This is a genomic window from Microbacterium aurantiacum, assembly GCF_002872075.1.
Taxonomy (GTDB): Bacteria; Actinomycetota; Actinomycetes; order Actinomycetales; family Microbacteriaceae; genus Microbacterium; species Microbacterium aurantiacum_A.
This window is the reverse complement of sequence record NZ_PGGU01000016.1, coordinates 113,386-168,097: the sequence shown is the minus strand read 5'-3', so window position 1 is coordinate 168,097 and position 54,712 is coordinate 113,386. Positions and strand designations below refer to the sequence as shown.

The 54,712-nt window shown below is 68.7% G+C and carries 58 protein-coding genes and 1 tRNA gene (2 of these 59 running past the window's edge); 33 read left to right on the top strand and 26 right to left on the bottom strand.

The annotated features are described in order from the left end of the window. Window positions 1-683 carry the 5' end (the start) of an alpha-galactosidase gene (locus CUR96_RS11540; protein WP_102193461.1) on the bottom strand. The gene continues 1,435 nt to the left of window position 1, outside the view, so 683 of the gene's 2,118 nt are visible here — the first part of the coding sequence; its start codon is at window positions 681-683; its stop codon lies beyond the left edge, outside the window. A gap of 85 nt (window positions 684-768) precedes the next feature. Here CUR96_RS11540 and CUR96_RS11535 point away from each other — a divergent pair, with 85 nt between their 5' ends. The 4 genes from CUR96_RS11535 (at window position 769) to CUR96_RS11520 (ending at window position 4,686) form a co-directional block, all read left to right on the top strand. After that, on the top strand, window positions 769-1,923 hold the full coding sequence (locus tag CUR96_RS11535) for an ROK family transcriptional regulator (protein ID WP_102193460.1): 1,155 nt from the start codon (window positions 769-771) through the stop codon (window positions 1,921-1,923). Window positions 1,924-2,029: 106 nt separating this feature from the next. Next, entirely contained in the window at window positions 2,030-2,626 is a 597-nt protein-coding gene (locus CUR96_RS11530) for a hypothetical protein (RefSeq protein WP_146008156.1), read from the top strand. A gap of 108 nt (window positions 2,627-2,734) precedes the next feature. After that, the gene (locus CUR96_RS11525) at window positions 2,735-4,003 is read left to right on the top strand and encodes an ammonium transporter (RefSeq protein ID WP_102193458.1); all 1,269 of its coding nucleotides are present in this window, start codon (window positions 2,735-2,737) and stop codon (window positions 4,001-4,003) included. Window positions 4,004-4,287: 284 nt separating this feature from the next. Continuing rightward, window positions 4,288-4,686, top strand: a complete 399-nt coding sequence (locus CUR96_RS11520) for a hypothetical protein (RefSeq protein ID WP_102193457.1) — start codon at window positions 4,288-4,290, stop codon at window positions 4,684-4,686. Between the two features lie 33 nt (window positions 4,687-4,719). Here the strand turns inward: CUR96_RS11520 and CUR96_RS11515 are convergent, their stop codons facing one another. Beyond that, window positions 4,720-5,520: an ABC transporter permease gene (locus CUR96_RS11515; protein WP_102193456.1), complete on the bottom strand. Its 801-nt coding sequence runs from the start codon at window positions 5,518-5,520 to the stop codon at window positions 4,720-4,722. Continuing rightward, window positions 5,517-6,281, bottom strand: a complete 765-nt coding sequence (locus CUR96_RS11510) for an ABC transporter ATP-binding protein (protein WP_102193455.1) — start codon at window positions 6,279-6,281, stop codon at window positions 5,517-5,519. Before CUR96_RS11510 ends, CUR96_RS11515 begins: the two co-directional genes overlap by 4 nt. 74 nt (window positions 6,282-6,355) lie before the next feature. On the opposite strand from CUR96_RS11510, the gene CUR96_RS11505 reads away from it, so the two are divergent. Continuing rightward, on the top strand, window positions 6,356-6,877 hold the full coding sequence (locus tag CUR96_RS11505; protein ID WP_102193974.1) for a helix-turn-helix domain-containing protein: 522 nt from the start codon (window positions 6,356-6,358) through the stop codon (window positions 6,875-6,877). Window positions 6,878-6,969: 92 nt separating this feature from the next. Here the strand turns inward: CUR96_RS11505 and CUR96_RS11500 are convergent. Further along, a tRNA-Gly gene (locus tag CUR96_RS11500) sits at window positions 6,970-7,040 on the bottom strand. Window positions 7,041-7,132: 92 nt separating this feature from the next. On the opposite strand from CUR96_RS11500, the gene dcd reads away from it, so the two are divergent. Genes dcd through CUR96_RS11480 form a run of 3 tightly spaced genes read left to right on the top strand, consistent with a single transcriptional unit; the run spans window position 7,133 to window position 9,248 of the window. Beyond that, the gene (gene dcd / locus CUR96_RS11495; protein ID WP_102193454.1) at window positions 7,133-7,738 is read left to right on the top strand and encodes a dCTP deaminase; all 606 of its coding nucleotides are present in this window, start codon (window positions 7,133-7,135) and stop codon (window positions 7,736-7,738) included. A gap of 1 nt (window position 7,739) precedes the next feature. Further along, complete coding sequence (locus CUR96_RS18490; protein WP_146008154.1) at window positions 7,740-8,792, top strand: hypothetical protein; 1,053 nt, start codon at window positions 7,740-7,742, stop codon at window positions 8,790-8,792. A gap of 12 nt (window positions 8,793-8,804) precedes the next feature. Further along, on the top strand, window positions 8,805-9,248 hold the full coding sequence (locus CUR96_RS11480; RefSeq protein ID WP_102193451.1) for a GNAT family N-acetyltransferase: 444 nt from the start codon (window positions 8,805-8,807) through the stop codon (window positions 9,246-9,248). Between the two features lie 52 nt (window positions 9,249-9,300). On the opposite strand, the gene CUR96_RS11475 is transcribed toward CUR96_RS11480, so the two are convergent. Beyond that, window positions 9,301-10,023, bottom strand: a complete 723-nt coding sequence (locus CUR96_RS11475) for a MarR family winged helix-turn-helix transcriptional regulator (protein ID WP_102193450.1) — start codon at window positions 10,021-10,023, stop codon at window positions 9,301-9,303. 105 nt (window positions 10,024-10,128) lie between these two features. On the opposite strand from CUR96_RS11475, the gene CUR96_RS11470 reads away from it, so the two are divergent. Next, window positions 10,129-10,671, top strand: coding sequence for a MarR family winged helix-turn-helix transcriptional regulator (locus tag CUR96_RS11470; RefSeq protein WP_245861220.1), 543 nt, complete (start codon window positions 10,129-10,131; stop codon window positions 10,669-10,671). Window positions 10,672-10,692: 21 nt separating this feature from the next. Here CUR96_RS11470 and CUR96_RS11465 read toward each other — a convergent pair whose 3' ends face one another. After that, entirely contained in the window at window positions 10,693-11,307 is a 615-nt protein-coding gene (locus CUR96_RS11465) for a TetR/AcrR family transcriptional regulator (RefSeq protein WP_102193449.1), read from the bottom strand. A gap of 84 nt (window positions 11,308-11,391) precedes the next feature. Between CUR96_RS11465 and CUR96_RS11460 the strand changes: the two genes are divergently transcribed. Continuing rightward, entirely contained in the window at window positions 11,392-13,605 is a 2,214-nt protein-coding gene (locus CUR96_RS11460; RefSeq protein WP_102193448.1) for an MMPL family transporter, read from the top strand. Here CUR96_RS11460 and CUR96_RS11455 read toward each other — a convergent pair. Continuing rightward, window positions 13,583-14,986, bottom strand: coding sequence for an MFS transporter (locus CUR96_RS11455; RefSeq protein WP_245861218.1), 1,404 nt, complete (start codon window positions 14,984-14,986; stop codon window positions 13,583-13,585). The genes CUR96_RS11460 and CUR96_RS11455 overlap by 23 nt on opposite strands. A 74-nt stretch (window positions 14,987-15,060) precedes the next feature. On the opposite strand from CUR96_RS11455, the gene CUR96_RS11450 reads away from it, so the two are divergent. Beyond that, window positions 15,061-15,678 carry a TOPRIM nucleotidyl transferase/hydrolase domain-containing protein gene (locus tag CUR96_RS11450; protein WP_102193447.1) on the top strand — a complete coding sequence of 206 codons (618 nt, stop codon included), beginning with the start codon at window positions 15,061-15,063 and terminating at the stop codon, window positions 15,676-15,678. A gap of 64 nt (window positions 15,679-15,742) precedes the next feature. Here the strand turns inward: CUR96_RS11450 and CUR96_RS11445 are convergent, their stop codons facing one another. Continuing rightward, on the bottom strand, window positions 15,743-16,945 hold the full coding sequence (locus CUR96_RS11445; RefSeq protein WP_102193446.1) for an FAD-dependent oxidoreductase: 1,203 nt from the start codon (window positions 16,943-16,945) through the stop codon (window positions 15,743-15,745). Between the two features lie 76 nt (window positions 16,946-17,021). Here CUR96_RS11445 and CUR96_RS11440 point away from each other — a divergent pair, with 76 nt between their 5' ends. After that, the gene (locus CUR96_RS11440; RefSeq protein ID WP_102193445.1) at window positions 17,022-17,504 is read left to right on the top strand and encodes a MarR family winged helix-turn-helix transcriptional regulator; all 483 of its coding nucleotides are present in this window, start codon (window positions 17,022-17,024) and stop codon (window positions 17,502-17,504) included. A gap of 99 nt (window positions 17,505-17,603) precedes the next feature. Here the strand turns inward: CUR96_RS11440 and CUR96_RS11435 are convergent, their stop codons facing one another. Continuing rightward, a complete protein-coding gene (locus tag CUR96_RS11435) occupies window positions 17,604-18,455 on the bottom strand; it encodes a serine protein kinase RIO (RefSeq protein WP_102193444.1) in 852 nt (283 codons plus the stop codon). 265 nt (window positions 18,456-18,720) lie between these two features. Here CUR96_RS11435 and CUR96_RS11430 point away from each other — a divergent pair, with 265 nt between their 5' ends. After that, window positions 18,721-19,911: an MFS transporter gene (locus CUR96_RS11430; protein ID WP_102193443.1), complete on the top strand. Its 1,191-nt coding sequence runs from the start codon at window positions 18,721-18,723 to the stop codon at window positions 19,909-19,911. Window positions 19,912-19,989: 78 nt separating this feature from the next. On the opposite strand, the gene CUR96_RS11425 is transcribed toward CUR96_RS11430, so the two are convergent. After that, window positions 19,990-20,910, bottom strand: coding sequence for a helix-turn-helix domain-containing protein (locus tag CUR96_RS11425; protein WP_102193442.1), 921 nt, complete (start codon window positions 20,908-20,910; stop codon window positions 19,990-19,992). Between the two features lie 88 nt (window positions 20,911-20,998). On the opposite strand from CUR96_RS11425, the gene CUR96_RS11420 reads away from it, so the two are divergent. Continuing rightward, window positions 20,999-21,460, top strand: coding sequence for a DUF3817 domain-containing protein (locus CUR96_RS11420; protein ID WP_102193441.1), 462 nt, complete (start codon window positions 20,999-21,001; stop codon window positions 21,458-21,460). 8 nt (window positions 21,461-21,468) lie between these two features. Here CUR96_RS11420 and CUR96_RS11415 read toward each other — a convergent pair whose 3' ends face one another. The 14 genes from CUR96_RS11415 to CUR96_RS11350 form a co-directional block, all read right to left on the bottom strand. Then, on the bottom strand, window positions 21,469-22,146 hold the full coding sequence (locus CUR96_RS11415) for a hypothetical protein (RefSeq protein ID WP_146008153.1): 678 nt from the start codon (window positions 22,144-22,146) through the stop codon (window positions 21,469-21,471). A gap of 41 nt (window positions 22,147-22,187) precedes the next feature. Continuing rightward, complete coding sequence (locus CUR96_RS11410; RefSeq protein ID WP_102193439.1) at window positions 22,188-23,159, bottom strand: NAD(P)/FAD-dependent oxidoreductase; 972 nt, start codon at window positions 23,157-23,159, stop codon at window positions 22,188-22,190. Next, the gene (gene fdxA, locus CUR96_RS11405; protein WP_102193438.1) at window positions 23,152-23,481 is read right to left on the bottom strand and encodes a ferredoxin; all 330 of its coding nucleotides are present in this window, start codon (window positions 23,479-23,481) and stop codon (window positions 23,152-23,154) included. Before fdxA ends, CUR96_RS11410 begins: the two co-directional genes overlap by 8 nt. Next, window positions 23,478-24,878: an FAD-dependent oxidoreductase gene (locus CUR96_RS11400; RefSeq protein ID WP_102193437.1), complete on the bottom strand. Its 1,401-nt coding sequence runs from the start codon at window positions 24,876-24,878 to the stop codon at window positions 23,478-23,480. Before CUR96_RS11400 ends, fdxA begins: the two co-directional genes overlap by 4 nt. A 28-nt stretch (window positions 24,879-24,906) precedes the next feature. Beyond that, entirely contained in the window at window positions 24,907-25,821 is a 915-nt protein-coding gene (gene cobA / locus CUR96_RS11395) for a uroporphyrinogen-III C-methyltransferase (RefSeq protein ID WP_102193436.1), read from the bottom strand. Beyond that, on the bottom strand, window positions 25,818-26,726 hold the full coding sequence (locus CUR96_RS11390; RefSeq protein ID WP_102193435.1) for an ABC transporter permease: 909 nt from the start codon (window positions 26,724-26,726) through the stop codon (window positions 25,818-25,820). Before CUR96_RS11390 ends, cobA begins: the two co-directional genes overlap by 4 nt. Then, window positions 26,716-27,555 carry an ABC transporter ATP-binding protein gene (locus CUR96_RS11385; protein ID WP_102193434.1) on the bottom strand — a complete coding sequence of 280 codons (840 nt, stop codon included), beginning with the start codon at window positions 27,553-27,555 and terminating at the stop codon, window positions 26,716-26,718. Before CUR96_RS11385 ends, CUR96_RS11390 begins: the two co-directional genes overlap by 11 nt. Beyond that, window positions 27,555-28,577, bottom strand: coding sequence for an ABC transporter substrate-binding protein (locus tag CUR96_RS11380; protein WP_102193971.1), 1,023 nt, complete (start codon window positions 28,575-28,577; stop codon window positions 27,555-27,557). The genes CUR96_RS11385 and CUR96_RS11380 overlap by 1 nt, the downstream gene beginning before the upstream one ends. Window positions 28,578-28,673: 96 nt before the next feature. After that, a complete protein-coding gene (locus CUR96_RS11375) occupies window positions 28,674-30,035 on the bottom strand; it encodes a sulfate adenylyltransferase subunit 1 (protein ID WP_102193433.1) in 1,362 nt (453 codons plus the stop codon). Continuing rightward, the gene (gene cysD, locus CUR96_RS11370) at window positions 30,035-30,940 is read right to left on the bottom strand and encodes a sulfate adenylyltransferase subunit CysD (RefSeq protein ID WP_348639577.1); all 906 of its coding nucleotides are present in this window, start codon (window positions 30,938-30,940) and stop codon (window positions 30,035-30,037) included. Before cysD ends, CUR96_RS11375 begins: the two co-directional genes overlap by 1 nt. Next, window positions 30,937-31,677 (bottom strand): phosphoadenylyl-sulfate reductase, encoded by a 741-nt coding sequence (locus CUR96_RS11365; protein ID WP_102193431.1) that lies wholly within the window; start codon window positions 31,675-31,677, stop codon window positions 30,937-30,939. The genes cysD and CUR96_RS11365 overlap by 4 nt, the downstream gene beginning before the upstream one ends. Then, window positions 31,674-33,407, bottom strand: coding sequence for a nitrite/sulfite reductase (locus tag CUR96_RS11360; protein ID WP_102193430.1), 1,734 nt, complete (start codon window positions 33,405-33,407; stop codon window positions 31,674-31,676). The genes CUR96_RS11365 and CUR96_RS11360 overlap by 4 nt, the downstream gene beginning before the upstream one ends. Window positions 33,408-33,571: 164 nt before the next feature. After that, the gene (locus CUR96_RS11355; RefSeq protein ID WP_102193429.1) at window positions 33,572-34,249 is read right to left on the bottom strand and encodes a sirohydrochlorin chelatase; all 678 of its coding nucleotides are present in this window, start codon (window positions 34,247-34,249) and stop codon (window positions 33,572-33,574) included. 60 nt (window positions 34,250-34,309) lie between these two features. Beyond that, window positions 34,310-34,678: a winged helix-turn-helix transcriptional regulator gene (locus CUR96_RS11350; protein WP_102193428.1), complete on the bottom strand. Its 369-nt coding sequence runs from the start codon at window positions 34,676-34,678 to the stop codon at window positions 34,310-34,312. An 81-nt stretch (window positions 34,679-34,759) separates the two neighbouring features. Here CUR96_RS11350 and CUR96_RS11345 point away from each other — a divergent pair, with 81 nt between their 5' ends. Then, window positions 34,760-35,161, top strand: a complete 402-nt coding sequence (locus tag CUR96_RS11345) for a nuclear transport factor 2 family protein (RefSeq protein WP_102193427.1) — start codon at window positions 34,760-34,762, stop codon at window positions 35,159-35,161. 30 nt (window positions 35,162-35,191) lie between these two features. On the opposite strand, the gene CUR96_RS11340 is transcribed toward CUR96_RS11345, so the two are convergent. Then, window positions 35,192-35,635, bottom strand: a complete 444-nt coding sequence (locus CUR96_RS11340; protein WP_146008152.1) for an NUDIX hydrolase — start codon at window positions 35,633-35,635, stop codon at window positions 35,192-35,194. A gap of 137 nt (window positions 35,636-35,772) precedes the next feature. Here CUR96_RS11340 and CUR96_RS11335 point away from each other — a divergent pair, with 137 nt between their 5' ends. The 7 genes from CUR96_RS11335 (at window position 35,773) to CUR96_RS11305 (ending at window position 43,460) form a co-directional block, all read left to right on the top strand. Continuing rightward, window positions 35,773-36,396 carry a GrpB family protein gene (locus CUR96_RS11335; RefSeq protein WP_102193425.1) on the top strand — a complete coding sequence of 208 codons (624 nt, stop codon included), beginning with the start codon at window positions 35,773-35,775 and terminating at the stop codon, window positions 36,394-36,396. Between the two features lie 136 nt (window positions 36,397-36,532). Further along, a complete protein-coding gene (locus CUR96_RS11330; RefSeq protein ID WP_245861214.1) occupies window positions 36,533-37,858 on the top strand; it encodes an HNH endonuclease signature motif containing protein in 1,326 nt (441 codons plus the stop codon). A 204-nt stretch (window positions 37,859-38,062) separates the two neighbouring features. Beyond that, the gene (gene dnaK, locus CUR96_RS11325; protein ID WP_102193423.1) at window positions 38,063-39,925 is read left to right on the top strand and encodes a molecular chaperone DnaK; all 1,863 of its coding nucleotides are present in this window, start codon (window positions 38,063-38,065) and stop codon (window positions 39,923-39,925) included. 2 nt (window positions 39,926-39,927) lie between these two features. Next, the gene (locus CUR96_RS11320; protein WP_102193422.1) at window positions 39,928-40,569 is read left to right on the top strand and encodes a nucleotide exchange factor GrpE; all 642 of its coding nucleotides are present in this window, start codon (window positions 39,928-39,930) and stop codon (window positions 40,567-40,569) included. A 6-nt stretch (window positions 40,570-40,575) separates the two neighbouring features. Then, window positions 40,576-41,559: a DnaJ C-terminal domain-containing protein gene (locus CUR96_RS11315; RefSeq protein ID WP_102193421.1), complete on the top strand. Its 984-nt coding sequence runs from the start codon at window positions 40,576-40,578 to the stop codon at window positions 41,557-41,559. Between the two features lie 44 nt (window positions 41,560-41,603). Continuing rightward, a complete protein-coding gene (locus tag CUR96_RS11310; protein WP_102193420.1) occupies window positions 41,604-42,068 on the top strand; it encodes a heat shock protein transcriptional repressor HspR in 465 nt (154 codons plus the stop codon). Between the two features lie 18 nt (window positions 42,069-42,086). Beyond that, on the top strand, window positions 42,087-43,460 hold the full coding sequence (locus CUR96_RS11305; RefSeq protein WP_245861212.1) for a flavin monoamine oxidase family protein: 1,374 nt from the start codon (window positions 42,087-42,089) through the stop codon (window positions 43,458-43,460). On the opposite strand, the gene CUR96_RS11300 is transcribed toward CUR96_RS11305, so the two are convergent. Then, window positions 43,425-44,087 (bottom strand): Pr6Pr family membrane protein, encoded by a 663-nt coding sequence (locus CUR96_RS11300; protein ID WP_245861211.1) that lies wholly within the window; start codon window positions 44,085-44,087, stop codon window positions 43,425-43,427. The genes CUR96_RS11305 and CUR96_RS11300 overlap by 36 nt on opposite strands. Window positions 44,088-44,202: 115 nt before the next feature. Here CUR96_RS11300 and CUR96_RS11295 point away from each other — a divergent pair, with 115 nt between their 5' ends. The 11 genes from CUR96_RS11295 to CUR96_RS11245 form a co-directional block, all read left to right on the top strand. Beyond that, complete coding sequence (locus tag CUR96_RS11295; protein WP_102193417.1) at window positions 44,203-44,868, top strand: GntR family transcriptional regulator; 666 nt, start codon at window positions 44,203-44,205, stop codon at window positions 44,866-44,868. A 112-nt stretch (window positions 44,869-44,980) separates the two neighbouring features. Then, window positions 44,981-45,949, top strand: a complete 969-nt coding sequence (locus CUR96_RS11290) for a tripartite tricarboxylate transporter substrate binding protein (protein WP_102193416.1) — start codon at window positions 44,981-44,983, stop codon at window positions 45,947-45,949. 52 nt (window positions 45,950-46,001) lie between these two features. Next, entirely contained in the window at window positions 46,002-46,529 is a 528-nt protein-coding gene (locus CUR96_RS11285; protein ID WP_102193415.1) for a tripartite tricarboxylate transporter TctB family protein, read from the top strand. Then, window positions 46,526-48,181: a tripartite tricarboxylate transporter permease gene (locus tag CUR96_RS11280; RefSeq protein ID WP_102193414.1), complete on the top strand. Its 1,656-nt coding sequence runs from the start codon at window positions 46,526-46,528 to the stop codon at window positions 48,179-48,181. The genes CUR96_RS11285 and CUR96_RS11280 overlap by 4 nt, the downstream gene beginning before the upstream one ends. Then, window positions 48,178-49,047 carry a dihydrodipicolinate synthase family protein gene (locus CUR96_RS11275; protein ID WP_102193413.1) on the top strand — a complete coding sequence of 290 codons (870 nt, stop codon included), beginning with the start codon at window positions 48,178-48,180 and terminating at the stop codon, window positions 49,045-49,047. Before CUR96_RS11280 ends, CUR96_RS11275 begins: the two co-directional genes overlap by 4 nt. 88 nt (window positions 49,048-49,135) lie before the next feature. After that, a complete protein-coding gene (locus tag CUR96_RS11270) occupies window positions 49,136-49,933 on the top strand; it encodes an endonuclease/exonuclease/phosphatase family protein (protein ID WP_180969011.1) in 798 nt (265 codons plus the stop codon). Window positions 49,934-50,082: 149 nt separating this feature from the next. After that, on the top strand, window positions 50,083-51,237 hold the full coding sequence (locus tag CUR96_RS11265) for a DUF4185 domain-containing protein (protein ID WP_102193411.1): 1,155 nt from the start codon (window positions 50,083-50,085) through the stop codon (window positions 51,235-51,237). Between the two features lie 155 nt (window positions 51,238-51,392). Then, window positions 51,393-52,760 carry an ABC transporter substrate-binding protein gene (locus tag CUR96_RS11260; RefSeq protein ID WP_102193410.1) on the top strand — a complete coding sequence of 456 codons (1,368 nt, stop codon included), beginning with the start codon at window positions 51,393-51,395 and terminating at the stop codon, window positions 52,758-52,760. Window positions 52,761-52,840: 80 nt separating this feature from the next. After that, window positions 52,841-53,767, top strand: coding sequence for a carbohydrate ABC transporter permease (locus tag CUR96_RS11255; RefSeq protein ID WP_102193409.1), 927 nt, complete (start codon window positions 52,841-52,843; stop codon window positions 53,765-53,767). Window position 53,768: 1 nt separating this feature from the next. Next, window positions 53,769-54,662, top strand: coding sequence for a carbohydrate ABC transporter permease (locus tag CUR96_RS11250; RefSeq protein ID WP_102193408.1), 894 nt, complete (start codon window positions 53,769-53,771; stop codon window positions 54,660-54,662). 23 nt (window positions 54,663-54,685) lie between these two features. Beyond that, a protein-coding gene (locus CUR96_RS11245; protein ID WP_102193407.1) for a DUF4185 domain-containing protein crosses the window boundary here: on the top strand, window positions 54,686-54,712 show its 5' end (the start). The gene runs 1,050 nt beyond the window's last position; the window shows 27 of its 1,077 coding nt (coding positions 1-27); the start codon lies at window positions 54,686-54,688; its stop codon lies off the right edge, out of view.

Below are 54,712 nucleotides of genomic sequence, written 5' to 3'. Positions count from 1 at the left end.
CGGTTGCTGCCGCTCCAGGCGGTGTGCACGGCGTGCACGATGCCGCGCTCGAAACCGAAGCCGCGGGTACCCGCGGCGAGGATGAGGGTGGCGTCCGCGCCCGGGCGTCCGCGCCGGCTCTCGCGGAGATGCGTGCCGATGGTGAAGGCGTGGCGTTGCGGGGCGCGTTCGCGGAGGTGCCGGCCGGTGGTGTCGAGGAGCTCGACCGCACCGACCGGCAGCGGAAAGGTCGGCGCGAGAGCGACGAGCTCGTAGTCGTCCGTGGCGGTGTTGCGGATGGTGATCCGCTGGCGGAGGAGGCCGGATGCGGTGATCTCGAGTTCGATCCTGGCGACGAGTCCGCCGTCGACATCGGCGGCGTCGATCGTGACGGAGGTCGCGGTCGCGTCGACTCCCGTGGTCTGAAGGTTCGTGGAGAAGTCGCGTCCACGGCGGTGCCCGATCAGTCCGGGAGTGCCCAGCCACCCGGAAGCCTCCTGCGCGATGACGGTGAGCGGTGCGGGGGAGTCGAGGCCGCCGGACACGCGTTGCGGCACCGCTGCCCGGCAGAGCGACCCGACCTCGGCCTCGTCGAGATCGCCGAGGTCGGCGCCCCAGTGCACGATGGCGGGGAGCGCGACGGATGCGAGGTCGAGGATGACGCTCGTTCCGCCGTTGCGGAGGTGGAGGGCTGCGGTGGCCATGAATAATTTCTACGGTAGAAATAATTGGATGTCAAGGTCTGTTCGTGATTTCTGTCACGATGGAAGTATTCGATGAGGGGGCAGCATGACGGATCCCGGGGTGACCGAGAGCGCTCGCGCGCTGGCGAGGGAGATCCTGATCCATGGCCCGATCTCGCGGAGCGTGCTGGGGCAGCGGCTCGGTCTGTCCGCTGCGAGCCTCACCCGGTTGAGCAAGCCTCTGATCGATGCCGGTCTCGTCGTGGAGGGAGACGATCCTTCCGCGCGAACGGTCGGTCGTCCGACGAAGCCTCTCGACGTCGATGTCGATGCCCGGCGCTTCGTCGGCGTGAAGATCACGGGCGATGAGGCGGTGGCGGTGCTCACCGATCTCCGAGCGAACGAGAAGGGCACAGCCGCTGTCGTGCTCGAGGAGCACGGACCGGAGTACGTGGCCGATCAGGTGGCGGTGCTCGTGGCCCGGCTGGCCGGCGTCCCCGTGGATGACGTCGTACCGGGCATCGCCGGGGTCGGGGTGAGCGTCGGCGGCAACACCGTCGATCGGCGCGTCGTCACCAGAGGGCCGTTCCTCGGCTGGCGTGACGTCGACCTCGGTCGATTGCTCGTCGACCGCCTGGGGGTGCCGGTCGACATCGAGAACGATGTCGTCGCGTTGACCGTCGCCGAACAGTGGTTCGGTGCCGGACGGGGGATCCCGAACTTCGCGGTCGTCACGATCGGCGCCGGCGTCGGGTACGGGCTGGTCGTGCACGATCGCGTGGTGGTCACCGCCGACACCGGGTTCGGATTGGGTGGTCACATCCCTCTCGATCCGGAAGGACCGCGCTGCGCGGACGGTCATCGTGGCTGCGCGACCTCGATGCTCACGATCCCGAGCATCGAGAAGCTGCTGGGCGAGCGTCTCGGCCGCACGGTCGATTACGCCGAGGCGCTTGAACTCGCCAGGGTGGGGGAGGCTGCTGCGGTCGAGGTCTTCGCGCGCTCGGGTGCCGCTCTCGGCCGCATGCTCGCCCTGATCTCCAACTTCGCGATGGTCAACACGATCGTGATCGCCGGTGACGGCATCGGAATGTGGGAGATCGTCGAACCCGCGGCCCGGGAGGCGCTCAGGGCCGGGCGCGATCCTGAGGCGAACGCGGTCGAACTGCATGTCGATCGCTCCGGCTTCGACGTGTGGGCGCGCGGGGCCGCCGCGACCGCCATCCAGTCGGCGTTCGAGGAGTTCCGTCTCGTCGGCTGAGCACTCAGGTCGCCGGTCGCCGTCATTCCGCGTCTCGTTCCTCCATCTGCGCGACGCTTCGACGCCCTACGATGTCCAGCGAATACGGGCGCGGATGGAGGCAGTCGTGGACGAAGAAGCACCGGTCGGGCATGTCGTGCACCTGGTTCGGGCATTCGATGAGAGCGGGGTGCCGTCTCGCATCGGATTCGGCACGCGGTTGAGTCGGACCGCGCGGCTCGTGATCTGGATGCTCGTGGCTCTCGCCGCCGCCGGGACGGCCTTCCTGGTCATCATGCTGTGGCGGGATGACTCACCGTGGTGGTTCGACGTCATATTCACCGTGATGCCGTCGTTCTTCGTCTTCGGATGCGGTTTCGCACTGTGGGAGTCGGGCCGTCTCTCGCGCCGTGAACAGCGGCTCGCCGAGCGGTGGGCGCTGATGCGGGACCGCGCGGCGCCGACCGGAGGTCAGGTCAGCGACCGCCAGGTGTCGCTCGCCGAGAATGGCGGCGTGTCGGCCTTCACGCTGACCGTCGAGAGCGATGCCGGCACGTCGATCCGCGCGCGCTGGCACCGCAGCAATCCGGACCACCGCGACGCGACCCTGCTGCAGACCCAGATACCCGCGATCGGGTCGCGTGTGCGGATCTGGGGCGTCGGGATGCCGGACGACGACGCGCCCGTCATCGTGCAGGCGCTCGATGCGAGCGTCATGGCGTGATTCCGGAAACGTGACTGTAACGACCCGGACCTTGCTGCGAAACGACCGTGCGCCACTCTGAGAATCACCCGACGCCTCCGTGCGTCCTCGGAGAGAGGCTCGACCGTCATGGATCAAGGCAATACCGCGTTCATTCTCATAGCTGCTGCACTCGTGCTGCTGATGACGCCAGGACTGGCGTTCTTCTACGGCGGCCTCGTGAAGGCCAAGAGCGTCATCAGCATGATGATGCTCAGCTTCGGGTCGCTCGGACTCATCGGCGTGCTCTGGGTGCTGTACGGATACGCGATCGCGTTCCCCGGCGCTGAGGGCACGGTCGCACCGTGGTCGATCGATGCCGCCGCTGCCGGATTGAACAGCCTGCTCGAGACGCCGGAGGGCGCCGCGTACCCGCCGCTCGCGTTCGTCGCGTTCCAGGCGACGTTCGCCATCCTCACGGTGGCGCTCATCTCGGGAGCGATCGCCGACCGTGCGAAGTTCGGGTCGTGGATGATCTTCGCCGCGATCTGGGCGACGGTCGTCTACTTCCCCGTCGCCAGCTGGGTGTTCAACTTCGGCCTCGCGGAGGACGGCAGCTTCGCCTACGGCGGCTGGATCACCCACGGGCTGCAGGAGGCGTTCGGCGTCGGCGCCATCGACTTCGCCGGCGGTACCGCCGTGCACATCAACGCCGGAGCGGCCGCCCTCGCGCTGGCCCTCGTGCTCGGTCGTCGCGTCGGGTTCCAGAAGGGCGCTCACGTGCCCCACAACCCGCCGTTCGTCCTGCTCGGCGCCGGACTGCTGTGGTTCGGATGGTTCGGGTTCAACGCCGGATCCGAGCTCGCCGCCGACGGCACGGCCGCCTTGGCATTCGTCAACACCATCGCCGCCCCCGCTGCCGCCCTGCTCGCGTGGCTCGTCGTCGAGAAGTTCAAGGACGGCAAGCCCACCTCGGTCGGTGCCGCATCCGGAGCCGTCGCCGGCCTCGTCGCGATCACGCCCGCGTGTGCATCGCTCCACCCCGTCTGGGCGATCCTTCTCGGCATCATCGCCGGCGCCGCGTGTGCACTGGCCGTCGAACTGAAGTACAAGCTGGGCTTCGACGACTCGCTCGACGTCGTCGGCATCCACCTCATCGGCGGCGTCATCGGAACCCTGTACCTCGGCTTCTTCGCCAACGGCACCGGCCTGTTCATGGGCGGTGACGGCACGCAGCTGCTCGTCCAGGCCATCGCCGCATTCAGCGTCATGATCTACTCGTTCGTGCTCGCCTGGATCATCGGATTCGCCATCCAGAAGACGATCGGGTTCCGCGTGAAGAACGAGGACGAGGTCGCCGGAATCGACACCGTCGTGCACGGAGAAGAGGGCTACGTCCTCGACCCGATCCGCGCATAGCTGATCCGCGGTGTCACTGTGCTGGACGCCGCCGCGCGTCCAGCACAGTGACACTCTGCATTCGGCGGGAAAGCACCACACGGAACGATCGCGGAAGGAGCGATTTCGCGATGAGACCGGTCAGCGTTCGGCGGTTCACCGAAGCTCCCCGACACGCCCTCGCCGTAGGCGCAGGAGGGGTCCGCGACCTGTGGGTCGGGACAGATGACGCCTCAGGTTCTCCTTGGCAGCTGCAACTCGTCGAACTACGAGGGCCGCACGGCCGCATCCAGCTGCCGGAGGGCATGAACCAGCTCGTCGTGGGGGTCTCGGGCGCTCAGGTGATCGTCCAAGCAGACAGCACGCGTCCGGCACCGCTCCGGCGCGATCAGGCTCTCCTCACGCGTGCGTCGTTCGTCGACTTCCATCGACCCGGCATCCGCGGCATCGGTCTGAGCCGGGTGCTGGTGCTGAGCTCTGCCGCCTCCGTGCCCGCGGCGACATTCGAAGCCACCGCGGTCGACGGGCCCCTCCAGGTGGCATCGACCACGCTCGCCCTCGTCGTCATGCGGGGAGGCGTCAAGGTCGGCGCCGTGGCCGCCGGCCGGGAATCGGCGATCATCGTCGGCGGGGACGCTCCGTTGAACGTCGTCGCCACGTCTGCCCAGGTGCTCAGCTTCGCCCGGCCGTCTCGCGAGGCCTGACCGCGGCACGGCGGCCGGGCCTCGCGGGCACGTTCAGCGAAGGTCGCGGCGGAGGGGAGCCGCGATGGCCACGGCCACCGCGATGGCGGCGTACGCCAGAAGGACGACTCCTCCACCCAGAGGGGTGAGCCCGGCGGGCGGCGCCGCTGCCGGGAGTTCTGCCGAGAGCGCATCACGGAGGAAGGTGAAATCGGTCAACGCCGACGTCGCGCCGCCGGGGAGGAACGGGTAGATCGTGTTCACCCCCGGGATGAGCATCAGCACGTACTCGAGCACGTAGAAGTACCCGAGGGTGACGCCGATCGCGATCAGCTGGTGGCGCGCGAGGGCGCCGATCGCCACGCCGATGATCATGTAGATCGCCGCCGCAAGGGCGAGCCGGACGAGAAGGGGGGCGAGCTCGCTCCACGGCATCCCCAGCGGCTGACCGTGCAGTGCCGCCCCGCCGGCGACGGCCGCCGCTGCGGACGCCGATGCGATCACGCCGTAGGCCAGGCCGAGCAGCGCGTAGACGGCAAGTTTCGCGAGCACGACGCCGACGCGGCGAGGGGCGAGGAGGAAGGTCGTGCCGACCGTACGGTGCCGGTACTCGGAGGTGACGGCGACCGTGCCGATCAGTGCCGGGATGAACAGGAGCACCGACGTGAGGCTGAGCAACATCTCGACGCCGGCGGCGGTGTCGAGCCCCGGAAGAGGCGGATTCGCGTTCTCGGGGCCGATGACGGCGATGAGTCCGGGGAGGAGTCCGCCGCAGAGGGCGGCAGTGAGGAGGGCCCACCAGACGAGCCGGGTGGCGAACAGGCGGCGGAACTCTCCGCGGACGAGGGCGATCATGAGGTGCGCTCCAGTGCGGGGGTGTGGGGTTCGGAGTGCCGGGTGGCGTGGAGGAACGCTCCTTCGAGGGTTCCGTTCTCGGCGACGAAGCCGGCGAGGGGTCCTGCCCAGACGAGGCGACCGCCGTCGATGAGGGCGAGATCGTCGATGCACTGCTCCAGCTCGGACAGCACGTGGCTCGAGAGCAGGACAGTGCCTCCGCCGGAGGCGAAACTCCGGAGGAAGGAACGCAACCAGGCGATGCCGGCCGGGTCGAGGCCATTCGACGGCTCGTCGAGGACGAGCACCCGCGGATCGCCGAGCAGGGCGTTCGCGATCGCCAGCCTCTGCTGCATGCCGGTCGAGAATCCGCGGATCCGGCGATCGAGGAATCCCGTGATGCCGGTGATCGCCGCCACTTCGTCGACGCGATGATCGTCGATCCCGGCGAGCGCGGCGCTCACGCCGAGATGCGCCCTCGCCGTCATGGCCGGGTGCGCGCCGGCGATGTCGAGGACGGCGCCGACTGTCCGGGCAGGCATGCGCAGGTCGCGGTAGCGAACTCCGCCGAGGAGAGCGGCGCCGCTGTCGGGTCGGCTGAGTCCGAGCAGGATGCGGAGGGTCGTCGACTTTCCGGCGCCGTTCGGACCGAGGAATCCGGTGACCCGGCCCGGTTCGGCGTTGAAGGTGATGTCGTCGACGGCGGTGACATCACCGAACCGTTTCGAGATCCCGCGGACCTCGATCCGCACGGGATTCGCGTCGGTGGGGGCAGGGGTCATCTCGGCTCCTCCGCTAGTCTTCGTATGAGAACGATGCGAATGTTCTCACCATGAGAATAATGAATCGAGAGCCGATGCGCAAGACGACACCGATCGCCGACGTGATCATGCACCCTGTGCGGATGCGGATCATCCAGCAGATCGGCGCGCGTGAACTGACGACGACCGCGCTGCGCGAGACTCTGCCGGATGTCGCGACGGCGACGCTCTACCGTCATGTGGCCGCACTCGTCGATGCCGGCATTGTCGCGGTGATCGGCGAACGGAAGATCCGCGGCGCTGTCGAACGGACCCTCGCTCTCGGCGAGCGGATGGCGCACGTGGATCGCGAAGAGCTGCAGGCGATGGGTGCCGAGCAACTGCGTCAGGCGTTCCTCACGTATCTGGGGCAGGTTGCCGAGCGCTTCGACGCCTCACTGGCTTCTGACGATGTGCGGGCGCGTGACTACCTCGGCTTCGGGATGACGCAGCTCCACGTGACCACTGAGGACCTCGCCGAGCTGCAGACGCGCCTGGGAGAGCTGCTCGCCCCCTATCTCGACGCCGATCGGGAGGATGCGCGAGCGGTCACGCTCGCCACGATCCTGCTGCCGTGACCGACCCGGGTCGGCGTTCCGGAACGGGCAGCGAGAAGCCCCGCTCATCCGAGTGGACGGCGGGGCTCGTTCTCCAGGAAACGCCTGGTCAGAGGGACTGACGGGAATCGAACCCGCGCTATCTGCTTGGGAAGCAGAAGTTCTGCCATTGAACTACAGTCCCGGACCCGGTCCGAGGATCAGGTGAAGGCAAGCCTACCTGCCCGGTCGCGGATGGCAAAAGCGCCCGGCGCCATCTGGCCGTAGGCTGGTGCCGTGCTTCTCAGCGACCGCGACATCAGGGCAGAACTCGCATCAGGCCGCATCGGCCTCGACCCGCACGAGCCGGAGATGATCCAGCCGTCGAGCATCGACGTGCGCCTGGACCGCTACTTCCGCCTGTTCGACAACCACAAGTATCCGTTCATCGATCCGTCCGTCGATCAGCCCGAACTCACCCGTCTGATCGAGGTCGATCCCGAAGAGCCGTTCATCCTGCACCCCGGCGAATTCGCGCTGGGCGCCACGTTCGAGCAGGTGACGCTGTCGGATGACATCGCCGCGCGCCTCGAGGGCAAGTCGTCGCTCGGCCGGCTCGGCCTCATCACGCACTCGACCGCGGGGTTCATCGACCCCGGCTTCACCGGTCACGTGACACTCGAGCTCGCGAACGTCGCGACGCTGCCGATCAAGCTGTGGCCGGGCATGAAGATCGGCCAGCTCTGCTTCTTCCGCCTCACTTCGCCGTCCGAGAACCCGTACGGCTCGGGGCCGTACGGCAACCGTTACCAGGGGCAGCGAGGGCCGACGGCGTCTCGCTCCTTCCAGAATTTCCACCGCACCGATGTCGGCACGACCGACGTCGGCGCCATCGGAGGATGACATGAGCGGCGACGGCACGGATGCTCCGCAGGACCCGAACACGGTTCCGGGCTCCGTGCCGCCTCCGCCTTCCGATGATTCGGCAGGCGTCCCGGCGGACCCGCCGCTGACCGAGCCCGATCTTGCGGACCCGAACTCCGTCGTGCCCGATTTCCAGGTGCCGGCCCCGCCGACGTTCGGCAGTGCTCCGCCCGCTCCTGATGCCGGCACGGTTATCCCCGAGCCGGTCATCCCCGAGCCGGTGCTGCCGCCTTCGGCCGTGCCCGAGCGGGTCGCTCCACCGGCCCCGCCGGCTGCATCCGTTCCGCCGCCGCCGGCTGCACCGGCGCAGGCGGCGGTTCCTGCCCCTCCCACGCAGGCCGCGAGTGGATACACCGACGCCAACCCGTACCTCGAGCCGGGGACGGCGGCTCCCAACAGCTACCGCGGCTGGACGTTCGGCATCTTCGCCGGCCTCGCCGTGCTGCTCATCGGCGCGATCATCGCGCTCATCTACCTCTTCAACAACGCTCCGTGGGAGTTCGCTGACGCAGAGGCGCCTCCGGTGATCGAGTCGTCGGCTCCGAGCGCTCCCGCTTCGGTTGAGACGACCGAAGCGGATCCCGTCGCTCCGGCATCCGGTCCGTGCGATGAGCTGTGCCTCGAGATGGCGTCGACGGTCGGCGACAGCGTGACCGGCCTCGACGGCGACGTCACCTGGCAGCTCTCCGGCGCCTGGGAGACGGCCGATATCGCGGTGCTCCCGGCGAAGGAGACGGCCGGGGCCGAGTACGAGTCGTCGGTCGGCACCCTCCGCTTCACCGTCTGGGGCTTCGAAGACGATGCGGCGGCAGACGACGCGTTCGCCACGCTCGCTGAGGAGCGCGGCGAGCCCGAGGCCACCGAAGAGGTCTTCGAGGGTGGCGTGGGCATCCGCAACGACTACCGCGCAGACCGCTCGTTCAGCGTGCTGTGGTCGGTGACGGGTGACGAATCCCGGCCCTGGGTGCTGTTCGTCGAAGGCCCCGACGACGACGACGCCGTCCTGCAGTTCTACTACTCCCTGCCGATCTGAGCCGAGGGGCGTATGTCGGCCCTGCGGCCCAGCACAGAAGGGGATGCGGCGTGGATCGCCGAACTCCGCGCCGTCGTTCTGCGTGATGACCTGCAGCGGCTGGGTCGTTACGACCCTGTCCGGGTGCGACGTCGGTTCATCGATGGTTTCGTTCCGGCGTGGACCCGCGTGATCGTCGTGGACGGAACCGACGCCGGTTCGATCTCGATGCGCGCCGACGCCGACGACGTCTGGCTGGAGCACTTCTATCTCCGGCCCGACCTTCAGGGGCGGGGGATCGGGAGCGCGATCCTCGGCGCGGTATTGCAGGAGAGCGCCGGGCGGCGTGTTCGCCTCAACGTCCTCACCGGAAGTTCGGCGCGCCGACTCTATGAACGACACGGCTTCACCGTCGACACAGAAGACGACGTCGACGTCTTCATGAGCATGTCCGTGCCGGCGATCTCGCCCGGATGAAATGACAGGGGGACGGATGCCGCGGCATCCGTCCCCCTGATTCTCGTGACCGTCAGGCGTCGCGCCCCCGGGTGAAGCCGGCATCGAAGCCGCGCTCGTACGCACCCTGTGCGAAGTGCGCGAATCCGGCGCGGCCAGGTCCGCGACGGTGACCACGGTGGTCGCCGTGCGGGTGACCTTCGTGATGGCCGTGGCCGTGGCCGTGGCCGTGGCCGTGGTCGTGGTCGTGGTCGTGGTCGTGCTCACGCTCGGCGTGCGGGCCGCAGTCGGCATGCCCGCCGAAGCCGTGGTGTCCGAAGTCGCGAGGGCCGAAGCCCTGCCGTCCGAAGCCGCGAGGGCCGAAGCCGAACCGGCGGCCGCGGGGGAGCTCGGTGTTCTCGTCCCAGCCGAATGCGCGGGCGATCTTCTCGAGCGAAGCGAGGGTGGTCGCCATGTCCTCGTCGGAGACGGCGTCGGTGACGCGAGCGCGGATGCCGTCGACGACCGCACCGAGCCGTTCCTTGGCGGCGCGTCCTTCGTCGGTGAGGGTCCAGCCCTCGCCCTCGGGGGCGACCCAGCCGCGCTCGATGAGCCGGTGCAGCTTGTGCTCGGACAGCGGACGACGGGAGGAGGCGGAGCCGTCGATGATGTTCAGCATCCGCCAGTCGCGACGACTGGCGCCGTCGGACTCGAAGGCGGTCGCGAACTCGGCGGCCATCAGGCGATCGGCGGCCTTCAGCCAGTAGCCGAAGGGGCGGGAAGAGTTGTCTGGGTTCTGCGTGTCAGGGGTGTTCATGAGGGGAATCCTTTAATGTCAGTGTGCATGTGATTGTCACAGTGCATGTATATGTAGTGTGACATGCGATATGAATGCATGTCAAGTCGCATGTAAAGTTGCAGGGTGGACCCCGAAGAGACCGACCCTGCCGAAGCGATCGCCCGTGCGCTCTCGCGGCTTCGTGGGCGCCGCCCGCAGGGCCGCGGCCGCGGCGGTCCTCACGGATGGCACGGCGGGCCGCATGGGCATGACGGCTCGCACGACGACAAGTTCGGCCGGCACGGGCATCCGGGCATGCCGCCGTGGATGGTCGACGGCCCCGGCCGGCTCGGTGCACCCGCACGTCTGCGGATGCTGGAGGCCCTCGCCGCCGCATCCACCCCGCTCAGCGTCAGCGCCCTGGGAGAGGCGATCGGCGTCGACCAGCCGCGCGCCTCACGACTGGTGCAGCAGGGCGTCGAGCTCGGCTATGTGCGCCGAGAGGCTGACCCTGACGACGCCCGCCGCACTCGCATCGCACTCACCGACGAAGGACGCAAGCTCGCGAGGGGGATGCGCGGAGAGCGGCGCGAGATGCTCGGACGAGCGCTCGCCGTATTCACCGAAGAGGAACAGCGTGACCTCGCCCGCCTGCTCGGCAAACTCGCCGACAACTGGGAGAACTGAGGCGCAGCGGACCGGCGCCGTTCAGGCGAGGTCGCCTCGCGCCGAGCTCACGTAGGCGACGATGCCGCGATGCAGTTCGGCGACGAGGAGTCGGCGCTGCGCGGGGTCGACCTCGGCGACGATGAGTGGCATCAGTCCCTTGACCATGCTCAGGATCACCGTGGCCATGGTCTGGATGCGGCGATCCTCCGCGTCGGGCATGATCGCCGCGATGGCCTCGCGGACCCGCTTCTCGATCGCGTCGTGCGCGGGTGCGACCGCGGCGCGCATGGATGGCGGCATGTCGGTGCGGGCGAACAGTGCCTTGAAGCCCGGATGCTCGATGTTGAAGCCGACGATGCGGGCGAGGGCAGCGTCCAGCTCTGTCTCGAGATTCTCCGTGGTGAGCCCGCTCAGAAGCTCGAGCGTGGCGAGGCGCTCCGCATAGGCCTCGGCGAGAGCTCGTCCGACTTCGTCCTTGTTGGCGAAGAACTGATAGAGCGAGCCGGGGGAGATCCCCGCCCTGGCGGCGATCGCGTTCGTCGTCGCGGCCTCGTACCCGGCCTCTCCGAACACGGCGGCGGCGGCGAGCAGGATCTGTTCGATGCGCGCCCGTCCGCGCGCCTGGCGGCGCGGTGCTCCCGCTTCTTCGGACACTCCTTGACCTGCTCTCGATTAAATGCGAGTATTTGCTCGTAAAACGAATACGACTAACTGCTCGCATTCTATCGGAGGCTTCTGATGCTCGTACGTGCCGTCTCGACCCGACCGCGGACTGTGATCACCGTCACCGCGGTGATCTTCGCGATCTACCTGGCGCTGGGTGCCGCGGTCTTCGACGCCCTGTCGCTGAATCGCTATGACGCTCCCGGCTCGGAGTCGCTCCAGGTGCGCACTGCGCTCGCCGATCGGTTCGGCACCGGGAGCCCGAACATCGCCGTTCTCGTGGAGTCGGACTCCGGAGTCGATGACCCCGCCGTGGCCGCGGCCGGGAGGGAGGTCACTGCGCTCATCGCAGAATTCCCGGGCATCGGAGAGGCCTGGTCCTACTGGACGCCGGGTGCGCCGGCGTCGCTCGCCGGAACGGACGGCACGACGGCGCTCGTGCTCGCCTGGGCGTCCGGCGACGCGGACCTGGTCCGCGGTGAACTCCTGCCGGCGCTGGATGCGGCGATCGACGGGCAGTTCGACGATCCCTCCGTCCGTCTCACGCTGGGTGGAGCCGACGAGGTGTTCCGCACAGTCGCTGAGCAGGCGCGCGCCGACTTCCTCCGTGCCGAGATGATCGTGGTGCCGTTGGTGCTCGGGCTGCTCTGGCTCGTGTACCGCCGCTTCCGCGTGGCGCTGGCGACCCTCACGGTCGGCCTCTACTCGGTTGCGGGTACGCTCGCGATCCTGCGCCTCGTCAGCGGCTTCACCGACATCTCGACCTTCGCGGCCAACATCGCGCTCGTCATGGGCATCGGTCTCGGCGTCGACTACGGGCTGTTCATGACGTACCGGTTCCGCGAGGAGCTGCGCCGCGGATCGGATCCGGAGCAGGCGACGAAGGATGCGGTGCGCTCTGCCGGGCGGACGATCCTGTTCAGCGGGGCCACGGTCGCCGCATCCCTCGCCGCGCTCTTCGTGTTCCCCCTGCCCTTCCTCTCGTCGTTCGCCTACGCGGGCATCGCTGTCGTCCTGACGGCGATCATCGGCTCCACGGTCTTCCTCCCCGCTGTCCTCCGCCTCCTCGGCACCCGCGTGCTCCGCAGGAACGATGTGGCGGTCGCCGCGGAGGCCGGCGGGTGGGCGCGTCTGGCCTCACGCGTGATGCGGCGCCCCGTCGCATTCGGCGCACTCGGGATGGTGGTCCTGATCGCCCTCGGGGCGCCTGCGCTCGCCGCCGAGTTCGGAGCGCCCGATGACCGGCTGCTCCGCGCGGGCCAGCCCGTTCGCGACATGTACGACACGATCCGCGAGGACTTCGATGCGGAGGATGCGGATGCCGTGTACATCGTCGCCCAGTCGGCGACCGACGCCGAGATCGGGCGGTTCGCACGCGACGTGTCGCTCGTCGACGGCATCCTGCGGGTCGATTCGCCGGCAGGATCGTTCCGGGATGGTGCCCTCGTCGAATCGGCGGAGGCCGACGCCGGCCGGTTCCGCGACGGCGACGCGGCCTACCTCACCGCGCTGCCTGCGTCGGATCGTCTGTCCGACGACCCGGGCGACCTGGTCGCCGACGTCCGAGCCGTCGACAGGGCCTTTCCCGCTCTCGTCGGGGGCTACCCGGCTGAGCTCGTGGACTATCGTGCTGCCGTGTCCGAGCGCCTTCCCGTGGTGCTGGTACTCATCTTCGCCGTCACCTTCGTGCTCCTCTTCCTGATGACGGGCAGCGTCGTCGCCCCGCTCAAGGCGTCCGTCCTCAACCTGCTGTCGCTTTCGGTGATGTTCGGCGTGCTCGTCTGGGGGTTCCAGGAGGGAGCGCTCGCGCCGCTGCTGGGCTTCACGCCGACCGGCGTCATCGAGCCGAGCATCCCGCTGCTGATGTTCTGCGTCGCCTACGGCCTGTCGATGGACTACGAGGTCTTCCTGCTCGCCCGGATCAAGGAGGAGTACGACCTCACCGGCGATCCGCGCGCCTCGGTGGTGCGGGGAATCGGCAGATCCGCACCGCTCATCGGCGCCGCCGCGCTCACGCTGGGCACGTCGTTCCTCGTCTACGCCACGAGCGAGGTCACTTTCCTGCAGCAGCTCGGCGTCGGGATGGCGCTCGCCGTGCTCATCGATGCCACCGTGATCCGCGGCATCCTGCTCCCCGCGTTCATGCGGCTCGCCGGGCGTGCGAACTGGTGGGCGCCCGCCCCGCTCCGGCGGCTGCACGCGCGGATCGGCTGGCGTGAGCCCGCGCTGTCCGCAGGCGCCCTCGAGTCGTCCGCGCGACGCGGGCTCAGCGAACCTGCTGCGCCTTGAGCGGCAGCAACAGGAGGAAGCCGAGCAGCAGCACGAGCACGATGCCGAGGATCCCGAAGGCCGTCTGGTGGGTGAGCGCGATGAGAACCGTCCAGGCGCCGGAGGCCATCCAGCTCGCCGCCCGTCCGGTCGTCGCGTAGAGCCCGAAGATCTCGCCCTCGCGTCCGGCCGGCGTGACCCGGGCGAGGAACGAGCGCGACGCTGCCTGAGCGGGGCCGACGAACGCGCACAGGATGAGGCCGCCGATCCAGAAGACGGTGGTGCCGGCATCCACCAGGAAGAACACGGCGAGTCCGGCCACGACCATCGCGCCGAGCGAGATCAGGATGATCCGCTTCGGACCGAACCGGTCGTCGAAGCGCCCGGCGATGATGGTCGAGATGCCGGCGATGAGGTTCGCGGCGATGCCGAAGATCACGATCTCGAGGAACTTGAATCCGAACACCGTGGAGGCGATCACGGCGCCGAAGGCGAAGACACCGCCCAGGCCGTCGCGGAATACCGCGCTGGAGAGCAGGAACCAGAACGTGGGCCGGGTCTCGGGGTTGCGATAGAGTCCGGCGACGTCCTTCACCAGCAGTCCGTACGAGGCGAAGAACCCGACCTGGCGCTCAGGGCGGCCGAGGGAGGGTTCGGGGACGTTGAGGAAGATCGGGATGGAGAAGACGATCGTCCAGATCGCGCAACCGACGGCGATGATGCGGAACGGCAGACCGCCGTCGCTCGAGATGCCGAACCAGTCGGCCATGTAGAAGATCACCACGAGCACGAGGGCGAGGATCCCGCCGAGGTAGCCGAATCCCCAGCCGAGTCCCGAGATGCGTCCGACGGTCTTCGGATTGGCGATGCCGATGAGCATGGCGTTCGAGTTGACCGCGGCGATCTCGCCGAACACGGATCCGGCCGAGATGAGTGCGACGCCCAGCCAGAACAGCGACGGCTGCGGTTCGACGAACCAGAGACCGAGCATGCACAGCACGAGAGCGCCGGTGCCGATGCCCAGCCACAGTTTCTGGCGTCCCGCTGCGTCCGCTCGCTGGCCGAGCACCGGCGCGAGGAACAGGATCGCGAAGGCGGCGATCGTCGACCCGAGGCCCAGGCCCGAGGTGAGATCGGCGATCGCGAACTCCTTGACGGGGTCCTCGTCGTCCAGCCCCTGCATCGCCGCCGGCAGGAACGCATCGGTGGTGAGGTAGAGCGCCGTGAAGATGAACGTGAGGATGACGGTGTTGAAGGGCTGCGTCGCCCAGTCCCACAGCGCCCAGGAGTACACCTGCTTCTTCGGTGCCGGCGTCTCGCCGCGCAACTCGAGTCCGATCACGCCGATCGTGCCCGGGCGTGCGGGCGCTTGCGGCTTCGGGGTCATCGCATCGTCGCTCATGATCGAAGTCTGGCGCCGCGCGGTGAACGGCCGGTGACGCCGCGCCGCGCGGGAGCCGCGAGTAGGGTCGACGCATGCCGAAGACGGACGCACCGGCGCACACGACCGTGCTGTTCGAGGGCGTGAGCGACCGGCTCGCCTTCGAAGCTGTCGCGCGCCGGCTCGGCGTCGTACTCGATCCGGAGACCGTCGCCCTCGTGGACCTGGGCGGCATCACGAACCTGCGCCGCCGGCTCGTCGGTTTGCGGTCCGGCCCGATTCCGACGCGAGTGCTCGGGCTCTACGACGGGGCCGAGCGGGGATACGTGGTGCGCGTCCTCGCCGACTCGGGGATGCTCGATACCGTTCTCGATCCGGCGGCGGCGGGCTTCTTCGGCTGTGAGCGGGATCTGGAGGAGGAGGTGATCGTGGCGGCAGGACCGGACCTCGTGCGGAACACCCTCGCCGCGCGTGGCGAGCTCACTCGGTTCGAGATGTTCCAGGGACAGCCGGCGCAGCGCGCCCGAACGGTCGAGGCGCAGCTGCATCGCTTCGCCGGTACGGCCGCGGGGCGCAAGGCACGGTTCGCGGCCGACATCGTCGACGCCCTCCCGATCGAGCGGATGCCGCGGCCCCTGGTCGCCCTGCTGGAGGCGGTGCTCCGGGATCCGCAGGTCGAGGCGCCCGCCCCGTCTGCTCCCGTCGCGAAATAGCCCGGTATTTCGGCCGGATACAGGGTCTTTTCGCGACGGGAGCGACGGCTGGTCATTCGGGGAACTACCGACCGCTTTCGAGGGTGCGTTCGTTCCAGGTGACGTGATGGTTGTACAGCCAGTCGTTGCGGGTGTCGTCGCGTGCTCTCCTCAGGAAGACCGGCAGCATCGCGTCGCGTATGGCGATGCCGAGCCGAGATCCGGTGACGCGCTTCTGCTTGTTGATCGCCTCGGCGTAGCGGACGACGGCCTCAGCGCGCGGTTGGCGCAGCCGCTGGTACTCGGCGAATGCGGTCGTGGCCTCGGCGTCCCGCAGACAGCGGGCGAGCGTGATCGAATCCTCGAGCGCGAGGGACGCTCCTTGGCCCGCGCTCGGTGAGATCGCGTGCACAGCATCCCCGATCGCGACGACGCGGCCGCGGCTCCAGTGCGGTACGCGCGGGAGGTCCTCGATCGGATAGCCGCGCAAGTCGCCCGCGGTGTGCGCGAGGATCTGCGGGACAGGGTGGGGATCGTCGGCATGCAGGTCACGCAGTCGCGCAAGCCATTCCTCGCCGGATATGGTGCGCAGATCGGCGCGATCGCCCTCCTTCGTCGTGACGTTCGCGAACCAGTACACCTCTGCGTCCTCCCGCACGAGGTACCCGAAGAACGAGCGGCGGCCGAAGACCATGTGCTGGGCACCCGGCGTCGGAGCGAGGCCGGGCACTCGGGCGAACCCGCCGAGCCCGACCAGACGGGAGAATCGTGGCTCAGGCGCGTCCGGGTCGATGTGGCGGCGTGTTCGCGACCCCACGCCGTCGGCGCCGATCAGCACGTCGCCGGTCGTACTGCGCCCATCGGCGAACGTGGCGCGCACCGTGGCACCCGACTCTTCGATCTGTTCGAGGCGGGTACCGAAGGTGAAGGGGATGCCGGCGGCCAGGGCGGCCTCGCGCAGGACGCTGTGGAGGATGCTGCGGCGCACGACCACGCCGCCGCGGCCGGGTTCACGCACCGGTCCGTTCGGAACGATGCCGAGCTGCTTGCCCGTGCTCGACCACATGACCATCTCCGGCGCGGGGTGACCCTGCGCGACGAGCCGGTCGCGGAGACCGAGTTGCTCGAGTACGGCGAGCCCGTTGGTGGCGACGTTGAGGAAGAGCCCGGCGTAGGCGTCGGGCTCGGCGGCGGCCTCGAAGATCTCGACCTCCCAGCCGGCACGACGCAGGAAGAGGGCGGTCGCCGGTCCGGCGACGCCACCTCCGATGATGAGCGCGCGGGGCATGGGATCCTCTTCTCGGTAGACTGATGATGAGAGTCTCGATGATCGAGCCTCTCTAATTTAGAGAGAGTATCCGGAGATGACCGATTCGTCAACGCGTGCGAGCGAACTGGAGCGCGCGGGTGAGGTGATGCGGGAGTTCATGGCTCGCGCGGTTCTGTTCCAGGACGCCGTCGCCAAGTGGGGCGGAGTGAACAGCACCGACCTCCAATGCGCGGGCCTGCTGATCAGTGAAGGCCCGGCGACTCCCGGCGAACTCGCCGAGCGCACCGGACTCACTGCAGGCGGCGCGATCACGACGGTCATCGACCGCCTTGAGCGCCAGGGCTACGTCTCGCGCGACCGGGACCCCAACGATCGGCGCCGGGTCATCGTCACGGCAGATCCAGAGGCCGTCTTCGCGCGATTCGGCGCGGTCTACGGCCGTGTGGGGGCCCGCTGGAACGCATACCTGGAAACCCTGAGCGACGAACAGCTCGCGTTCGCGAACGACCTCTTCGCGCGCGCGGCCGAGGTCAACCGAGAAGAGATCGAGCAGCTCCGCGCGCATCCGGGAGTCTGAATCAGGCCCCGACGGATCTGCTCCCGTCGCGAAATAGACCGGTATCGCGGCCGGATACCGGGTCTTTTCGCGACGGGAACGGTGGTGGGATGCCGGGGGTCAGGTGTACGACGCGGCGAGCAGTTCGGCGAACAGCTCTTCGGCGTCGCAGTCCACGCGGCGGCGGGTGAACCAGTCGCAGACGTTCACGCAGTCGCGGTGCAGCAGGTCGAGCCCCTGCGGGTTCGCGATGATGTCGACGATCTGCGGCAGATCGATGACGCGCACCCGGCCCTCGTGCACGAGCAGGTTGTACGCGGACAGGTCGCCGTGCGCGAAACCCGCCGCGGCGAAGACCCGCATGATCTCGGCGATCTGCGCATAGAAGCCGGCGAGCTCGGCGCGGTCGCTGCGCATCTGCGCGAGACGCGGAGCAGCGGTGCCGTTCGCGTCTCCGATGAACTCCATCAGCAGTTCGGTGCCGCTGACCTGCACGGGATAGGGCACCGGTGCGCCCAGCTCCCACATCCGGCAGAGCGCCTCGAACTCGGCGAACGACCATTGGATGGCGGCGACCTCCCGTCCGTGGCCCGACTTCTTCGCGAGAGCACGCGCATCGCGGGTGTTCCGCGTGCTGCGCCCCTCCGTGTACACCGACGAACGGTGGAAGCTCGAGTGGTCGCTGCCGCGATACCGCTTGGCGGCGAGCAGGGTGCGCTGCGCCGGGTCGTCGGGAACGGCCCGCTCGAGCAGGAAGACATCGGCTTCCTTGCCGGTCTTGAGGATGCCGAACTCGGTGTCGAGTGCGCCGGCCGACGTCACGACCCACGAGGGCCGGGGCTCCGGCCCGCGCTCGGTCGGGGTGACCGACGGCCAGGTGGTCCAGCGCTGACCTTCGCCGGGTTCGACGTCGGCGAAGGCGAGAGTGGTTTCGAAAGGGGATGCGTCGAAGGACGCAGAGAATTCAGACAAGGTGTGGCTCCAGGAGAGGAGGCCACAGGCGGTGGCCTCAGGGAAGGATGTCGGCGAGCGGCGCGACAAAGACGGTGTTCATGTCTTCGGCTCCTCTCGCTCTGACCTTCCGGGCGCATCCCGGTGCGTCGTCGAGCCTAGGCCCTGCCGGGGCCGGGTGTCCAGAGCGGGCCCGCGCCAGAAGAGCAGCGGTCCACGGACGAATGGTCGGATTCGGTGGACGACCGGTCGGGTCGCAGCATCCGACCGCTGCCAGTCTGGAACCATGACGATCACCGCTCCCGTTCCCACCACTCCCGCCAGCCGTGCGGAGAGGATCCGCTATGGCGGGCTCATCGTCGTCATGCTGATGAGCTTCCTGCTGGTGACCGCCGAGTTCCTCCCCAACGGCATGCTCACCGAGATGGCGGCGGCGCTCGGCGTCACGCCAGGGCAGGCCGGGCAGACCGTGACGGTCACCGCGCTCGTCGGGTTCATCGTCGCTCCGACGGTCGGACTGATCTTCCCTCGCCTCGATCGCCGGTCGCTGCTCGTGTGGATGGCGCTCGCCGCCGCGGTGTCGAACCTCATCGTCGCCGTCTCACCCAATCTCCTGATCGTGCTGCTGGCCCGGTTCCTGCTGGGTGCGGCGATCAGCGCATTCTGGTCGATGTCGATCACGGTCGCCGTCCGGATCGCCGGGCCGGAGCGCCTCGGTCGCGCCGTGATGTTCACCTCGGCCGGTGCGTCGCTGGCGACAGTGGCCGGCGTGCCTCTCGGCGTCATGCTCTCGGAGATCGCCGACTGGCGCGTCGTCTTCGCCGTGGCCGGTGTCGCGACCGGGCTGCTCGCGGTCGGCCTGCGCACGCTGCTGCCTTCGGTGCCCGCGGCGCAGGCATCCAGCATCCGCCTGCTCGTCGACACCGTGCGCCGTCCGGGTGTCGGGCTCGGCCTCATCGGCCACGTGCTCGTGGTACTGGGACACTTCCTCGCGTACACCTACGTGCGGCTGGCGCTGGAGCGCATCCCCGACGTCGACGCCTCCACGATCGTGGTGCTGCTCGCGCTCTTCGGCGCCGGCGGCCTCGTCGGCAACATCGTCATCGGCATCGTGATCGACCGTTCCTTCGAGTTCTTCGCCGTGCTCGCACCGGTCGTCATCGGGGTCTCCGTCGCGGCGATGCTGCTGCTCTCGGGCACGGTCGTCGGGCTGGGGATCGTCGTGACCGTGTGGGGCTTCTTCTTCGCCTCATGGCTGATCGTCGTCAACACCTGGGTGGGGCACCGGATGCCGGATCGACTCGAGGCCGGCGGCAGCCTCGTCGTGGTGGGCTTCCAGGGCGCGATCATGGTCGCGGCCGGGGTGGGCGGACTGCTCGTCGACACCCTCGGCGTCGAGCTCGTGTACATCGTCGGTGCGGCCGTGCTCATGGTCGGCGCCGTGCTGTTCGGGCTGTCGAACCGCACCAGGGCCTGAGGGGCGCCCGGCCGGTCGGCACGCCGGAGAACCCAGACGATCGCGGATCGTCTGGGTTCTTGCGATGGGATGCCGGGGTTACGCCGGAACGGCGGTGCGGTGCGCCATTCGCCACGCGGAGGGCGTCAGGCCGGTGCGGCGGCGGAAGGCGCGACTGAAGCCCTCGTCCGAGGCGTAGCCGAGTTCGCGGGAGATCGCCGAGACGGGGTCACCGGCATCCAGCATCCGCTTCGCGGCGTCGACGCGCACCTCGGTGACATAGTCCGCCGGAGACCGGCCGAGTGCGCTGCGGAACCGTTCGGCGAACACCGAGCGCGACATCGCGCCGACGCTCGCGAGGCGCTCGACGGTCCAGTCCCGGCCGGGCTCCTCATGGATCGCATCGACGACACGGTCCAGGAACGGATCGTTCGACAGGGACGGCCACCCCTCCGGAGCGCATCCGTTCTCCGCCCAGGCCCGGATGACCGAGAGTAGTACCGTCGTCGCCATCATCCGGCAGATGAGCGGGTCGCCCTGGCGCACCGGGCACGCATCAGCGCCGACCTGGCCGCCCATGTTCTCGGCGAGGGCGGCGGCGGCGGGCTCGAGCGCATCGAACCCGGTCACCGTGATGTGCGCCGGCAGCACGGTGCGCAGTTGCGCCGTCGCATCCGAGAGCTCGAGGTCGACGACCATCAGCACGGAGTCGGCGTCTGCCTCGAGGGCGTAAGGCCGATCACCGAGTGTCAGGAACGCGTCTCCGGCGACGAGTCGTTCGCGGTCCCCGCTCAGGTCGACCGCGACCAGGTGCGAGGTGCGGTCCACATCGAGACGGCAGCCGGTGCTCAGCGGCGGGTGGCCGTGCACGCCGCCCTCGGCGACGTAGACGAGATTGGCCGCACCGGGTGCGAGCGGCAACAGGGCGCCCGATTCCAGGCGCAACCGCCTGGCCACGCCGACACGGAGGTCGACGGAGCCGAGCACCTGGGTGAGGGCATCCGGGTCGACTGTCGCCATGACTGAGGGAACGCCGGGCCGGCGGCGGGTATTCCGGCGTGCGCATAGCTCGGTCTTCTACGCTGGGCAGAACGACCCGAGGAGTCCTGTGTTCCGTACGCCCGACCGCCTGTTCCGTGTTCTCGCGATCGCGGAGGCGATCACCTGGACCATTCTGATCTCGGCGATCATCGCCCGCGCCCTCGGCGCCCCCGGCGTCGTGGTCACGATCGGCGGCGGCATCCACGGGTTCGTGTTCCTCGCGTATGCCGCGACCGCGGTGCTCGTCGCCGTCAACCAGCGTTGGCGGGCGGGCGTCGCCGTCCTCGCCGTCGCGAGTGCGATCGTGCCGTATGCGACCATCCCGATGGAGATCTGGCTGCACCGCACGGGGCGGCTGCGCGGAGCGTGGCGCCTGGAGGAGAGCGAGGACTCGCGCGACCGCCTCTGGTACGACCGGCTGATGCGGTGGTTCCTCCGCCGCCCGTGGATGCTCGGAGCGCTCCTCGCCGTCGGCATCGTGGCGCTCTACGTCATCCTGCTGCTGGCGGGACCTCCCGGCGGGAAGTAGAGCGGGGATCAGGGGGAGACGACGATCGCGTTCTTGTCGATGACCTCGGCGAGCACCGCGTTCGCGTCGCCGCCGGTGCAATCCACGATGAGGTACACGCCGACACCGGTGCGCGTGAACGCCCGGGCCGACATGATCCACGACCGCTCGCCTTCCACGCCCAGCACCTGACGGTTCTCGACGCCGCCGCTCCCGCTGATCTGGTAGTTGAACTCGCCCGTGGTCGCGGCCGGCGTGATCGTGGCCGCATCGCTCTGCAGCAGGGCGGCGAGCATCGCATCCGACGATGCGCTGTCGTCGCCGGCGGTGACGGGGACATCCGCGATGTATCCCTGCCAGAACCGGGCGGTGCAGGCGCCGTCGGCGGTGCCGTACGTCCAGCCGCCGTCGCCGTTGTCAGGGGCGACGACGGTCCAGCCGTCGTCGGTCATCAGCCCGTCGCCCCACTCGATGTACGCGGTCTCGGTGAGCTCCTGGCCCTGGTCGAACGACAGGCCGTCGGGGAGATCCCCGCCCGCCTCGGCGGGCTCGTCGCTCGGCTCCGGCGAATCCGCCGGCTCCTCGACCGGCGCCGGATCGGCGGGAGGAGGCGGCAGCAGGCATCCGCTGAGCGGCAGCGCCACCGCGATGACCGCGGCCCCTGCGAGGAGGCGGAACGTCGATGTGACCTCAGCGGTGCGCGTCATGCCGGTCAGCATAGCCCCGGGTGCCGGAGATCAGTGCCTCGTCAATGCGCCGTCGCGACGCCGATCGTGTCGTGCACGATCACCGCGGCGACCCGCGCCCCGGCGCCGGCCGCGACGATGAGCTGCTGCGGTCCCGGCGCGGCGACGTCACCCGCGGCATACAGGCCCGTCACGCCGGTGCGTCCGGAGCGATCGGTCAGGAGGTGGCCGGCGCCGTCGAGCGGCGGCGCGATGCCGTCGAGGAACGACAGGTCGGCCTCCCAGAGTGGCCGCACGAAACCGCCGTCGAGCACGACCTCACCTCCGTCGGCGAGGCGCACGGCCTCGAGCCGGCCTCGGTCGCCGACGAGCTCGACGATCGGATGCCGTTGCACGGCCACGCCGGCCGCCGCGAGCTCCGCCTCCTCGGTCGTGGTCACCGTGTCGGCGCCGTTCGTGAACACCGTGAGGCTCTCGGTCCAGCGTCCGATCAGCCGCGCGCGATCGGCGAGATCGGCCGATTCGCCGATCAGAGCCAGCCTCCGGCCGCGCAGCTCCCACGCATCGCAGGCCGCGCAGCTGAACAGGCTCATGCCGTAGAAGCCGCGCAGGTTCGGCACATCGGGCAGCGTCTCGCGCAGGCCGGTGGCGAGCAGCACCGACCGTGTCGAGACGACCTCGGTGGGTTCGCGCCGGCCGATGGCGGCGGCGAATCCGGCATCCGTCTTCGTGAGCGACGCGACCCGCACCCGCGTGCGCACCTCGACGTTCGGGTAGGCGGCGAGCTCCTCCCTGGCGAGGCGGCGCAGCTCGTGCGGCGGCACGCCGTCGCGGGTGAGGAAGCCGTGCGAAGTCAGAGTGGCGGCGTTGCGCGGGCGGTCGGCGTCGACGAGCAGCACCCGCACGAGGGATCGACCGAGGTTGAGCGCGGCGGACAGGCCGGCCGGCCCGCCGCCGATGATGAGCACGTCGTACTCGCGGGCCGCGTCGGCGGCAGGTCCTGGTGGCACCTCCGCCGCGGCCGTCTCAGCCATGCTCGCCGTCCTGGGGCGGGAGGGCGGCGATGATGGGGTGGTCGAAGGTGAGGACGCCGGTCTTGGCCGCACCACCCGGAGAGCCGATCTCGTCGAAGAACTCCACGTTCGCCTTGTAGTAGTCCGCCCACTCCTCGGGCAGGTCGTCCTCGTAGTAGATCGCCTCGACCGGGCACACCGGTTCACAGGCACCGCAGTCCACGCATTCATCCGGATGGATGTACAGCGACCGCTCCCCTTCGTAGATGCAGTCCACGGGGCACTCGTCGATGCAGGCACGATCCTTCACATCGACACACGGCAGAGCGATCACATACGTCATCGCACCAGCGCTCCGTCGCGGGACACCGCCACCTGCTCCTCGCGGGGAACGACCTTGACGCGTTCGCGCGTGTGCGCGTGGTTCTCGCCGAGGTGGCGCTCGTGCGCGTCGAGGGCGAGCCAGCCGTCCCACGTCGTGTACGCGGTTTCGCGCTCGTCCAGGACTGCGAGCACGTCGTCCGCGTCCGCCGGCGCGGTCAGCAGCCCTGCCTCGGCATCCGCCACGAGGTTCGAGATCGTCTCGAGTGCATCGGACTTCGTGTGGCCGATGAGCCCGACCGGCCCGCGCTTGATCCAGCCCGTCGCGTACAGACCGGGCTCGCCGACGACTCGGCCGCCCTCGTTCGGAACGACGCCGCGAGCCGGGTCGAAGGGCGCTCCGGCGACCTGGGTGCCGTAGTAGCCGACGGCGCGGTACACAGCCTGGATCGGGTACTCGCGGATCTCGCCCGTCCTGACCAGTGAACCGTCGGGACCCGGTGCGGTGCGCTCGAAGCGGATGCCGGCGACCCGATCCTCACCCGTGATCTCGACGGGAGCATGCCAGAAGTGCAGGTGCAGTCGGCGCGAAGCCCCGGTCTGCGGCCGCTCGCGCCAGCCGTTCAGGGTGCGCAGCATGACCTTCAGCTGGTTGGTGGATGCGGCTGCCGGGTCGACGTCGTCGAAGTCCTCCTCGTAGAGCACGATGTCGACGTCGTTCACCTCGCCGAGCTCGCGCAGCTCGATCGGCGTGAACTTGATGTCGGCAGGGCCGCGTCGGCCGAACACGTGCACGTCGGTCACAGCCGACGACTCGAGGCCTTCGAGCACGTTGTCGGGCACCTCGGTGGTGCGCAGATCCACGGCGTGCTTGGCGAGAACGCGGGCCACGTCGAGCGCGACGTTGCCGTTGCCGATGACCGCGACGGAGGAGGCGTCGAGGGGCCACGTGCGCGCGACATCGGGGTGTCCGTCGAACCAGGCGACGAAGTCGGCGGCGCCGTACGACCCGGGCAGATCGACACCGGGGACATCGAGCGCGGCATCGCGGATCGCGCCGGTCGCGAGGATCACCGCGTGGTAGCGCTCGCGCAGCTCGTCGATGGAGATGTCGCGACCGACCTCGACGTTGCCGATGAAGCGGATGGTGCGCCGGGTCGCCGCAGGCTCGTCGTCGGATGCCGCGGGGAAGGCATCCAGCATCTCGTGCAGCGAGTTGACGATGCCCTTGATGCGCGGGTGGTCGGGGGCGACGCCGTAGCGGATGAGGCCGTAGGGCGCGGGGAGCGACTCGAAGAGGTCGATCTCGACGCGGCCGTCCAGAGCCGCGACAGCGCCGGCGAGCAGATTGCCGGCATAGATGCCTGCGGGGCCGGCCCCGACGATGGCGACGCGCAGGGTGGGAGAGGAGGAGGTCATGACGAAGGAGGCCTTTCGGTCTGCGGGCTCAGCGCGTGCGCGAGAAGAAGGAGGAGAAGGAGGGGCGGATGCCGTCGTCCGGACGCTGATCGAGGGTGGATTCGACCGCCTGGATCAGGCCGGTGTCGACGGCGAGGCCGGCGTCGAGGGCGTCCGCCCAGCGCGGGCGCGGCGAAGGCGCAGCATCCGGTGCCGCCGGAACGGCCGCGGAGGCGAGCGATGCCGCATCCGGGCTCAATCTGACGACGTCGCCGATCACGACCACGGCGGGGGAGCGCACCTGGCGAGCCGCAGCGAGGTGCGCGATGGTGCCGAGTGTGCCGACGGTGATCCGCTGCCGCTCGCCGAAGCCGTCTTCGATGATCGCGACCGGGCAGTCCGCGCCGCGGGGACCGGTGGCGAGCACATGCGCGGAGTGCGCGAGCGTACCCACGCCCATCAGCAGCACGACGGTGTGGTCACCGCCGCCCGTGACCTGCTCGATCTGATCGTGGCCGCTGACGACGGTGAACGATGCAGCGATGCCGCGATGGGTGAGCGGGATTCCGGCCACGGCCGGAACGGAGACGGCGCTGGTGACGCCGGGAACGATCTCGACCGGGATTCCGGCTGCCTCGCAGAACAGCTGCTCCTCGCGGCCGCGGCCGAACACGAACGGGTCTCCGCCCTTCAGTCGCACGACGCGTTTCCCTGCGGAGGCGAGTTCGACGAGCAGCGCATTGATGCCGTCCTGCGAAACCGGGTGGTGTCCTGGCAGCTTGCCGACGTCGATCACCTCGGCGTCGATCTGCTCGCCCTCGTCGACGAGCTGCTCCAGCACGGTGCGCGCACCGAGCCGATCGGCGACGATGACGTCGGCCTCCTGCAGGGCTCGGAACCCGCGGAGGGTCAGCAACCCGGCGTCGCCGGGACCTGCCCCGACGAGCGTGACCCGGCCGGTCATCGTGAGCCGCCCAGCATCAGGCCGCGGTTGCGGAGCATCCGCCGCTCGATCGGGCCGAACAGTGCCAGTTCGATCAGAATGCCGATCGCGAGGATGAGCAGGATCGTGGCGAGCACGCCGGCGAGATCCGCGAGTTCGCGTGACTGGTTGAGCATCGTGCCGAGGCCGAAGCCGATCGTTCCCCCGCTGGTGATGATCTCAGCCGCCATCAGCGACCGCCAGGAGAAGGCCCAGCCCTGCTTGAGGCCGGCGAAGTAGCCGGGGAGGGCCGCGGGCAGAGTGACCGAGGTCGCGAGCTGCCAGCGGCTCGCGCCGAGCACGATGCCGACTCGGCGCAACTGCGGCGGCACCTGATCGATGCCGGAGAGGAGCCCGTTCACGATCGAGGGGATGGCGCCCATCAGGATGACGAAGTAGGCGGTGGCATCACTGAGCCCGAACCAGATGATCGCAGCGGGCACCCAGGCGACCGAGGGCAGCACCGTGAGGCCGGAGATCAGCGGGCCGGCGGCGCGACGGAGCAGCTTCCACTCGGCGAGCAGCATCCCGAGCGCGGTGCCGACGAGGATCGCGATCAGGAACCCGATGACGCCGCGCTCGAGGCTCGTGGTCACCGCCTCCTGCAGGCGGCCCGACTCCCAGGAATCGCCGAGGGCGCCGGCGACCGCCGCAGGGCTCGGTGCCTTGTCGGGGCGGGGGTTCGCGACGACGATGTACAGCTGCCACACGGCGAGCAGGGCGATCAGCAGCCCCACCGGCGGCAGGGTCTTGCCGAGCACGTCACGCCAGAGCGACCTCTGCGGTGCGGTGTCGGACTGCAGGCGATCGAGGCCGGCGGAGAGGGTGGCGAGGTCGTCGTTCTCGACGGTCTCGTTCGTTGCGACGGATGCGGCTTCAGGAGGCATTGCGGCGGATCTCCTTCCGGAGCTCGGCGGTGATCTCGGTGGCCAGCGCCGCCACCTCGGGCGACTCGATGCGCCGGCCGCGGGTCGAGGCGACCTTCCATTCCCCGGCCACCCGGCCGGGGCGGCTGGAGAGCAGGATGACGCGCTGGCCGAGGCGCGCAGCCTCGCGCACGTTGTGGGTGACGAACACGATGGTGCGGCCGGTGGCCCGCCACACGCGCTCGAGCTCCTCGTGCAGGAGGTCGCGGGTGATCGCGTCGAGGGCTGCGAAGGGCTCGTCCATGAGCAGTACGGAACGGTCCTGGGCGAGGGCGCGGGCCAGGGCGACGCGCTGTCGCATACCGCCGGAGAGTTCGTGCGGGCGCTTGTCCGCCGCTTCCGACAGGTTCACGGTGCCGAGCAGACGCTCGGCCTCCTCGCGGCGCTCGCGGCGCGCGACGCCACGAAGGCGCAACGCGAGTTCCACGTTCTGGCGCGCAGTGAGCCAGGGCATCAGCGCGGACTCCTGGAACATCACCGCGGCGCCGCCGGCCGGCGTGCCGATGGATCCTGCGGTCACCGGTTCGAGTCCGGCGATGAGGTTCAGCAACGTGGACTTCCCGCAGCCGGAGGCGCCGAGCAGGCAGACGAACTCGCCGGGGGCGATGTCGAGCGAGACGTCGTCGAGGACGACCGGTCCCGATCCGTAGCGCTTCGTGACGTTCGAGATGCGCACCGCGGGGTCGACGGCGGGCGCCGGCGCCGCGACCGGTGCGACGCTGTCGAAGCTCGGCGTCAGCCTGGTCACGGGCACCTCCGCATCCACCGTCTTCCCCGCGGGCGCAGTCATCATTCCTCCCCGAGGTCGGCGGCGGAGACGGGCTCCGCTCCGTCCTTCTCGAGGAGGGCGTTCAGTGCGCGCAGGTCGAAGAGCCCGTCGATCGAGCCTTCCTTCTGCGTCCCGGCGGCGAGACCGTCCTCGACGAGCGTCTCGAAGGCCTCCGCATGCGGATCGACCGTGAACGTCACGTTCTCGAGGGCACGGGCGAGCACCTCGTCCGAGAGCCTCTTACCGGTCGCCTCCTCGAGCGCGTCGTTGATGACGGCCGGGGCCTCCTCGGCATTCTCGTCGAGCCAGGTCACGGCGGCGATGTGCCCCTGGAGCAGCTCCTCGACGACGTCGGGGTGCTGCTCGGCGAACTCCGCGCGCACCAGCAGGACGGTCGTCGGGAAGTTCCCGTCGGGCCAGAGGTCCTTCTCGTCGACGAGCACGTGCGCTCCGGCCTCGACGACCAGTCGCGAGACCCAGGGCTCCGGCAGCCAGGCACCGTCGAGCTGCCCGTCCTGGAACAGGGTCAGCGTCTGGGCGTTCTCGGTCGGCGTGATGGTGACGTCGCCGCCACCCGAAGTCGAGGTCTCGAAGCCCTCTTCCGCGAGCCAGCTGCGCAGCGCCACATCCTGCGTGTTGCCGAGCTGCGGGGAGGCGATGTTGGTCCCCTCGAGGTCTTCCGGCGTCTCGATGCCGTCGCGGACCACGAGCGCTGCGCCACCCGACGTGGCGCCCGCGATGATGTGGGCGGACTCTCCACCGGACTGGATGAACGTGTTGATCGACGGGTTCGGGCCGATGTAGGTCGCGTCGATCGCGCCGGCGGAGAGCGCCTCGATCGCGGCGGGGCCGGCGTTGAACACCTCGGTCTTCAGATCGACGTCGCCGAGAGCATCCTGGAACAGGCCCTCGGAGAGGCCGACCAGGGCCGGTGCGTGCGTGACGTTCGCGAAGTATCCGAGGCGGACCTCGGTGAGATCGTCGCCCGTGGCCCCGCCGGAGTCGGGCTCAGCGGATGCCGAGGCGCAACCGGCCAGCATCATTGCGGTGATTCCCAGAGCGGTGAGTGTCTTGATGGTGCGGTTGATCTTCACGGTTTCGCCTCCTTCAGGGTGGGTGTTCGAGTGGGATTGAGCAGGTCAGGGTGCGTCGTCGACGATCACGACGGTCGCCGCGGCGAGAGTCGCGCCGTCGGCGGGGTGGATCAGCAGCAGGGCGCCGCCCTCGCGGCCCTGTGCATACGGCTCCAGCGGCAGTTCCGACGCGAGGCGCAGACGCACCCGGCCGATCTCGTTCACGGCGAGGTCATCGGCGTCGTGATGGGCGAGCGTCTCCAGGTCGTACCGCGAGAGCACCTCGGCGACGACGGCCTGAATCGTGGAGGTGCCGTGCTTGACGAGCACCCGGGTGCCGGTGGTGACGGAGCGCGGATCCAGCTGGAACAGCTCGACCACGGCCTCCTTCCGGCCGGCGGGCGCCGTGCCCGCGCCGACGATGAGCGCGCCGCGCGCGGCATCCACGTCGTCGGCGAGCGTCAGCGTCACGGACTGCGACGTCGTCGCGGCATCCGCTTCGTCGCCTGCGATGTGGATGCCGGTGACCGTCGTGGCGAGTCGTCCGGGGAGCACCTCGACCCGATCGCCGACGCGGACGGTGCCGGAGCTGACGCGGCCCGCGAAGCCACGGAAATCGCGGTAGCGCTCGGCGTCCGCTGCGGGGATCGTGGGGGCGAGGCCGCCCTGTGGCCGGAGCACCAGCTGCACCGGCAGCCGGAACTCGGCGGCGTGCGAGACGGTCTCCTGCTGACTGGGGAGGGTCTCGAGCAGCTCCAGCAGGGTGGGGCCGTCGTACCAGGGGGTGCGTCCGGAGCGGTCGACGATGTTGTCGCCCTGCAGTGCGGAGACCGGCAGCACCCGGATGCCGGAGAGGCCGAGTTCAGTCGCGACGCGGCCCGCTTCGCGTTCGATCTCGTCGTATCGCGCCTCATCGAAGTCGATCAGGTCGATCTTGTTCACCGCGATGATCACGTGCGCGACGCGCAGCAGCGACACCACCGCGAGGTGTCGCCTGGTCTGCTCGACCACGCCCTTGCGGGCGTCGACGAGCACGATCACGGCGTCGGCGGTCGCGGCGCCGGTGACCATGTTGCGGGTGTACTGCACGTGGCCGGGGCAGTCCGCGAGGATGAAGCTGCGGCGGCCGGTGGAGAAGTAGCGGTAGGCGACATCGATCGTGATGCCCTGCTCGCGCTCGGCGCGAAGGCCGTCGGTCAGCAGCGCGAAGTCGAAGGCACCGTGGGCGAAACCGCGGTCGCGGGAGGTCGCGGCGACCTGCTCGAGCTGGTCGGCCAGGATCGCCTTCGCGTCGTGCAGCAGCCGGCCGACGAGGGTCGACTTGCCGTCGTCGACGGATCCGGCCGTCGCGAAGCGGAACAGGGTGGAGCCCTCGGCGAGCAGGGATACCGCCTCAGCCGGCGCGTCGAGAATCGAGGTATCGGTCATCAGAAGTACCCGTCCTTCTTGCGATCTTCCATGGCGGCCTCGCTGATGCGGTCATCCGCCCTGGTGGCACCGCGTTCGGTGAGCGTCGAGCGCGCGACCTCCGCGACGACGGATGCCGTGTCCGCGGCATCCGATTCCACGGCGCCGGTGCAGCTCGAGTCGCCGACCGTCCGGTAGCGCACGACCCGGCGTTCGGTCGGTTCATGGTCGCGCGGCAGCGAGAACTCGCCGACCGACCACCACATGCCGTCGCGCCGGAACACCTCGCGCTCGTGCGCGTAGTACAGCGGCGGGAGAGCGATGTCCTCGCGAGCGATGTACTGCCAGATGTCGAGCTCGGTCCAGTTCGAGATCGGGAAGGCGCGTACGTGCTGGCCGGGGAGGTGACGGCCGTTGTACAGGCTCCACAGCTCGGGGCGCTGATTGCGCGGATCCCACTGCCCGAACTCGTCGCGCAGCGAGATGATCCGCTCTTTGGCGCGGGCCTTGTCTTCGTCGCGGCGAGCGCCGCCGAACACCGCATCGTGCTTGCCCGCAGCGATCGCGTCGAGCAGGGGCTGCGTCTGCAGGGTGTTGCGGGTTCCGTCCGGACGCTCGGCAAGGCGGCCGTCGTCGATGTAGTCCTGCACGCTGGCGACTTCGAGCCTGATGCCGAGGCGTTCGACGGTCTCGTCGCGGAACGCGATGACCTCGGGGAAGTTGTGGCCGGTGTCGACGTGCAGCACGGGGAACGGCACCTTGCCCGGGGCGAACGCCTTGGCGGCGAGGTGCAGCACCACGACGGAGTCCTTGCCGCCGGAGAACAGCAGCACGGGCTTCTCGAACTCGGCGACGACCTCGCGGATGATGTGGATCGCCTCGGCCTCGAGCAGGTCGAGGGTGCTCAGCGACGTGATGGTGCTCATAGGTGCAGCCCGCATTCTGTCTTCGAGAGTCCTGCCCAGCGGCCGGATCGCGGATCCTCGCCGGGGGCGACCGCCTTCGTGCACGGCGCGCACCCGATGGAGGGGTAGCCGTTCGCGACGAGGGGATTCACCGGCACCTCGTGCACGGTGGCGTAGTCGATGAGGTCGTCGAAGCTCCAGCTCGCGACCGGGTTGACCTTGACCAGTCCGTTGCGCTCGTCCCAGACGATCAGCGGGGTGTCGGCGCGAGTCGGGCCTTCTTCGCGGCGTACGCCGGTGAACCACAGCTCGTAGCCGCCGAGCGCCCGCTGCAGCGGCTCGACCTTGCGACGTGCGCAGCACAGGCCGGGATCGCGGGCGAACAGTTCGGCGCCGAATTCGGCATCCTGCTCGCGCACGGTCTGCTCGGGTTTCACGTCGACGATGCGCACGTCGAGGGCTGTGGCGACCTCGTTGCGGGTGAACGTGGTCTCGGCGAAGTGGTAGCCGGTCTCGAGGAAGAGCACGTCGACCCCCGGGAGGCTCTGCGCGACCAGGTGCGGCAGGGCGGCATCCGCCATCGAGCAGGCGACGGCGGCCTGGGAGACGGCGAAGTTCTCGGCCACCCACGCGACGACCTCGGCCGGGCTCGCTTCGTCGGCGGCGCGACTGCGCAACTCGATCGCGCCGCGCTCGGCGAGGGCCTTGAGCTCCTCGGCGGAGCGGCGGGCCGGGCGGATGTCGACCAGGGTGCTCACTGCAGAGCCTCCTCGTCGGCGCGGTGCGCCCACTGCGCGAAACTCTCCGCATCCTCGCGGTCGGCGAGGTAGCGGCGGATGACGCGCTCGGCGTAGTCGGCGATGCCGTCAGCTGCGACCTTCAGGCCGCGCACGGTGCGGCCGAGCCCCGCCTCTTCACGGTCGACGCCGGCGAGACCGCCGCCGAGGTGCACCTGGTACCCGGGAACCTGTTCCCCGCCGATCAGGACGAGCTGGCCCTTCAGGCCGATGTCGGCCGTCTGGATGCGGGCGCAGGAGTTCGGGCACCCGTTCACGTGCAGGGTGATCGGGCGGCCGATCTCGGGCTCGAGCTCGCCGAGGCGATCCTCGAGCTGGCGGATCGCCTCGGCGGCGTTCGCCTTGGTCTCGACGATGGCGAGCTTGCAGTACTCGATGCCGGTGCAGGCGATGGTGCCGCGACGGAACAGGCTCGGGCGGGCCGAGAGGCCGATCGCGTCGAGACCCGCGACGAGGCTCTCGACCTCGGTCTCGGGAACATCGAGGACGATGAGCTTCTGATACGGCGTGGTGCGCACGCGCTGCGAGCCGTGCACCTCGGCGAGGTCGGCGAGAGCGGTGAGCGTGCTGCCGGAGACGCGGCCGACGAGGGGAGCGGCGCCGACGAAGAAGCGGCCGTCCTTCTGGGCGTGCACGCCGACGTGGTCGCCGATGCTGGTCGGCTTGGGTGCGGCCGGGCCGTCGGGGAGGGGGCTGTCGAGGTACTCGTTCTCGAGCACCTCGCGGAACTTCTCGGTGCCCCAGTCAGCCAGGAGGAACTTCAGACGCGCCTTGTTGCGGAGGCGGCGGTAGCCGTAGTCGCGGAAGATCTGGGTCACGCCGTGCCAGACCTCGGCGACCCGGTCGGGCGTCACGAACGTGCCGAGGCGCTCGCCGAGACGCGGCACCACGGAGAGGGCGCCGCCGACCCAGAGGTCGTAGCCGATGCCGAGTTCGGGGTGCTCGACGGCGACGAAGGCGCAGTCGTTGATCTCGTGGACGACGTCCTGGCTGGGGTGGCCGGTGATCGCGGTCTTGTACTTGCGGGGGAGGTTCGCGAGCGTCGGGTCGCCGATGAACCGGGCGGCGATCTCGTGGATCTGCGGCGTCGGGTCGATGATCTCATCGGCGGCGATGCCCGCGACGGGGGAGCCGAGGATGACGCGGGGAACGTCGCCGCACGCCTCGGTGGTGCTGAGGCCGACCTCTTCGAGGCGCCGCCAGATCTCGGGGACGTCTTCGACGCGGATCCAGTGCAGCTGCACGTTCTGCCGGTCGGTCATGTCTGCGCTGTCGCGGGCGAACTCGGTGGAGATCTCGCCGATCACGCGCAGCTGGTGGGTCGTGAGCTGGCCGCCGTCGATACGGACTCGCAGCATGAAGTACTCGTCTTCGAGCTCGTGCGGCTCGAGTTGCGCCGTGCGGCCGCCGTCGATCCCTGGCTTGCGCTGCGTGTACAGGCCCCACCAGCGGAAGCGCCCGTGCAGGTCGGTCGGGTCGATGCTTGCGAAGCCGCCCTGCGCGTAGACCGTCTCGATGCGCTCGCGCACGTTGAGTCCGTTGTCGGCGAGCTTGAACTCCTCATTGGGGTTCAATGGCTCGGTGCCGTCGACGAGCCACTGCCCGTGCGGCTTCGTCGGTACGCGGGCTGTGCGCGTGCGGGCACCGCGGACTGGCCCTGACTGTACGGGCCCTGGCTGCTGGATGGTCATGGTCCTGCTCCCTGGATGGCTGTCTTTCAACCTAAGGAGTTGGACCTGGTTCATTAACCGGAGGCGACTCAGTGCGTCAAGCAACGTCACACGGCGTCATCCAGTGAGAAATATGACGCCGGACACTGGTGCTGAAGCGGTGTGATGTGCTTGGGCGCTCGCCCTCAGTCGCCGAGCCGAGCCTCGGCGTCGACGTATCGGGCCACGACGAGGTCGATCAGGGCCTGCGGGACCGGGCCGCCGTCGAGGAGTGGGAGCGTGATCGTGCGGTCTGCGGACTGGCGCTCGGCGAGGTCGAAGAAGTACCCACGCGCGAGCAGGTAGATCGAGACGACCGCGTCCGGGTGGTTCGTGAGGGCTGTCGGCAGGTCGGGCTGGCGGGCGGCGAGGTAGGCGAGTTCGACGTCTCGCCCGATTCGGTCCTTCAGCAGGGATGCCATGCCCTCGGCATCCGTCAGCGAGCGCGGATCGCGGGAGCCCGCGACGGCGAGGATGACGGGGCCATCGGATGCGGGGGGCAGGCGCTGCGCGAGAACGTCGGCGAGGAGGGGGTCCGGCCCCATGGGGTCGGCGACGACCGCATCCGATCGCTTGCCGGCGATGCCGTGCAGGTCGTGGTGCACGTGGAAGCCGCTCGACAGCAGCAGCGGCACGATCACGACGGGGCCTTCGATCTCGAGTGCCAGATCCTTGGCGTCGGGCTGCTGCACGTCGACGAAGGCAGCCGTGACGGTCACGTCGGGCAGCGCCTCGGCGACACGGTCGACGAGCTCGGCGATCGTGCGGGCGCCTTCGGCATCCGACGTCCCGTGGGAGACGGCGAGCAGGGTGGGGCGGGGCATGCGGTCAGCCTAAGCCGTGCGTGTGACGGCGGTGTTTCGAGGTCGGTGGGCGAGCTCGCCTCAGGCCTTGCGGTCGTCGTAGGTCTCTCGGGCGGCCTGCACCTCTTCGATGTGGGACTCGGCCCAGCGGCCGAGGGCCGTGAGTGGTTCGCGCAGGGTTTCGCCCAGCGGAGTGAGGGCGTAGTCCACGCGGGGCGGCATCTCATCGAACGCGGTCCGGGTGACGATGCCGTCGCGCTCGAGGTCGCGCAGGGTATCGGCGAGAACCTTGCCGCTGATGCCGTCGACCGCATCGCGAAGTTCACCGAAGCGCAGGGAGCCGCCGCTCAGCGCGATCACGATCATCGCCGTCCACTTGTTCGCGATCCGGGCGAGCGATGTGCGCGACGGGCAGGTCGCCACCATGACGTTCCAGACGGGCTGAGACATCGGTCTCCTTAGTTACGTTGAGGTAACAGGTTACTAGATGTAACCATGGACGTTCCAGGCAGACGATAGAGGAGACAGAGAATGAACGAGCACACTCCGGCAGCCGTGGCCGCCGACTACTTCAACGCACTCGCCAGCGGCGACGTCCCCACCGCGATGGGCCTGCTGAGCGCCGATGTGGTGTGGCACCAGCCGGGTGCGAACCGCTTCTCGGGCGACCACGTCGGCCTCGACGGAGTCGGCGCACTGCTCGGCGGAATGATGGAGGCCAGCGAAGGCAGCTTCCAGCTCTCGGTCGCGGGCGCTGCGATGGAGAACGGCGAACTCGTCGCCGTGCCCGTCCGTTTCACGGGCGCGCGCGCCGCGGCTTCGATGGACATGGGCGGGATCGACCTGCTCACCGTCCGCGACGGGAAGATCGTCGAAGTCCACCTCTTCTCCGAGGACGGTCCGGCGGAGGACGTGTTCTGGGGGCAGGCCTGATCGGCCGCCTCGGCTCCGGCGACGGAGTGATCAGGCGGTTTCGAGCAGCCGCATGACCCCGGCGGGATAGACGGGCACCTGTTCGGCGCTGTCGTCGAACGGACGCCAGACGACGGGGACGACGCTTCCATCGCTCTCGGTGAGCGTCGCTCCCGTGGCTGCGGGTTCGGGATGGAGGCGTCCGGTGTACACGAAGACGATCTCGTGGCCGGCCTCGCCGTCGATCCGGAAGATGTTCTCCACGACGCCGACGTAACGCACATCGCTGATCGACGCTGACAGTTCTTCACGCACCTCGCGATGGATCGCGGCGCTGTGTGTTTCGCCGAGCTCGACGCTGCCGCCGATCAGCCGGTGATACCCGTCCGGATGCTCCGCAGTGGGCGCATTGAGGCTGACGGCGTGCGCGGTTCCGTCCGCGTTCGGAGCGACGAGCATGGCCTTCACCCGGATGTGGCTTCGATCGATCGGCACCCGGGCCACGTTAGCCGAGACGGTCGGTGATCTGGTTGATGTGTCCGCCGCCCCCTGAGTGCGCGCGATGCGAGGAGATATCCGATCGCACGGAGCTTGGCAGTCGATGCGTCCACGGCCTGTGCGATGGTTGCGACATGAGAACGCACCCTCTGTGGCGACCTTTCAACCCTGGCGCGAATGCCGCCCGGCAGGGAGAGCGAGTTGCATCCCGGCAGACGGCCCCCGGTCCCGTCCAGGCATATGACGAACGTTGGCGAGAGCAGTTCGACGAGATCAGCCGGGTGCTCGCGGAGTCGATCGGCGACCTCGCCGTGTCGGTTCGCCACGTCGGCTCCACGTCGGTGCCCGGCCTCGCTGCCAAGCCTGTCATCGATGTCGATTTGACCGTCCCAGACGTCGAAGATGAACCCGCCTACCTGCCTCGGTTGGAGGCCGCAGGGTTTCTCCTCATCTTCCGTGACGTGATGAGCGGCGATCCTCACCGCCAGCTGACGTTCGCCAGCCCGAACACCAACCTCCACGTCTGGAGTCCGGGTGCGATCGAGCCGCAACGGCACGTGGTCTTCGCCGACTGGCTCAGGACGAGCGCCAGTGGCCGGCAGCGATACAACGCCGCTAAGGCCGCCGCGTCAACAGCTGACGGGACTGCCCGATACAACGATCTGAAGGCAGCCACGGTGTACGACATCTACGAGCAGGCTTTCATCGCCGACCGACGGCACGACCACGACCCGCACCCGCGAGGCCAGGCCCAGTAGCTCGTCATCCGTGAGACGAAGGCTGCGGCGTCAAGCGGACTGGAAGTGCGGTATCGCCCCGGATTTCAGTGCCCGCTCGGGTCGTTATCCAGTCGTGATCTGGTTGGATATTTTATGGCTTGGATCTGGTGTTTGAATGTCGGTGGCCTCTGGTGTACTGGGGGTTATGACGGCGCTGGTGGATGCGACTGTGGAGCAGGTGGGGGCGCTGGGCGCGCTCACTGATTCTGTCGTGGAGATCGAGCGCACGATCAGCCAGTTGCAGGCCGCGCGCGATGGGCTTCTCGCCCTCGGGTCGCGGCTCGCACTCGAAGTCGCGCAGCAGGCGGAGCACCCCGACTACGGCGACATGGCCCTGCGGACGGTCGCGGCGGAGTTGGGTGCGGCGTTGCGGGTCAGTGACCGGACGGTGCAACGACGGATGGCGGCGGCGTCGTTCCTGGTGGAACAGTTCCCGCGGGTGTGGCAGGCACAGGGGGCCGGGCGGATCAGTGCGGCCCATGCCCGGGTGATCCTCGACGCCGGCGAGCATCTCGACGATTCCGTCGCGCGGGATGCGTATGCGGAGCAGTTGATCGCGTTCGCCGAGCACGAGTCCCCGAACCGGGTGGGGCGGATGGCTCGGCGGGTCGCGGAGCGCTTCCAGGCCCGCCCGATCGAGGACCGGCATCAGGATGCTCGCGACAAGCGTGGCGTGTGGATCAACGACCGGGCCGACGGGATGGCCGAGTTCGGTCTGTCCGGGCCGGCGGCGCTTGTGCACGGTGCGTTCGAGCGGCTCACCGGGATGGCCAAGATCGTGCAGGCGGGATCAACGGAGCAAGCCCAGCCTCGTGTCGACGAGTGCGCCGAAGACCCGCGCACCCTTGATCAACTCCGCTGCGACCTCGCCTTGGACCTGCTGCTCACCAGCACTCCCGCCGGGCACGACAGTGAAGAGGGGCTGCTCGCGTCGATCACCGCCCACGTGTCGGTGAACGTCCCGGTCACGACACTGATGGGCGCCGGTACGACCCCGGCGGAGCTGAACGGGCGCATCCCGATCGACCCCGCGACCGCCCGCGCCCTGGCCGGCGCGGCATCCGGCTGGGACCGGATCCTCACCCACCCGATCACCGGTGCCCTCCTCGCCGTCGACCGGTACCGGCCCTCTGCCCACCTCACACGACATCTGAAGGCCCGTGATCAGCGCTGCCGCTTCCCGACCTGCGGTCTCCCCGCCACGAAATGCGACCTCGACCACAACCACGACGCGGCTCTGGGCGGCGCGACCAGCGAGGAGAACCTCGGCGACCTCTGCCGCCGACATCACGTCCTCAAACACCACTCCCCATGGCACGTCGAACAACAAGGCGCCGGCATCTTCGCATGGACCGGCCCCACAGGGAAGGTCTACCTCGACCGACCCCCACCCCAGAACACCGTCACCTTCACCGAAGACGACACCCCACCACCCTTCTGACTGGAGAAGGCGGGTGCGGGGGCAGAAGGACTGGACGAGACCAGCGGATAGGAGAAGGCTCGCACGAGCCCTGCAAGCCAAACTTGAGTCGTCACGTATCAAGTTCTTTTGACAGCATGCGGAGCCCGGAGTACAGTTGAGTCATTGCGACTCAGGTTTGCTGATTCGCTGCAGACTTCAGACCGAACCCAGAAGGAGAATCACATGGCACGTGCTGTTGGAATCGACCTCGGTACGACGAACTCCGTCGTCAGCGTCCTCGAGGGCGGCGAGCCGAAGGTCATCGCCAATGCCGAAGGCTTCCGCACCACCCCGTCGGTGGTCGCCTACACGAAGGACGGGGAGGTGCTCGTCGGTGAGACCGCGAAGCGCCAGGCCGTCACCAACGTCGACCGCACCGTCGCATCCGTCAAGCGCCACATGGGCACGAACTGGACCTTCGAGGTCGACGGAAAGAAGTGGACGCCGCAGGAGATCTCCGCGCGCATCCTCATGAAGCTCAAGCGCGACGCCGAGTCGTACCTGGGTGACACCGTGACGGATGCCGTCATCACCGTCCCCGCGTACTTCAACGACGCCGAGCGCCAGGCCACCAAGGAGGCCGGCGAGATCGCCGGCCTGAACGTGCTCCGCATCATCAACGAGCCCACCGCAGCAGCTCTCGCCTACGGCCTCGACCGCGGCAAGGAAGACGAGCTCATCCTCGTCTTCGACCTCGGTGGCGGAACCTTCGACGTCTCCCTCCTCGAGGTGGGCAAGGACGACGACTTCTCGACCATCCAGGTGCGCTCCACCGCCGGTGACAACCGACTCGGCGGCGACGACTGGGACCAGCGTCTCGTCGACTACCTCATCAAGCAGTTCAAGGACACCTCGGGTGTCGACGTCTCGGGCGACAAGATCGCCCTGCAGCGCCTCAAGGAGGCCGCGGAGCAGGCGAAGAAGGAGCTCTCGTCCTCGACGAGCACCAGCATCAACCTGCCGTACCTCTCGCTGACCGACTCGGGTCCCGTCTCGCTCTCCGAGACCATCACCCGCGCGAAGTTCGAGGACTTGACCAAGGACCTGCTCGACCGCACCAAGAAGCCCTTCGAGGACGTCATCCGCGAAGCCGGCATCAAGGTCGCCGACATCGCTCACGTGGTCCTGGTCGGCGGCTCGACCCGCATGCCCGCCGTCGCCGAACTCGTCATGCGCGAGGCCGGCAAGGAAGCCAACAAGGGCGTCAACCCGGACGAGGTCGTCGCCGTCGGCGCCGCCCTGCAGGCCGGCGTCCTCAAGGGTGAGCGCAAGGACGTGCTGCTCATCGACGTCACCCCGCTGAGCCTCGGAATCGAGACCAAGGGCGGCATGATGACCAAGCTCATCGAGCGCAACACGGCCATCCCGACCAAGCGCAGCGAGACCTTCACCACGGCAGACGACAACCAGCCGTCCGTCGCGATCCAGGTCTTCCAGGGCGAGCGCGACTTCACCCGCGACAACAAGCCGCTGGGCACGTTCGAGCTCACCGGCATCGCTCCGGCTCCCCGTGGCATCCCGCAGGTCGAGGTCACCTTCGACATCGACGCCAACGGCATCGTGCACGTGTCCGCCAAGGACAAGGGCACCGGCAAGGAGCAGTCGATGACCATCACCGGCGGCTCGTCCCTCTCCAAGGAGGACATCGACCGCATGGTGCGCGAGGCCGAGGAGAACGCCGCCGAGGACAAGAAGCGCCGCGAGGCCGCCGAGGTCCGCAACCAGGCCGAGACCCTCGCGTACTCGATCGACAAGCTGATCAAGGACAACGACGACAAGCTCCCCGCCGACGTCAAAGAGTCGGTCCAGGCCGACGTCGATGCTCTCAAGTCGGCGCTCGCCGGAGATGACGACGACGCCGTGAAGACGGCGTTCGACAAGCTCAACGAGTCTCAGACGAAGCTCGGCGAGGCGATCTACGCCCAGTCGCAGGCGGACGCCGCGGCAGGCGCCGCTCCCGAGGGTGACGCCCCCGCCGGTGAGGAGTCCTCCGACGAGGACGTCATCGACGCAGAGGTCGTCGACGACGAGGACGAGAAGAAGTAATCATGACGGACAAGAACTTCGACGACAACGCCGAGGTTCCCGGTGAGGGGCCGGATGCTCAGGCATCCGGCCCCGCGCCGCAGAACCCGGACTCCAGCGAGGCCGCCGCGGCCGAGGGCTCTGACGAGACCCCGGCCGACGCCGCACCCGAAGAGCTCACGGTCGACGACATCCTCGGCACCGCCCAGACCGGCGAGGCCGCGGCGGAGGACGCCGTCCTCGCCGACCTGGAATCGACCCTGCTGAACGACCTCAAGCGACTGCAGGCCGAGTACGCGAACTACCGACGCCGCACCGAGGAGCAGCGCCAGGTCGAGATCGAGCGGGCGAAGGGCGAAGCCGCCAAGGGCCTCATCCCGGTGCTCGACGACCTCGATCGCGCCGCCCAGCACGGAGATCTCACCGAGGGGACGCCGTTCTTCGCGATCGCGGAGAAGGTGCGCCTCGTGTCCGAGCGCATGGGCATGGTCTCGTACGGCGAGAAGGGCGAGGAGTTCGACCCTCAGCGTCACGAGGCGATCTTCCAGCAGCCGACACCCGGCGCCGAGAAGACCACAGTGCTCGAGGTCGTCGAGCTCGGCTACCGTCTCGGCGATGTCGAGCTGCGCCCCGCGAAGGTCGTCGTCGCCGTGCCGGCCGAGTAGGCGCCGATGGCTAGCCAGGACTGGTTCGACAAGGACTTCTACAAGATCCTCGGGGTCGCGAAGGACGTCAGCGAGCCCGAGCTGAAGAAGGCCTATCGCAAGCTCGCCCGCAAGTATCACCCCGACTCCAATCAGGGCGATGCGAAGGCGGAGGCGACGTTCAAGGAGATCAGCGAGGCCTACTCGGTGCTCTCCGATGCGGATCAGCGCAAGGAGTACGACGAGATCCGCGCGATGGGCTCCGGTGCACGCTTCACGGCCGGTGGCGCGGGCGCCGGCGGCTTCGAAGACGTGTTCAGCCGGTTCGGTCAGCAGGGGCGCGGCCAGTCGGCCGACTTCGAGGACATCTTCGCGATGTTCAACCAGGGCCAGGGCGGTTCCTTCGGCACGGGCGGCTTCGGCCGGACCTCCGGCGGGTACCGCGGCTTCGGCGGACCGCAGCGCGGCGCCGACGTCACCGCGCGCACCACGCTCGACTTCACGACCGCCGTGCAGGGCGAGACGATCACCCTGCAGGGCGAGGACGGCAAGCCGTTCAAGGTGAAGATTCCGGCCGGTGTCGCGGATGGTCAGAAGATCCGCCTGCGCGGACGCGGTCGGCCCTCTCCCGACGGCGGCGAGAGCGGCGACATCGTCGTGCAGATCGCCGTCAAGCCGCATCCGGTGTTCACCCGTGACGGACTGAACCTGCGCCTCACCGTGCCGGTGACCTTCACCGAGGCGGCCCTCGGGGCGACCATCGAGGTGCCCACTCTCAGCGGCGACATCGTGAAGCTGCGCGTCGCGCCCGGCACCCCGTCCGGTCGGGTTCTGCGGGTCAAGGGTCGAGGCGTCACCACGAGCAAGGGCACCGGCGATCTTCTCGCCGAGCTGCAGGTCGCGGTGCCGACGCACCTCGACGAAGCGGCGCGGGAAGCGCTGGAGAGGTTCCAGGAGGCCGAACCCAAGGAGAACCCGCGGGCCGAGATGATGGCCAAGGCGAGACGATGACGAACGCGACGGCGACGGAACACCGGGAGCAGAGGTGAGGGACCATGGCTGAACGCCGCATGGATGCCGACACCCCGGTGTTCGCGATCGCCGTCGCGGCCGAACTCGCGGGCATGCACCCGCAGACCCTGCGTCAGTACGACCGCATCGGCCTCGTCGTCCCCGGTCGTACCACCGGGGGGTCCCGCCGGTACTCGACGCGCAATCTCGAGCAGTTGCGCGAGGTCGCGCAGCTGTCATCGGAGGGCATGAGCCTCCCCGCGATCGCGCGGGTGCTCGCGCTGGAGAACGAGAACCGGACGCTGCGACGCCGCGTCCTCGAACTCGAGGGTGCGCTGCGCACGGAGCGGGAGAACCGCCCCGGCATGCGCGTGTTCGCAGCGGGATCGGCCGGGGTCACCCCGCTGCCCGGCGGGCGCCGCATCCGCCGGTCCACCGAGGTGATGCTGTGGAGCCCGCGCGCACATCGCAGGGCCGACGAGGCCGACGGCGACGAGCGGGCGCGATAGTGTGGCGACACGATGAGGATGACCCGTCGAACGCTGCTTCTCGGCGCCGGTGTCGGCGCCGTCTCCGTGCTGCTCGCTTCCTGCACGCCCGGCCCTGACCCGACGCCGGCCCCGACCGCCACCGCGAAACCCACCCCGGGCCCGACCCCGTCGAACGGCGTCCCGCTGCCCACCGCTGTCGTGCGCAGCGCATGGTCGACCGATCCCTTCGCGCTCGGCGCGGCGAGCTTCATGCCCGTCGGTGCGCAACCAGGAGTGCGCGACGCCCTGGCGCGTCCCGTCGGCGACCGGCTCTTCTTCGCGGGCGAGGCGACGAGTTCCGACGCCCCGGGAACGATGCGCGGCGCGCTCCGCTCCGGACAGCGGGCGGCCGTCGAACTGCTGGATGCCGCCGAGAGCGGTGAGCGGATCGCAGTGATCGGCGCCGGCCTGGCCGGCTCCGCAGCGGCGGCGCGCCTGATCGACGGGGGCGCCGAGGTCACCGTGCTGGAGGCTCGGCCTCGAGTCGGCGGCCGGATCGAGTCGTGGACCGATGACGCATGGCCGGTGCCCGTGCAGTTCGGCGGCTGGCTGCTCGGCGGTGCGGATGCGGAGCTCCGCGGGGATCTGGAGACGCTCGGCACCCCGATCGCGGACCTCGTGCCCGCTGGGTGGTTCACGGCGGACGGCGAGGTCGAGCCGGTGGATGCGCAGCCGATGCAGGCGGCGATCGATGCGGCGAGCAGCCTGCTCGCCGACGTCTCGCTCTCGGATGCGTTCTCGGAAGCCGGCGTGGACGTCGCCGATCCGGGCATCACCGCGCTGCTCGCCTTCGTCGCGGCGACCACGGGCGCCGACGCCGAAGAGGTCTCCGCGTGGTTCCCGCCGGCCGTGCCCGGCGGCGACCTCGCCGCGTCGACGGGCGATGTCATCCCCGTCTTCGACGGCATGCTGGACGGCGCGCAGGTGCGGCTCTCGTCTCCTGTCAGTCGCGTCGCCTACGACGACACGGGCGTCAGCCTGCGACTCGGCACGGGGGAGTCGCTGTCGTTCGACCGCGTCGTCGTCACCGTGCCGCTCGGCGTGCTCAAGCAGCAGGCGATCGAGTTCCATCCCGCCCTGCCCCTCACGCACCGCGGGGCGATCACGGCGCTGGCCATGGGCGCCATCGAGACGATCTGGCTGCAGTTCGAGGAGCCGTTCTGGGATGCCGAGGCGAGCATCTGGCACGTCGTGGATGGCGATGCGCCGATTCGCACCTGGATCAACCTGCTGCCGGCGACGGGCGAGCCGATTCTGGTCGGATTGGTCGGAGGGGCGGCGGCAGAGGAGTTCGCGGCACTCAAGACGGATGAGGCGGTGGCCGCAGCGGCGTCGTCACTCGGGTTCTTCGTGCCGGCCGGAACCCCGTGACCAGCTGAACGGGCGCACCCTGCTAATGATCACGAGCACCGTCGCAACGGCGGCGAAGATCGCCAGAGCGATGGCGGCGGTGACGGCGAACTCTCCGAACCCGCTGACCTGCCGCGGATCGAGGAAGTAATACGGGTACCAGCCGATGAGCGGACCCCGCCACATCGTGACCGCACCCCACAGCAACGGGTAGGCCAGCGACGCCGGCACCACCCACCACGACACCCGGCGGTGTCCGGGGGTGAGGGTCCAGGCGAGCGCCGTGCAGGCCGGAAGCCAGAAGTGCATCACCTGATCGGACCAGGGGACATCGACGCGGATGCCGCGGAGTCCCGCCTGCCACACGATCAGCGCGAAGGCGAGGCCGGCGGTGATGGTCCAGGTCAGCACCATGGCGAGGGCGATCGTCAGCCATCGTGGATCGGCCTGGCGGCGGAAGGCGATGACGCCGGCGACGATGAGCAGCAGAACGAATGCGCAGTTCGACTGCACGGTCAGGTACGCGAGGAAGTTCTGGCCCGCGATCGTCTGCGAGCTGAGACCCCAGGCCAGCCGATGGATGAGCGCGGCCAGACACACCGCCGCCGCGGCCAGACGGGTCAGCGCGAAGATGCTCCGTGCCGTCACCGTCCTGCTGCCTCCCATCGCGTCGCGACTCTCGCGCCCACTGGCGAGTCTACGGAGCGATCGAGGGGATGCCGAGTTCGTGGCGTATCCTGTCAACCGTTAACAGGAGGTGGCGGTGACGCAGACGGTGAAGCGCGGGGAGTCCCTCGGCGCACAGGTGGCGCGAGTGCTCCGGCAGCGGATCGTCAGCGGAGAGCTCACCCCCGGGGCGCGCATCACGGAGGAGGCGCTGGCCGAGGAATTCGCCGTCAGTCGCGGCCCCATCCGGGACGCCCTGACCCAGCTCAGCTTCGAGAAGCTCGTCGAGGTGCAGCGTCCCCGGGGCGTGTACATCACCGGTCTCACCACCGACGACGTCGACCAGCTCTACAGCCTGCGCGGCGCGCTCGAGCAGCTCGCCCTCTCGCGTGCGATGCGCGTCGAGGACGACGCGCGGTGGGCGGCCATGGCGGCCGCCGTGCGGCGCATGGCCGCGGCGGCGGATGTCGGCGACCACGCCGCGTTCGTGACGGCCGATCTCGACTTCCACTCCCAGATCTACACGCTCGCCGACCACCCGCGCCTGCAGGGCGCCTGGAATCAATATCTGCCGACATTCGCGGCGTTGCTCGAGGTGACGATCAACCACGATGATGATCTTCACGAGTCGTCCGGCGATCACGTCGCACTCATGGAGGTCATGCGCTCCGGCTCGCCGGACGAGGCGGCAGGGGTGCTTTCAGCGCATCTCGACGGTGCCCGCGACCGGATGCTCAGCGAGCTCGCCGAGCGCCGGGACTGAATCGGTCGTGCGTCTGCAGGGGTGCCGTCGCACATTCGTGTTGACTGTTAACAGTCAACACTGCTAGCCTCGCGATGTCGACAACACGGTCGACCCACGTAGAGGAGCAAAGATGCCCCGCACGCGCATCACCCGGGCGGCCGCCGCGTTCGCCGCCCTCGCCGCCACAGCCCTCGTCCTGTCGGCCTGCACGAAGGTCGAAGAGGGCGAGACTCCTGAGTCGTCGTTCCCCGAGCAGGACATCCGCCTGATCATCCAGGCCAACCCGGGCGGCGGCTCCGACCTCTCGTCGCGCGCGCTGGCCACCGAGCTGGAGCAGATCCTCGGTGTCAGCGTCATCCCCGAGAACATGCCGGGTGCTGCCGGCGCCCTCGCCATGGAGTACGTCGGGTCGCAGAAGGCCGACGGCTACGTCATCGGCTTCGCGCCCGTCGAGATCGCGATGCTCAACACGACGCAGGACGCGAACGTGCTGCCCGAGAACTACGACCTGCTCGGGCAGATCATGCTCGCCCCCGGCGTCATCAGTGTCGGCGCGAGCAGCGGGATCGAATCGCTCGAAGACCTCGTCGAGAAGGCGAAGAGCGGTGCGGTCACCGTCGCGAACTCCGGCGCCGGCTCGATCTGGGAGGCGGCGACGATCGGTCTCGGTACCGCGACCGACGCCGAGTTCACCCCCGTGCCGTACGACGGCGGCGCGACCGCGGTCGCCGCTGCGGCATCCGGCGAGACCGTGGCATCCGTCTCGGGCCTGGGTGAAGCACTCGCCCAGGGCGAAGCGGTGCGCATCCTCGCCGTCATGCACGATGAGCGCCACCCGGATCTCGATGACGTGCCGACCGTCGAGGAGGCTCTCGGCGAAGAGGTGCTGTTCGGGGGATGGGGCGGGATCTACGCCCCGAAGGGTCTGCCGGACGACGTGAAGGAGACCCTCGAAGCCGCCGTCAAGGAGGCCGTCGAGTCCGACGCGTACCAGAAGTTCCAGAAGGACTCCGGAAACCTGGTCGTCTACCGCGACTCCGCCGAGTGGACGGAGTTCGTCGACGAGCAGTTCGTCCTCTTCCAGGATCTCCTGGGCTGATCTCCCGGTGGGGCGGGGCTCAACACCCGCCCCACGACAGGGAAGGAGAGAGATGTCCACCTCAGACACCGTCGAACAGGACGAGCATCAGGGCGAAGCCGCCTCACGGCCCCTCGAGATCGCCTTCGGCCTCGTCGCGCTGGCGTTCACCGCCGGCTACCTTTTCCTCACCACGCAGATAGGCCTGCGTCGCGAAGCGGCACCCGGCCAGATCGACGCCCGCTTCTGGCCCATGGTGATCGGCGTCACCGGCGTCGCGGTCGCCATCCTCATCCTCGTCGTCGCGATCACCCGGCCCGCCCCGGGTCGTGAGGATCTGGATCGCGTGCGGTCGGGCGGAGTCATCCGCGTCGTCGCCACCCTCGCGATCGCCGGCGTCTTCATCGCGGTGTGGTCCGTCGGCTCGGTCATCCTCTTCGGCTACCGCATCGAGATCTTCCCGATCGCCGCCGCCCTCCTGATGGCCGCCCTCATGCTCGTCTACGGCCACCGCCGCTGGCTGAGCCTCATCATCTACTCCGTCGCCGTCACGGCGTTCGTCTACGTCGTGTTCGGGATGCTCCTGAGGATCCCCCTGTGAACGCACTCATGGAGGGGCTCAACTCGCTCCTCGACATCTCGATCCTGCTCTACATGCTCGTGGGGCTGCTGCTCGGCTTCATGGTCGGAGCCTTCCCCGGCATCACCGCGACCATGGCCGTCGCGCTCGCCGCCGGCTTCACGATGACCCTCGAGCCCGTGCAGGGTCTCGCGGTGCTGCTGACGATCTACGTGGCCGCGAACTTCGGCGATCGGGTTCCTTCGATCCTCATCAACACCCCGGGGACGCCGGCCTCCATCGCGACGACGCTCGACGGCTACCCGATGGCCAAACAGGGCAGGGCGGGTCTCGCGCTCACGATCTCCGCGATGGTCTCGGCGGTCGGCATCCTCGCCTCGCTCGTGCTGTTCGCCGTGGCCGCCGTGCCGATCGCCAGCTTCGCCCGTGACTACTTCAAGTCGCCTGAGCTGTTCGCCCTCGTGGTGTTCGGCATCGCGATCATGATCGGCATCTCTTCGAAGTCGATGCTGAAAGGCATCCTGGCGGGCCTGTTCGGGCTCATGCTCGGCACCGTCGGCACGTACCAGGCGACGGCCGACCAGCGCTTCACCTTCGGGGTGCTCGAACTCGTCGAGGGCGTGAACTTCATCGCCGTGATCATCGGTCTCTTCGGCATCGCCGAACTGCTGGATCAGCTGCTCACCCATCACGCCTCGAACGTGCGCCCGATCTCGAGCCTCGGTCGCTGGTGGCCGAACAGGTCCGAACTCCGGCAGAGCGGCCGGGCGACCGCGGTCGGCGGTGCGGTCGGACTCGGCGTCGGCCTCATTCCAGCGGCCGGTGGCGACATCGCCGGGCTCATCGGCTGGGAACGGGCGCGCAAGGCGTCCAAGCACCCCGAGATGTTCGGCAAGGGATCGATCGAGGGCGTGGCGGCATCCGACACCGCCTCCAGCGCCACGCTGGGCGGATCGCTGACCACCACGATGGCGCTCGGCATCCCGGGCGACTCGGTGATGGCGGTGATGATCGGGTCGATGATCATCTGGGGGATCACCCCGGGCCCGACCCTTTTCACCAACCGGCCCGATCTGGTCGTGTCGATCGTCGGCATCATGCTCGTCGCGACCCTGCTGTCGCTCGGGCTCAGCCTGGTGCGCATGAAGGGCATGGTGAAGCTCCTCGACGTGCCGCAACCGTACCTGTGGAGCGGCATCCTGATCTTCTGCATCATCGGCACGTACGCGACGTCGAACAGCCTCTCGACCGTCATCACCATGCTGGTGTTCGGAGTGATCGGCCTGCTCCTCAAGCGGATGCAGGTGCCCGCGGGACCCATCGTCCTGGGCCTGCTCCTCGGCCCGCTCGCCGAGGAGAACCTGGCACGCACGCTCGCCATCCTGCCGACGCGGCCGTTCTTCGAGGTCGTCAGCCCGATCGCGATCGTCCTCATCGTGCTGGCGGTGCTGTCGATCGTGATGCCCGCCATCCGCGCCGCACGCAAGCCGGCGGCCGAGCGCACGTCGCTCGAGGAATCGATCCTCCGCCCCGAGACCATCCAGCAGATCGAGAAGGCGCACGACGAGCTCGCCGCGCAGCCCGACCTGCTCACATCGACCGTCCGCAACGTCGACGCGCCGCAGCGAGGCGTCCGCAAAGCCCGCAAGAACTCCAAGGAGAACAAGAAGTGACCCGTTACGACATCCTGACCGCCGTTCCCACCGCGTTCCACCGCGACGGGACGCTCGACCTCGAGGGGTCGCGGGCGATCTTCCGCTTCGTCGGACGGTCGGGCAACGAGGGCGCGTTCGTGCTCGGCACCACGGGCGAGTTCCCCGCGGTGGATGCCGGGGAGTTCTCCGTGCTCGTCGAAGCGGCACTCGCCGAGCTCGCCGGCAGGATGCGTGTGATCGTGCACGTCGGGCAGCCGAGCGCATTCGAAGCGGTGCGGCTCACCTCCATCGCCCGCGAGCTCGGCGCCACCGAGTTCGCCGCCCTCACGCCGTACTACCTTCCCGCCACCGACGACTCGATCTTCGAGTACTACCGGGCGGTGTCCGAGGCGGTCGGCGACGGCCGCCTGTACGTGTACATCTACCCGGCCCGGAGCGGGAACCCGGTCTCTCCCGAACTGCTGGTGCGGCTCGCCGGACTGCCGAATGTCGTCGGCGCCAAGATCAGCGAGCTGTCACTCGACGACATCGCCGCCTACCGCGCTGCGGTGCCGGCCGACTTCGAGCTGTACACCGGAGCGGACCGCGACCTCATCGCCGCCGTCGGAGTGGGGGCGCAGGGCGTCGTCTCGGGGGTGTCCTCGGTCACGCCGAAGCCGTTCCGGGCGCTGGCCGACGCCGGTCGCGCGAGAGATGCCGCAGCGATCAGCGCCGCGCAGACGGCCGTCGACGAGGTGGCCACGCTCATCGGCGGGGACATGGCGCGGATGAAGGAGGCCTACCGGGTGCTCGACGTGGTGGACACGCACTGCCGGATGGCGATCGCCGAGCCGACGGATGCCGAGCGCGCCGAGGTCGCCAGGGTGGTCGCCGCCCACAGCTGAGCCGTCGGCGGCTCCCTGCGAATTGCGGAGGCGCGGGGGGTGTCAAGGGGGATGCCGGGCTCCATGGCGGGCGGCGAGCATGGTCGGCATGGACTGCATCCGTGCGATGACCTGGAACGTCTGGTGGCGTTTCGGTGACGACTGGCGAAGGCGGGAACCGGGACTGATCTCGGTCGTGCGTGAACAGCGACCCGACGTGCTGGGTGTGCAGGAATGCTGGGGGACGCCGGAGCGCACCCAGGCGGATGTGCTCGCCGAGGCGGTCGGCGGGTGGCCCGCGTTCGTTCCCGTCGGCCTCCCTCCCGAGCCGGATCCGGTGGAGCACCCCTCCCAGGAGGGAGTGCGGATGGGCCTCGGGCTGGTCAGCCGCTGGCCGATCATGCGCGTCGAGAGGGTGGAGACGCCGTCGGAGGGGCGGGTCAACGCCGCTCTCGTCGCAACCGTCGCGCACCCGAGAGGGGAGCTCAGGGTCGTCGTCGGGGCGACGAGCTGGGAACCGGAGCGGGTCGACGAGACCACCGCCCAGGTCGCGGCCCTGCGCAGGCTCACCCGCGAAGGCTGCGAGCGACGGCCGCTGCCGAGCCTGCTGCTCGCGGACCTCAACTACGACGACACCCAGGCCCCGCTGGTCGGCATGGACCTGAGGGACGCGTGGGATGCCGCGCCCGCCGACGCGGACGAGCGCACCCTCAGCTCCACCAACCGCTTCGCGCCGCCCGAGGCCGTCGACCAGTTCGAGCGGCGCATCGACCACATCCTGTTCGCGCCGGGGTCCCTGGGGGCTCACGCGACGGGCGCGTGGATCGTGCGTGCGGAGCCGGATGGACTCCCCCCGTCCGACCACTATCCCGTAGTCGCCGACATCTGTGCGGGCGGCCGATCCTGATCGGGATGACCCCATCGTGGCTCTGCGGAAGCGTCGCCGGACGACGGAAGCCATGGGTCATCAGGTGAGCTGGGCATGCGGAAGACCCTAGTGTCTTGAAATCGATTTCGCTAGGTTCGGGTCATGAACGCCATCGATCGAGGAGCATCATGCCCGCCAGCACAGCATCCCGCCGCACAGCAATCGCGGCATTCTTCGTCCTCGCACTCGCCCTCGCCGGCTGTGCCGGAAGCGGCGGAAGCGATCGCGTGACCGTCGACCCGGATCCAGACAAGCCGTTCGTGCTGGAGGGTGTGTCGAACCTCACCGAGATCGCGCAGCTCACCGGCCCCGACGCGATGAACGACACCGCTGCGGTGTCGGTCGCCGGCACCGACCTCGGCTCGATGACGAACGTCGGCGACAAGACGTTCTTCTTCTTCGGCGACACCTTCGGCGAGCGGGATCCCGAGTCGATCGGCGGACAGGGCGAGTTCTGGAGGTCGAATGTCGCAGCCTGGACCACCGACGACGACCCGAGCGACGGCATCGACTTCGACAGCTGGGTGACGGATGAGATCGGGCTCGCTGCGCCCCTGATCGAGGGCGATCACGATGCCAACGGAGCCGGCGGCGAGGTCACGAAGATCCCGACCTACGGCTTCGCGATCGGCGAGACGATCTACGTGTCGTACATGTCGGTGCGGTTCTGGGGTGATCCTGGGGCCTGGGACGCGAATCACGCCCGGCTGATCGTCTCGCGGGGCGGCGGCGAGAGCTGGTCGCCCGTCGAGGGCGTCGAGTGGCCGGGTGACTCGAACTTCGTTCAGATCGCCCCGGCGCGGGTCACCGACGACGGCGCGGACTACGTGTACTTCTGGTCGATCCCGGCCGGTCGTTTCGGTGGAGTGCAACTCATGCGGGTGCCCGCCACAGAGGAGGCGGTCGAGGACCAGGCCGCCTATTCGTACTTCGCCGGAGTCGTGGACGGCACGCCGAAGTGGAGCAGCGAGATGGCGGATGCCGAGACGGTCGTCGGCGGCACGATCGGCGAGCTCTCGGTGATGTGGTCGACCTATCTCGAGCGCTGGATCATGACCTACTCGGATGCCGGGAATGCCTACATCCGAGAGGGTGTGACCCCGTGGGGACCGTGGGGAGACGCGATCGAACTCGTCTCCGGTGTGGACTACCCAGGGCTCTACTCGCCGTATCTGAACCCCCGGTACGCGACCGACGGCGGGCGCCGCATCCACTTCGTGCTGTCGCTGTGGGGCCCGTACAACGTGTTCTGGTTCTCCGCCGAGCTCGACCGTGCCGGATGATCGTGCGCTGAACGGATCTCTTGCGCATGAAATCGATTTCGCCTACTCTGGCGCTACCCGGTCACTGAGGATCGAACTGGCACGGCCGGTGTCCTTCGGCGAAAGCCGAGCACACAGCAACGACTCGTTGAGGAGTCTGTTCCTGAGGAGGAACCATGAGAATCACCACACGAACGCGTCGCATCGCGATCGCCGCCCTGGGGGCTGTGACCGTCGGATCGATGCTGGCGGCCTGCGGTTCGGGCACACCCGGCGAGGGCGCCGGGGGCGACGGCGGAGAAGACGGCAAGACCACCGTCCAGTTCTGGCACCGCACCTTCACCCCGGTGGAGAACGAGTGGTACGAGAACATCGTGAAGAAGTTCAACGAATCCCAGGACGAGATCAAGGTCGTCGACACCGAGGTGCCGGCCGACGCCTGGGACCAGAAGATGAAGGCGGCGCAGGCGGCAGGCAAGGCCCCCGACGTCTATACGCACCCGGGCAGCATCCAGGATGCGGTGAACGCCGGGCAGCTGCACGAGCTCAACGGCATCGTCCCCGAAGACGCGCTCGCCGAGATCATCGACTCAGCACTGCCCGTCTCGGCGGTCGGTGACACGTACTACGCCTACCCGCTGCTCCTCGAACCGCAGACGGTGCTGTTCTGGAACAAGGAACTGCTCGACGCCGCCGGCGTCGATTCCGGGAAGGCGCCGGCGACATGGGATGACCTGCTCGCCGCATGCGCCAAGATCCAGCCGACGCTGGCGGACGGGCAGTACTGCATCTCGCCGGCGCAGGACGCGGTCACCTTCGCGTGGTCCTCGGTCGGTCAGCAGTACAACTTCGCAGGGCACACCGCGCTGTCCTCCGACTGGACCGCTCCGGACATCGACGACGCCGGATACCGCGACATGATGACGATGTACAAGGAACTGTGGGACAAGGGCTACATGCCCAAGCAGCCGCTGGCCGCATACGTCGAGGGCAAGGACTTCGGCGAGCAGAAGGTCGCCTTCAAGGTGTCCGGCTCATGGATGATGTCGGAGATCGGATCGGACTACCCCGACCTGCTCGGAAAGACGGGTATCGGAGCGTTCCCGTCTGCCCGCGGCGCCGACGACCGCACGGCCACCACTCTCGGCAACTTCAAGTGGGTCGTCGATGCGAAGAGCAAGAATGCGGAGGCCGCCGGCGAGTTCCTCGCCTGGGCCATCGCAGGCGACCCGGAGAACCTCGTGCCGTTCTTCGTGGACACCCAGTTCACCAAGGTTCCGGTGCGCCAGTCGGTGCAGGATGCCGTGGCCGGGAGCGATGAGGCGGCGGATGCTCCGTGGTCGAGCGTCATCGTCGACGACATCGCGCCGACCGCGATCCCCGAGCCGACCTACCCCTGGGACATCTCGCTGGCCGTCGGCACCGCTCTCGAGTCGGTGATGAAGGGCTCGGCCTCGCCGGACGACGCCATCAAGACCGCGAATGCCGCGATCCAGACAGTGATCGAGCGCGACGGCCTGCCCGACAAGGCGCCGAAGAACTGATGCCGCTCCCGTGCGGGGCCGGGACCCCCGACCCCGCACGGTGATGCACCCGAGATCGCGACGAGCACGACGAGGTGAGAATGACCAGTCTGACTGGGGAAGAACGCCGGAGCATCCGGCAACGACAGAACCGCTACCGCTACCGCGACAACATGGTCGCCTATTGGTTCCTGCTGCCGGTTGTGGCGCTGCTGGGGATCTTCGTGATCTGGCCGGCGATCTACGCGATGTACCTGTCCTTCCAGGACTGGAGCTTCTACAAGGATCCGGAGTTCGTCGGATTCCGCAACTTCACCAACGTCCTCAGGGATCCGCTGTTCACCGCGACCATCGGTCGCGGGTTCATGTTCGTGCTGATGACGGTCCCGCCGATGCTCGTTCTCGCCTTCGGATTCGCCAGCCTCGTCGTGAGCGTGTCCCGTCGCGCGGCCAGCATCCTGAAGGTCAGCATCTACATTCCGACGATCATCTCAGCGGTGATCACCTCGATCATCTTCGTGGTGATCTACAACTACTCCGGCGGTCTCCTGAATGCCGGTCTCTCGGTGTTCGGCATCGACCCGATCGCGTGGATCGGCGACCCGAAGTGGGCGCTGCTGGCTGTCGCCGTGCCTGCCATCTGGCTCGGCATGGGACTGACCTCGCTGATCATGGTCGCCGCGATGGTCGACATCCCCACCGAGTACTACGAGGCCGCGGCGATGGAGGGCGCCAACTGGTGGCAGAAGACGAGCTACATCACGCTGCCGCAGATGAAGAATGTGCTCCTCTACCTGCTCATCACCGGATTCGTCGCCGCGATCCAGCAGTTCGAGCTGCCCCTCGTGATGACGCAGGGCGGGCCGCTGGACTCCACCACGTTGCCGAACCTGTTCATCTTCAACCACTTCCGCAACGACGTGAACGTCGGCTACTCGATCGCCGCCGCACTCCTGCTCTTCATCGTGCTGGGCACGGTCTCCGCGATCGTCTTCAAGTTCGTCAACTCCGAAAGGCTGGTGGACTGACATGGCGGTCATGCAGGAGACGACCCGCATCGTCCTGGCTGGGAAGGACCCGAAAGCGCAGCGCGCACCACGCGGGCTGAGCGGCTGGCTCATCCTCCTCGGCAAGGTGATCGTCGGCGCGCTGTTCGTCCTCGCCTCGCTCTTCCCGCTCGCCTGGATGGTGATCGCCGGTTTCAAGGCGAAGACCGAGGTCATTCAGACGCCGTTCCAGTTCTTCCCCGAGGTGTGGCTCTGGCAGAACTACGCGCAGATCCTTGCCGATCCCACGTTCCTGCGCACTCTGGCGTGGACGTTCATGGGGGCCGTGCTCTTCACCGTGCTGAGCCTGGCGGTCAATTCGCTCGCCGCCTACGCGTTCGCGCGGCTGGACTTCCGCTTCAAGGGGCTCATCTGGACGATCATCATCACGACGATGTTCATCCCCGGCATGACGATCCTGCTGACGAGCTTCATCGTCGTGACGAGACTGTCGATGCTCGACACCCTCGCAGTGCTCGTCATCCCCGGTGTCGCCAGCGCCGGGATGGTGTTCTTCATCCGGCAGTTCTACCTGAACATCCCCAAGAGCCTCGAAGAGGCGGCGATGCTCGACGGTTGCGGCCGCCTGCGCATCTTCGTGCGGATCTTCCTGCCGTTGTCGAAACCTCCGTTCGTCGTGATGGGCATCACTGCGTTCCTCGCGTACTGGAATTCCTACGTATGGCCGATCCTGACCGTCACGACGCCTGAGCGGTTCGTGCTGCAGCAGTATCTGGCCACATTCCGCTCGGAGCGCTCGACGGAACTGGGCCTGCTGATGGCCGGCTCGGTGCTCGCAGCCGCCCCGGTGATCATCCTGTTCCTGATCTTCCAGCGGCAGATCATCGGCAACATCAAGATGGCAGGCCTGAAGTAACCGACACAGAAACGGAGAGATCGATGGAGATCACTCGAAGGAACGTCCTG

What these genes read in the sequence shown, in the direction of transcription:
- CUR96_RS11385 (WP_102193434.1), bottom strand. Translation starts at nt 27,555, where the DNA reads ATGACTGCGCCCGCGGGGAAGACGGTGGATGCGGAGGTGCCCGTGACC.
- CUR96_RS11480 (WP_102193451.1), top strand. Translation starts at nt 8,805, where the DNA reads ATGTCGGCCCTGCGGCCCAGCACAGAAGGGGATGCGGCGTGGATCGCC.
- CUR96_RS11285 (WP_102193415.1), top strand. Translation starts at nt 46,002, where the DNA reads ATGTCCACCTCAGACACCGTCGAACAGGACGAGCATCAGGGCGAAGCC.
- CUR96_RS11525 (WP_102193458.1), top strand. Translation starts at nt 2,735, where the DNA reads ATGGATCAAGGCAATACCGCGTTCATTCTCATAGCTGCTGCACTCGTG.
- CUR96_RS11320 (WP_102193422.1), top strand. Translation starts at nt 39,928, where the DNA reads ATGACGGACAAGAACTTCGACGACAACGCCGAGGTTCCCGGTGAGGGG.
- CUR96_RS11400 (WP_102193437.1), bottom strand. Translation starts at nt 24,878, where the DNA reads ATGACCTCCTCCTCTCCCACCCTGCGCGTCGCCATCGTCGGGGCCGGC.
- CUR96_RS11270 (WP_180969011.1), top strand. Translation starts at nt 49,136, where the DNA reads ATGGACTGCATCCGTGCGATGACCTGGAACGTCTGGTGGCGTTTCGGT.
- CUR96_RS11390 (WP_102193435.1), bottom strand. Translation starts at nt 26,726, where the DNA reads ATGCCTCCTGAAGCCGCATCCGTCGCAACGAACGAGACCGTCGAGAAC.
- CUR96_RS11255 (WP_102193409.1), top strand. Translation starts at nt 52,841, where the DNA reads ATGACCAGTCTGACTGGGGAAGAACGCCGGAGCATCCGGCAACGACAG.
- CUR96_RS11445 (WP_102193446.1), bottom strand. Translation starts at nt 16,945, where the DNA reads ATGCCCCGCGCGCTCATCATCGGAGGTGGCGTCGCCGGACCGGCGACC.
- CUR96_RS11415 (WP_146008153.1), bottom strand. Translation starts at nt 22,146, where the DNA reads ATGACGCGCACCGCTGAGGTCACATCGACGTTCCGCCTCCTCGCAGGG.
- CUR96_RS11505 (WP_102193974.1), top strand. Translation starts at nt 6,356, where the DNA reads ATGCGCAAGACGACACCGATCGCCGACGTGATCATGCACCCTGTGCGG.
- CUR96_RS11475 (WP_102193450.1), bottom strand. Translation starts at nt 10,023, where the DNA reads ATGAACACCCCTGACACGCAGAACCCAGACAACTCTTCCCGCCCCTTC.
- CUR96_RS11310 (WP_102193420.1), top strand. Translation starts at nt 41,604, where the DNA reads ATGGCTGAACGCCGCATGGATGCCGACACCCCGGTGTTCGCGATCGCC.
- dnaK (WP_102193423.1), top strand. Translation starts at nt 38,063, where the DNA reads ATGGCACGTGCTGTTGGAATCGACCTCGGTACGACGAACTCCGTCGTC.
- cysD (WP_348639577.1), bottom strand. Translation starts at nt 30,940, where the DNA reads ATGAGCACCATCACGTCGCTGAGCACCCTCGACCTGCTCGAGGCCGAG.
- CUR96_RS11345 (WP_102193427.1), top strand. Translation starts at nt 34,760, where the DNA reads ATGAACGAGCACACTCCGGCAGCCGTGGCCGCCGACTACTTCAACGCA.
- CUR96_RS11460 (WP_102193448.1), top strand. Translation starts at nt 11,392, where the DNA reads ATGCTCGTACGTGCCGTCTCGACCCGACCGCGGACTGTGATCACCGTC.
- CUR96_RS11260 (WP_102193410.1), top strand. Translation starts at nt 51,393, where the DNA reads ATGAGAATCACCACACGAACGCGTCGCATCGCGATCGCCGCCCTGGGG.
- cobA (WP_102193436.1), bottom strand. Translation starts at nt 25,821, where the DNA reads ATGACCGGCCGGGTCACGCTCGTCGGGGCAGGTCCCGGCGACGCCGGG.
- CUR96_RS11510 (WP_102193455.1), bottom strand. Translation starts at nt 6,281, where the DNA reads ATGACCCCTGCCCCCACCGACGCGAATCCCGTGCGGATCGAGGTCCGC.
- CUR96_RS11520 (WP_102193457.1), top strand. Translation starts at nt 4,288, where the DNA reads ATGAACCAGCTCGTCGTGGGGGTCTCGGGCGCTCAGGTGATCGTCCAA.
- CUR96_RS11305 (WP_245861212.1), top strand. Translation starts at nt 42,087, where the DNA reads ATGACCCGTCGAACGCTGCTTCTCGGCGCCGGTGTCGGCGCCGTCTCC.
- CUR96_RS11455 (WP_245861218.1), bottom strand. Translation starts at nt 14,986, where the DNA reads ATGAGCGACGATGCGATGACCCCGAAGCCGCAAGCGCCCGCACGCCCG.
- CUR96_RS11450 (WP_102193447.1), top strand. Translation starts at nt 15,061, where the DNA reads ATGCCGAAGACGGACGCACCGGCGCACACGACCGTGCTGTTCGAGGGC.
- CUR96_RS11535 (WP_102193460.1), top strand. Translation starts at nt 769, where the DNA reads ATGACGGATCCCGGGGTGACCGAGAGCGCTCGCGCGCTGGCGAGGGAG.
- CUR96_RS11265 (WP_102193411.1), top strand. Translation starts at nt 50,083, where the DNA reads ATGCCCGCCAGCACAGCATCCCGCCGCACAGCAATCGCGGCATTCTTC.
- CUR96_RS11355 (WP_102193429.1), bottom strand. Translation starts at nt 34,249, where the DNA reads ATGCCCCGCCCCACCCTGCTCGCCGTCTCCCACGGGACGTCGGATGCC.
- CUR96_RS11330 (WP_245861214.1), top strand. Translation starts at nt 36,533, where the DNA reads ATGTCGGTGGCCTCTGGTGTACTGGGGGTTATGACGGCGCTGGTGGAT.
- CUR96_RS11335 (WP_102193425.1), top strand. Translation starts at nt 35,773, where the DNA reads ATGAGAACGCACCCTCTGTGGCGACCTTTCAACCCTGGCGCGAATGCC.
- fdxA (WP_102193438.1), bottom strand. Translation starts at nt 23,481, where the DNA reads ATGACGTATGTGATCGCTCTGCCGTGTGTCGATGTGAAGGATCGTGCC.
- CUR96_RS11515 (WP_102193456.1), bottom strand. Translation starts at nt 5,520, where the DNA reads ATGATCGCCCTCGTCCGCGGAGAGTTCCGCCGCCTGTTCGCCACCCGG.
- CUR96_RS11440 (WP_102193445.1), top strand. Translation starts at nt 17,022, where the DNA reads ATGACCGATTCGTCAACGCGTGCGAGCGAACTGGAGCGCGCGGGTGAG.
- CUR96_RS11425 (WP_102193442.1), bottom strand. Translation starts at nt 20,910, where the DNA reads ATGGCGACAGTCGACCCGGATGCCCTCACCCAGGTGCTCGGCTCCGTC.
- CUR96_RS11290 (WP_102193416.1), top strand. Translation starts at nt 44,981, where the DNA reads ATGCCCCGCACGCGCATCACCCGGGCGGCCGCCGCGTTCGCCGCCCTC.
- CUR96_RS11250 (WP_102193408.1), top strand. Translation starts at nt 53,769, where the DNA reads ATGGCGGTCATGCAGGAGACGACCCGCATCGTCCTGGCTGGGAAGGAC.
- CUR96_RS11360 (WP_102193430.1), bottom strand. Translation starts at nt 33,407, where the DNA reads ATGACCATCCAGCAGCCAGGGCCCGTACAGTCAGGGCCAGTCCGCGGT.
- CUR96_RS11410 (WP_102193439.1), bottom strand. Translation starts at nt 23,159, where the DNA reads ATGGCTGAGACGGCCGCGGCGGAGGTGCCACCAGGACCTGCCGCCGAC.
- CUR96_RS11375 (WP_102193433.1), bottom strand. Translation starts at nt 30,035, where the DNA reads ATGACCGATACCTCGATTCTCGACGCGCCGGCTGAGGCGGTATCCCTG.
- CUR96_RS11380 (WP_102193971.1), bottom strand. Translation starts at nt 28,577, where the DNA reads ATGATGCTGGCCGGTTGCGCCTCGGCATCCGCTGAGCCCGACTCCGGC.
- CUR96_RS11315 (WP_102193421.1), top strand. Translation starts at nt 40,576, where the DNA reads ATGGCTAGCCAGGACTGGTTCGACAAGGACTTCTACAAGATCCTCGGG.
- CUR96_RS11350 (WP_102193428.1), bottom strand. Translation starts at nt 34,678, where the DNA reads ATGTCTCAGCCCGTCTGGAACGTCATGGTGGCGACCTGCCCGTCGCGC.
- CUR96_RS18490 (WP_146008154.1), top strand. Translation starts at nt 7,740, where the DNA reads ATGAGCGGCGACGGCACGGATGCTCCGCAGGACCCGAACACGGTTCCG.
- CUR96_RS11430 (WP_102193443.1), top strand. Translation starts at nt 18,721, where the DNA reads ATGACGATCACCGCTCCCGTTCCCACCACTCCCGCCAGCCGTGCGGAG.